Source organism: Citrobacter sp. Cpo040, from assembly GCF_030332915.1.
In the GTDB taxonomy this organism is placed as follows: domain Bacteria; phylum Pseudomonadota; class Gammaproteobacteria; order Enterobacterales; family Enterobacteriaceae; genus Citrobacter; species Citrobacter portucalensis.
The window spans coordinates 1-56603 of record NZ_JAOWGX010000034.1; the positions used below are offsets into that span (position 1 = coordinate 1).

60 protein-coding genes (1 of these 60 running past the window's edge) are annotated in these 56603 nt (G+C 50.6%); 37 read left to right on the plus strand and 23 right to left on the minus strand.

The features are described from left to right. Positions 1-309: 309 nt before the first annotated feature. The 4 genes from ghrA (at position 310) to OGX86_RS04675 (ending at position 3358) form a co-directional block, all read left to right on the plus strand. Positions 310-1248: a glyoxylate/hydroxypyruvate reductase GhrA gene (gene ghrA, locus OGX86_RS04660; RefSeq protein ID WP_136391710.1), complete on the plus strand. Its 939-nt coding sequence runs from the start codon at positions 310-312 to the stop codon at positions 1246-1248. A 210-nt stretch (positions 1249-1458) separates the two neighbouring features. After that, the gene (locus tag OGX86_RS04665) at positions 1459-2196 is read left to right on the plus strand and encodes a phosphatase (protein WP_079937993.1); all 738 of its coding nucleotides are present in this window, start codon (positions 1459-1461) and stop codon (positions 2194-2196) included. Between the two features lie 23 nt (positions 2197-2219). After that, positions 2220-2774: a TorD/DmsD family molecular chaperone gene (locus OGX86_RS04670; protein WP_003832084.1), complete on the plus strand. Its 555-nt coding sequence runs from the start codon at positions 2220-2222 to the stop codon at positions 2772-2774. A 101-nt stretch (positions 2775-2875) separates the two neighbouring features. After that, the gene (locus tag OGX86_RS04675) at positions 2876-3358 is read left to right on the plus strand and encodes a DUF1097 domain-containing protein (protein ID WP_071444799.1); all 483 of its coding nucleotides are present in this window, start codon (positions 2876-2878) and stop codon (positions 3356-3358) included. 46 nt (positions 3359-3404) lie between these two features. Here the strand turns inward: OGX86_RS04675 and csgG are convergent, their stop codons facing one another. Genes csgG through csgD form a run of 4 tightly spaced genes read right to left on the minus strand, consistent with a single transcriptional unit; the run spans position 3405 to position 5756 of the window. Next, positions 3405-4238, minus strand: coding sequence for a curli production assembly/transport protein CsgG (csgG, locus tag OGX86_RS04680; protein ID WP_003036082.1), 834 nt, complete (start codon positions 4236-4238; stop codon positions 3405-3407). A gap of 25 nt (positions 4239-4263) precedes the next feature. Further along, complete coding sequence (gene csgF, locus OGX86_RS04685; RefSeq protein ID WP_003832089.1) at positions 4264-4677, minus strand: curli production assembly/transport protein CsgF; 414 nt, start codon at positions 4675-4677, stop codon at positions 4264-4266. A gap of 25 nt (positions 4678-4702) precedes the next feature. Next, positions 4703-5101, minus strand: a complete 399-nt coding sequence (gene csgE, locus OGX86_RS04690) for a curli production assembly/transport protein CsgE (protein WP_003832091.1) — start codon at positions 5099-5101, stop codon at positions 4703-4705. Between the two features lie 4 nt (positions 5102-5105). Next, positions 5106-5756 carry a biofilm master transcriptional regulator CsgD gene (gene csgD / locus OGX86_RS04695; RefSeq protein ID WP_128317633.1) on the minus strand — a complete coding sequence of 217 codons (651 nt, stop codon included), beginning with the start codon at positions 5754-5756 and terminating at the stop codon, positions 5106-5108. Positions 5757-6516: 760 nt separating this feature from the next. Here csgD and csgB point away from each other — a divergent pair. The 6 genes from csgB (at position 6517) to OGX86_RS04725 (ending at position 10392) form a co-directional block, all read left to right on the plus strand. Further along, positions 6517-6972, plus strand: coding sequence for a curli minor subunit CsgB (gene csgB / locus OGX86_RS04700; RefSeq protein WP_032941802.1), 456 nt, complete (start codon positions 6517-6519; stop codon positions 6970-6972). A 40-nt stretch (positions 6973-7012) separates the two neighbouring features. Further along, positions 7013-7462, plus strand: coding sequence for a curli major subunit CsgA (csgA, locus tag OGX86_RS04705; RefSeq protein WP_008784338.1), 450 nt, complete (start codon positions 7013-7015; stop codon positions 7460-7462). A gap of 60 nt (positions 7463-7522) precedes the next feature. After that, positions 7523-7855, plus strand: a complete 333-nt coding sequence (gene csgC / locus OGX86_RS04710) for a curli assembly chaperone CsgC (protein ID WP_048226994.1) — start codon at positions 7523-7525, stop codon at positions 7853-7855. Positions 7856-8005: 150 nt separating this feature from the next. Further along, entirely contained in the window at positions 8006-8326 is a 321-nt protein-coding gene (locus OGX86_RS04715) for a YmdA family protein (RefSeq protein WP_286639426.1), read from the plus strand. Positions 8327-8426: 100 nt separating this feature from the next. Then, the gene (ymdB, locus tag OGX86_RS04720) at positions 8427-8969 is read left to right on the plus strand and encodes an O-acetyl-ADP-ribose deacetylase (RefSeq protein WP_213786312.1); all 543 of its coding nucleotides are present in this window, start codon (positions 8427-8429) and stop codon (positions 8967-8969) included. Further along, positions 8902-10392, plus strand: a complete 1491-nt coding sequence (locus tag OGX86_RS04725) for a phospholipase D family protein (protein ID WP_394815768.1) — start codon at positions 8902-8904, stop codon at positions 10390-10392. Before ymdB ends, OGX86_RS04725 begins: the two co-directional genes overlap by 68 nt. A 19-nt stretch (positions 10393-10411) precedes the next feature. Here OGX86_RS04725 and mdoC read toward each other — a convergent pair whose 3' ends face one another. Continuing rightward, a complete protein-coding gene (mdoC, locus tag OGX86_RS04730) occupies positions 10412-11572 on the minus strand; it encodes a glucans biosynthesis protein MdoC (RefSeq protein ID WP_008784343.1) in 1161 nt (386 codons plus the stop codon). 271 nt (positions 11573-11843) lie between these two features. Here mdoC and mdoG point away from each other — a divergent pair, with 271 nt between their 5' ends. The 3 genes from mdoG (at position 11844) to OGX86_RS04745 (ending at position 16204) form a co-directional block, all read left to right on the plus strand. Continuing rightward, entirely contained in the window at positions 11844-13379 is a 1536-nt protein-coding gene (gene mdoG / locus OGX86_RS04735) for a glucans biosynthesis protein MdoG (protein ID WP_103014639.1), read from the plus strand. Further along, positions 13372-15900, plus strand: coding sequence for a glucans biosynthesis glucosyltransferase MdoH (mdoH, locus tag OGX86_RS04740; RefSeq protein WP_032941800.1), 2529 nt, complete (start codon positions 13372-13374; stop codon positions 15898-15900). Before mdoG ends, mdoH begins: the two co-directional genes overlap by 8 nt. A 76-nt stretch (positions 15901-15976) precedes the next feature. After that, the gene (locus OGX86_RS04745; protein WP_003832117.1) at positions 15977-16204 is read left to right on the plus strand and encodes a YceK/YidQ family lipoprotein; all 228 of its coding nucleotides are present in this window, start codon (positions 15977-15979) and stop codon (positions 16202-16204) included. Here OGX86_RS04745 and OGX86_RS04750 read toward each other — a convergent pair whose 3' ends face one another. Next, positions 16205-16582 carry a MysB family protein gene (locus OGX86_RS04750; protein WP_286640168.1) on the minus strand — a complete coding sequence of 126 codons (378 nt, stop codon included), beginning with the start codon at positions 16580-16582 and terminating at the stop codon, positions 16205-16207. It lies immediately after the preceding gene. 692 nt (positions 16583-17274) lie between these two features. Here OGX86_RS04750 and OGX86_RS04755 point away from each other — a divergent pair. Further along, on the plus strand, positions 17275-18606 hold the full coding sequence (locus OGX86_RS04755; RefSeq protein WP_286639429.1) for a sensor domain-containing diguanylate cyclase: 1332 nt from the start codon (positions 17275-17277) through the stop codon (positions 18604-18606). 64 nt (positions 18607-18670) lie between these two features. On the opposite strand, the gene mdtG is transcribed toward OGX86_RS04755, so the two are convergent. Both mdtG and OGX86_RS04765 read right to left on the minus strand, forming a co-directional pair. Then, positions 18671-19891 (minus strand): multidrug efflux MFS transporter MdtG, encoded by a 1221-nt coding sequence (gene mdtG, locus OGX86_RS04760; protein WP_286639431.1) that lies wholly within the window; start codon positions 19889-19891, stop codon positions 18671-18673. 155 nt (positions 19892-20046) lie between these two features. Further along, a complete protein-coding gene (locus OGX86_RS04765; protein ID WP_284105710.1) occupies positions 20047-20967 on the minus strand; it encodes a Kdo(2)-lipid IV(A) acyltransferase in 921 nt (306 codons plus the stop codon). Positions 20968-21187: 220 nt separating this feature from the next. Here OGX86_RS04765 and trhO point away from each other — a divergent pair, with 220 nt between their 5' ends. Beyond that, entirely contained in the window at positions 21188-22240 is a 1053-nt protein-coding gene (gene trhO / locus OGX86_RS04770; protein WP_286639434.1) for an oxygen-dependent tRNA uridine(34) hydroxylase TrhO, read from the plus strand. A gap of 45 nt (positions 22241-22285) precedes the next feature. On the opposite strand, the gene OGX86_RS04775 is transcribed toward trhO, so the two are convergent. The 9 genes from OGX86_RS04775 to mdtH all read right to left on the minus strand — a co-directional run bounded on the left by OGX86_RS04775 (position 22286) and on the right by mdtH (position 29031). Continuing rightward, complete coding sequence (locus OGX86_RS04775) at positions 22286-22861, minus strand: YceI family protein (RefSeq protein WP_003832130.1); 576 nt, start codon at positions 22859-22861, stop codon at positions 22286-22288. Between the two features lies 1 nt (position 22862). Next, positions 22863-23429, minus strand: a complete 567-nt coding sequence (locus OGX86_RS04780; protein WP_286639436.1) for a cytochrome b — start codon at positions 23427-23429, stop codon at positions 22863-22865. A gap of 262 nt (positions 23430-23691) precedes the next feature. Beyond that, positions 23692-23805: a YceO family protein gene (locus OGX86_RS04785; RefSeq protein ID WP_003036148.1), complete on the minus strand. Its 114-nt coding sequence runs from the start codon at positions 23803-23805 to the stop codon at positions 23692-23694. A 55-nt stretch (positions 23806-23860) separates the two neighbouring features. Further along, positions 23861-24976: an N-methyl-L-tryptophan oxidase gene (gene solA, locus OGX86_RS04790; RefSeq protein WP_128317507.1), complete on the minus strand. Its 1116-nt coding sequence runs from the start codon at positions 24974-24976 to the stop codon at positions 23861-23863. A gap of 113 nt (positions 24977-25089) precedes the next feature. Then, positions 25090-25344 (minus strand): biofilm formation regulator BssS, encoded by a 255-nt coding sequence (gene bssS / locus OGX86_RS04795; protein ID WP_003036154.1) that lies wholly within the window; start codon positions 25342-25344, stop codon positions 25090-25092. A gap of 340 nt (positions 25345-25684) precedes the next feature. Then, positions 25685-25930: a DNA damage-inducible protein I gene (dinI, locus tag OGX86_RS04800; RefSeq protein WP_003036157.1), complete on the minus strand. Its 246-nt coding sequence runs from the start codon at positions 25928-25930 to the stop codon at positions 25685-25687. A 65-nt stretch (positions 25931-25995) separates the two neighbouring features. Then, entirely contained in the window at positions 25996-27042 is a 1047-nt protein-coding gene (gene pyrC, locus OGX86_RS04805; protein ID WP_008784353.1) for a dihydroorotase, read from the minus strand. Between the two features lie 105 nt (positions 27043-27147). Beyond that, positions 27148-27708 carry a lipoprotein gene (locus OGX86_RS04810; RefSeq protein WP_020996498.1) on the minus strand — a complete coding sequence of 187 codons (561 nt, stop codon included), beginning with the start codon at positions 27706-27708 and terminating at the stop codon, positions 27148-27150. A 114-nt stretch (positions 27709-27822) separates the two neighbouring features. Further along, entirely contained in the window at positions 27823-29031 is a 1209-nt protein-coding gene (gene mdtH, locus OGX86_RS04815) for a multidrug efflux MFS transporter MdtH (protein WP_003832142.1), read from the minus strand. Positions 29032-29293: 262 nt separating this feature from the next. Between mdtH and rimJ the strand changes: the two genes are divergently transcribed. The 4 genes from rimJ (at position 29294) to murJ (ending at position 33243) form a co-directional block, all read left to right on the plus strand. Continuing rightward, positions 29294-29878 (plus strand): ribosomal protein S5-alanine N-acetyltransferase, encoded by a 585-nt coding sequence (gene rimJ / locus OGX86_RS04820; RefSeq protein ID WP_003832145.1) that lies wholly within the window; start codon positions 29294-29296, stop codon positions 29876-29878. Between the two features lie 34 nt (positions 29879-29912). Then, on the plus strand, positions 29913-30560 hold the full coding sequence (locus OGX86_RS04825) for a YceH family protein (RefSeq protein WP_020996497.1): 648 nt from the start codon (positions 29913-29915) through the stop codon (positions 30558-30560). A gap of 1 nt (position 30561) precedes the next feature. After that, complete coding sequence (locus OGX86_RS04830; RefSeq protein WP_032942955.1) at positions 30562-31485, plus strand: Gfo/Idh/MocA family protein; 924 nt, start codon at positions 30562-30564, stop codon at positions 31483-31485. Positions 31486-31707: 222 nt separating this feature from the next. Next, positions 31708-33243, plus strand: coding sequence for a murein biosynthesis integral membrane protein MurJ (gene murJ, locus OGX86_RS04835; RefSeq protein WP_003832150.1), 1536 nt, complete (start codon positions 31708-31710; stop codon positions 33241-33243). Between the two features lie 85 nt (positions 33244-33328). Here the strand turns inward: murJ and flgN are convergent, their stop codons facing one another. The 3 genes from flgN to flgA all read right to left on the minus strand — a co-directional run bounded on the left by flgN (position 33329) and on the right by flgA (position 34801). Beyond that, the gene (gene flgN, locus OGX86_RS04840) at positions 33329-33751 is read right to left on the minus strand and encodes a flagella biosynthesis chaperone FlgN (RefSeq protein ID WP_048214470.1); all 423 of its coding nucleotides are present in this window, start codon (positions 33749-33751) and stop codon (positions 33329-33331) included. Between the two features lie 3 nt (positions 33752-33754). Further along, a complete protein-coding gene (flgM, locus tag OGX86_RS04845; RefSeq protein WP_048214469.1) occupies positions 33755-34048 on the minus strand; it encodes a flagellar biosynthesis anti-sigma factor FlgM in 294 nt (97 codons plus the stop codon). A 93-nt stretch (positions 34049-34141) separates the two neighbouring features. Continuing rightward, complete coding sequence (gene flgA, locus OGX86_RS04850; protein ID WP_008784358.1) at positions 34142-34801, minus strand: flagellar basal body P-ring formation chaperone FlgA; 660 nt, start codon at positions 34799-34801, stop codon at positions 34142-34144. A 157-nt stretch (positions 34802-34958) separates the two neighbouring features. On the opposite strand from flgA, the gene flgB reads away from it, so the two are divergent. The 11 genes from flgB to flgL all read left to right on the plus strand — a co-directional run bounded on the left by flgB (position 34959) and on the right by flgL (position 44891). Further along, entirely contained in the window at positions 34959-35375 is a 417-nt protein-coding gene (flgB, locus tag OGX86_RS04855) for a flagellar basal body rod protein FlgB (RefSeq protein ID WP_003036189.1), read from the plus strand. Between the two features lie 3 nt (positions 35376-35378). Then, positions 35379-35783: a flagellar basal body rod protein FlgC gene (flgC, locus tag OGX86_RS04860; protein WP_003036191.1), complete on the plus strand. Its 405-nt coding sequence runs from the start codon at positions 35379-35381 to the stop codon at positions 35781-35783. Between the two features lie 11 nt (positions 35784-35794). Then, complete coding sequence (gene flgD, locus OGX86_RS04865; RefSeq protein WP_003832158.1) at positions 35795-36493, plus strand: flagellar hook assembly protein FlgD; 699 nt, start codon at positions 35795-35797, stop codon at positions 36491-36493. Positions 36494-36519: 26 nt separating this feature from the next. Continuing rightward, positions 36520-37812: a flagellar hook protein FlgE gene (gene flgE / locus OGX86_RS04870; protein ID WP_048235653.1), complete on the plus strand. Its 1293-nt coding sequence runs from the start codon at positions 36520-36522 to the stop codon at positions 37810-37812. A 20-nt stretch (positions 37813-37832) separates the two neighbouring features. Beyond that, positions 37833-38588, plus strand: a complete 756-nt coding sequence (locus OGX86_RS04875) for a flagellar basal body rod protein FlgF (RefSeq protein ID WP_003832161.1) — start codon at positions 37833-37835, stop codon at positions 38586-38588. Positions 38589-38601: 13 nt separating this feature from the next. Continuing rightward, a complete protein-coding gene (gene flgG, locus OGX86_RS04880; protein WP_003036202.1) occupies positions 38602-39384 on the plus strand; it encodes a flagellar basal-body rod protein FlgG in 783 nt (260 codons plus the stop codon). A gap of 57 nt (positions 39385-39441) precedes the next feature. After that, positions 39442-40140, plus strand: coding sequence for a flagellar basal body L-ring protein FlgH (flgH, locus tag OGX86_RS04885; RefSeq protein WP_016152630.1), 699 nt, complete (start codon positions 39442-39444; stop codon positions 40138-40140). 33 nt (positions 40141-40173) lie between these two features. Further along, positions 40174-41250, plus strand: a complete 1077-nt coding sequence (locus OGX86_RS04890; RefSeq protein ID WP_050579918.1) for a flagellar basal body P-ring protein FlgI — start codon at positions 40174-40176, stop codon at positions 41248-41250. Next, the gene (gene flgJ / locus OGX86_RS04895) at positions 41250-42200 is read left to right on the plus strand and encodes a flagellar assembly peptidoglycan hydrolase FlgJ (protein WP_016152632.1); all 951 of its coding nucleotides are present in this window, start codon (positions 41250-41252) and stop codon (positions 42198-42200) included. Before OGX86_RS04890 ends, flgJ begins: the two co-directional genes overlap by 1 nt. A 64-nt stretch (positions 42201-42264) precedes the next feature. Then, positions 42265-43923, plus strand: coding sequence for a flagellar hook-associated protein FlgK (flgK, locus tag OGX86_RS04900; RefSeq protein WP_048214465.1), 1659 nt, complete (start codon positions 42265-42267; stop codon positions 43921-43923). A gap of 14 nt (positions 43924-43937) precedes the next feature. Then, complete coding sequence (gene flgL, locus OGX86_RS04905) at positions 43938-44891, plus strand: flagellar hook-associated protein FlgL (protein ID WP_048226966.1); 954 nt, start codon at positions 43938-43940, stop codon at positions 44889-44891. A gap of 77 nt (positions 44892-44968) precedes the next feature. On the opposite strand, the gene OGX86_RS04910 is transcribed toward flgL, so the two are convergent. Beyond that, on the minus strand, positions 44969-46168 hold the full coding sequence (locus OGX86_RS04910; RefSeq protein ID WP_286639439.1) for an MFS transporter: 1200 nt from the start codon (positions 46166-46168) through the stop codon (positions 44969-44971). A 99-nt stretch (positions 46169-46267) separates the two neighbouring features. Here OGX86_RS04910 and OGX86_RS04915 point away from each other — a divergent pair, with 99 nt between their 5' ends. Continuing rightward, positions 46268-47215, plus strand: coding sequence for a LysR family transcriptional regulator (locus OGX86_RS04915; protein WP_373660851.1), 948 nt, complete (start codon positions 46268-46270; stop codon positions 47213-47215). Positions 47216-47255: 40 nt separating this feature from the next. On the opposite strand, the gene rne is transcribed toward OGX86_RS04915, so the two are convergent. Beyond that, positions 47256-50519: a ribonuclease E gene (gene rne, locus OGX86_RS04920; RefSeq protein WP_286639446.1), complete on the minus strand. Its 3264-nt coding sequence runs from the start codon at positions 50517-50519 to the stop codon at positions 47256-47258. Between the two features lie 574 nt (positions 50520-51093). Between rne and rluC the strand changes: the two genes are divergently transcribed. Continuing rightward, a complete protein-coding gene (gene rluC / locus OGX86_RS04925; RefSeq protein ID WP_003036228.1) occupies positions 51094-52047 on the plus strand; it encodes a 23S rRNA pseudouridine(955/2504/2580) synthase RluC in 954 nt (317 codons plus the stop codon). 82 nt (positions 52048-52129) lie between these two features. Here the strand turns inward: rluC and OGX86_RS04930 are convergent, their stop codons facing one another. Further along, the gene (locus tag OGX86_RS04930) at positions 52130-52714 is read right to left on the minus strand and encodes a Maf family protein (protein WP_003832177.1); all 585 of its coding nucleotides are present in this window, start codon (positions 52712-52714) and stop codon (positions 52130-52132) included. A 197-nt stretch (positions 52715-52911) separates the two neighbouring features. Between OGX86_RS04930 and yceD the strand changes: the two genes are divergently transcribed. The 5 genes from yceD to fabD form a co-directional block, all read left to right on the plus strand. After that, positions 52912-53433 carry a 23S rRNA accumulation protein YceD gene (gene yceD, locus OGX86_RS04935; protein WP_003036239.1) on the plus strand — a complete coding sequence of 174 codons (522 nt, stop codon included), beginning with the start codon at positions 52912-52914 and terminating at the stop codon, positions 53431-53433. A 16-nt stretch (positions 53434-53449) separates the two neighbouring features. After that, positions 53450-53623, plus strand: a complete 174-nt coding sequence (gene rpmF / locus OGX86_RS04940) for a 50S ribosomal protein L32 (protein ID WP_003036242.1) — start codon at positions 53450-53452, stop codon at positions 53621-53623. A 123-nt stretch (positions 53624-53746) separates the two neighbouring features. Beyond that, a complete protein-coding gene (gene plsX / locus OGX86_RS04945; RefSeq protein ID WP_071846967.1) occupies positions 53747-54826 on the plus strand; it encodes a phosphate acyltransferase PlsX in 1080 nt (359 codons plus the stop codon). A 77-nt stretch (positions 54827-54903) separates the two neighbouring features. Next, the gene (gene fabH, locus OGX86_RS04950; RefSeq protein ID WP_003832181.1) at positions 54904-55857 is read left to right on the plus strand and encodes a beta-ketoacyl-ACP synthase III; all 954 of its coding nucleotides are present in this window, start codon (positions 54904-54906) and stop codon (positions 55855-55857) included. Between the two features lie 15 nt (positions 55858-55872). Beyond that, a protein-coding gene (gene fabD / locus OGX86_RS04955; RefSeq protein WP_286639448.1) for an ACP S-malonyltransferase crosses the window boundary here: on the plus strand, positions 55873-56603 show its 5' portion. 199 nt of this gene lie beyond the right edge of the window; 731 of the gene's 930 nt are visible here — the first part of the coding sequence; the start codon lies at positions 55873-55875; the stop codon falls past the right edge of the window.

The following is a 56603-nucleotide window of genomic DNA, read 5'->3' on the forward strand; positions in this document are numbered from 1 at the left end:
GATTCGAACCCCCGATACGTTGCCGTATACACACTTTCCAGGCGTGCTCCTTCAGCCACTCGGACACCTCACCATATTGTTGTTCCTGTGCTACCGGAACGGGCGCTAATGTAGGGGAAACACCGCCCCGCCGTCAATCAACTTTTTGAAAAAAATGTGCATTTACACAAACTTCAAGCAACATGGAGCATAAATAAGCGGGAATTGTTTTTTTTGCCAGCACCCTAAAATTTGCTACTCTGATGTTCCCTCGAAAAATGATGATAATAAGTGCGAGAAAGTTCCGCACAACAATGTTCAGGAGACAATATGGATATAATTTTCTATCACCCAACATTCGATACGACCTGGTGGATTAATGCGTTGGCAAAGGCAATACCTGGTGCGAACGTACGTGAGTGGAAAGCGGGTGATAATGCACATGCTGACTATGCGCTGGTCTGGCATCCGCCGGTTGAAATGCTCGCAGGACGAAAATTAAAAGCCGTATTTGCGCTGGGCGCGGGCGTCGATTCTATTCTCAGTAAACTCAATGCTCATCCGGAAATGTTGGATGCGTCGATCCCGCTTTTCCGTCTGGAAGATACGGGTATGGGCCTGCAAATGCAGGAATATGCGGTCAGTCAGGTGCTGCACTGGTTTCGTCGCTTCGATGATTATCAGGCATTGAAAAATCAGGCGAAATGGCAGCCGTTGTCAGAATATACTCGCGAGGAGTTTACCGTCGGGATCATGGGAGCTGGGGTATTGGGCGCAAAAGTAGCCGAAAGCCTGCAAGCATGGGGATTCCCACTGCGCTGCTGGAGTCGTACGCGTAAATCCTGGTCTGGCATGGAAAGCTTCGCCGGTACTGAGGAACTGGGCGCGTTTTTGAGTCAAACTCGCGTGCTGATCAACCTTCTGCCTAATACGGCAGAAACCGTAGGCATTATTAACGCTGATTTACTTAGCCAATTGCAGGATGGCGCCTACGTGCTGAACCTTGCACGCGGTGTTCATCTCAATGAAGACGATCTTCTGGCATCGCTGGAAAGCGGCAAGGTGAAGGGGGCCATGCTGGATGTTTATAGCCGTGAACCGCTGCCAGAAAACAGCCCATTATGGAAACATCCGCGTGTGGCGATGACGCCACATATTGCCGCAGTTACCCGTCCGGCAGAAGCGGTGGACTATATCTCCCGCACGATTATGAACCTGGAGAACGGGCAAGTCGTAACAGGTCAGGTCAATCGCGTTCGGGGATATTGATGGTAACCCGGCAAGTGCCGGGTTTCAGCTAAAATACCCGTCATACTTCAAGCTGCATGTGCGTTAGCTACGGTTGCTCACCCGAATCACATACTTAAGGGAGTGATTCGGGTATCACTCCCTTGCCACCTGCCTGCGACTCGAATTTTTAGGGTATTAATGGCGGAGATACCTGCTATCCTTGACGAAAAATGACTACAGGAGAGAGTTATGTATCCCGTTGACCTGCATATGCATACCGTCGCCAGCACCCACGCCTACAGCACCTTAAGTGATTACATCGCGGAAGCTCGTCGCAAAGGCATCAAGCTATTTGCCATTACCGATCATGGACCGGACATGGCGGATGCACCTCACCACTGGCACTTTATCAATATGCGTATTTGGCCGCGTGTCGTGGATGGCGTGGGGATCCTGCGTGGAATAGAAGCCAATATTAAGAATATTGAAGGTGAAATTGACTGTTCAGGTCCGATGTTTACCTCCCTGGACCTCATTATTGCGGGCTTCCATGAGCCGGTTTTTGCACCTCACGATAAAGACACCAACACCCAGGCAATGATAGCCACGATGGCCAGCGGCAATGTGCACATCATTAGCCATCCGGGAAATCCCAAGTATCCTGTTGATATTACTGCAATTGCGCAGGCGGCGGCAAAGTACCAGGTTGCACTGGAAATCAATAACTCTTCGTTTTTGCATTCGCGTAAGGGCAGTGAGGATAATTGTCGTGCGGTTGCTGCGGCTGTGCGTGATGCCGGCGGCTGGGTGGCGTTAGGGTCGGATTCACATACTGCTTTCACGCTGGGAGAATTTGGCGAATGCCGTAAAATCCTGGATGATGTTAATTTCCCTGAAGACAGAATTTTAAACGTCACACCTAAACGTCTATTGGCGTTTCTGGAATCGCGAGGCATGGAGCCGATCGCGGAATTTGCTGAACTGTAATTGTTACTAACTGGAATATATCAATGAACGAGTTTTCTATCCTGTGTCGTGTACTGGGCTCGCTGTTTTACCGCCAACCGCAGGACCCTTTACTGGTTCCCCTGTTTACCCTGATTAGTGAAGGTAAACTGTCCGCCAACTGGCCGCTGGAACAGGACGAACTGCTCACCCGTTTACAGAAGAGCTGCGATATGCCCCAGTTGGCTGCAGATTACAACGCGCTGTTTGTCGGTGACGAGTGTGCAGTGCCGCCTTATCGTAGTGCCTGGGTAGAAGGGGCGAAAGAATCCGATGTTCGTGCATTTCTTTCAGCCCGGGGCATGCCGCTTGCTGATACACCGGCAGATCACATTGGTACGCTGTTGCTGGCGGCTTCATGGCTTGAAGACCAGTCTGCGGAAGATGAAAGTGAGGCGCTTGAAACCTTGTTTGTAGACTACTTGCTGCCCTGGTGCGGTACGTTCCTTGGTAAAGTTGAAGCGCACGCGAACACGCCTTTCTGGCGTACGATAGCACCGCTGACGCGTGATGCCATTGGTGCGATGTGGGACGAATTGCAGGAAGATACAGACGAATAAATGTGATGTGAATCACTTAATAATGCAACTCAATTTATAGGCTTGCATAAATTGTGTGCGCGATCTCATTACCATGCCGTTTTTCTGCTAAGATGCGCGGCATGAACATACTTCTCTCAATTGCAATCACAACGGGCATTCTCTCTGGGATCTGGGGATGGGTGGCCGTTTCTCTTGGTTTACTCAGTTGGGCTGGCTTTCTGGGTTGCACGGCTTATTTCGCCTGCCCGCAAGGTGGGTTAAAAGGACTGTGGATCTCGGCGTGTACGCTGCTAAGCGGTGTGGTGTGGGCGTTGGTGATTATTAACGGTAGCGCGCTTGCCCCGCATATGGACATTATTGGTTATGTCATGACGGGAATTGTCGCGTTTCTGATGTGTATCCAGGCAAAGCAATGGTTGCTTTCATTTGTTCCGGGCACGTTTATTGGTGCATGTGCAACATTTGCAGGGCAGGGCGACTGGCGACTGGTTGTACCGTCACTGGCACTGGGCCTGGTATTCGGTTATGCGATGAAAAACAGTGGCCTGTGGCTGGCGTCTCGCCGTGAAAATCGAATATCGCCGACGCTGACCAGTAAATAAAAAAGCGTGAGGGTTTTCCTCACGCTTTGTATGCTGTATAGACCCATCAGGATTCTGGCGGTACCGACATATGACGGTATTTAACCAGAATGTCATTATCAACTTGTTTCTTATCCTGCAAATCCCACAATCCGCGATCGATGCCGTCATTAATTAAGAAGATAACGCCCGTTTCAATCGCTGACATCAGACAAAGCATAACCGGTTCGTTAGAGGTGTAGCCAATTTCACCTTCCAACAGACGCTGGTAGTCAATAAAGCGGAACACCCCAGCCTGTACTTCATAAGACAGAATGGTCTTACTGGTGTTCACTGACGACAGGATCTCACCGGTGCTGACGTTAACCACGCGCAGGTTTACCGCTATCTGGTCGAGCTGGTATTGCGTATCGGCGCCAATACCGAAATAACGCGCACCGACACCACCCGATTTAACGTTGCTTTCATAACCGATAATTGACCCTTCCACCATGACGTTTGCCGCGGTCAGGGACTGTAGCGGGATCCGGTTATTAATCGCAACCGTACCGTTTTCCTGAGCCGCACGAATGATTTTGCGTTCGTTCAGCAGGTTCTGTAACCCCTGACGTTCCAGTGGGACGAACCAACGAGAATCTTTCAATGCGGTGACAAGCATAGCCGTGGCGCTTTGCGGGACGGCGGTAGAGAAGTTACTTGCCGGGTAAGGTTTAAACTGGCCAGTCTCATCCTGAATGTTGTATACCGACACAAAGATCTTACCTGTAGGCATAGGCAGATGCGTCAAATCTTTATAGCTTTGGGCTCGGGGCATTAATGTCGGCTTAGCGGCTTCTTGAGGCGGAGCTGTTAAACATCCGCTGAGTAAAATTACTGCCACCATGATAAGTAAACGCTGCATGATTATTTCCTTTCGTGGCTATAACTTAGAAGTCGGTCGACTGTGTTTGTAAACCCGACACTTCAATTGTCGAAGTTTTCCCCGATTTCCTGTCGGTGACATTCAATTGCAGTTGTCCGTCCCGGTTGGCGATATCAATGATAAAATCATTGGTCACCATTCTTCCTGGTTTACCGGTATTAATGTTGGTGAGTAGGCCACCGAGAATTTGTGACTGAATCGCCTGAGTAAAGTTATCCAGAGCTGACGGGGTTTCAATACCGTAATCGTCATAGCTTGGATCTTTATATGAGTTCTGGGCCTGGGCGCTGTTCAACAGAAAAGCACCATTATTCGGGTTGCCACCAAAGTTTGGGTTGCGAAACTGGAACGTCATGTTTCCGGCCCAACTTAATGGTGAAATTAGCATGAGCAAAACCACTGCATGTTTAACACGCATGAAAGCCTCCGGACAAAATCATGTTTTAGAATTCATCACGCGCTAAATCGCTAGTGCTTAATAGTGTTTGATCTATTTGCCGGCGATTTAATGCTTCCTCAGTTTCTGCCAATGCGAAGACAACTATTTTGTCGAAGTCTCTTTTCGTTGGGAATAAAAAAGTCTGGAAGATAACGTCTTGATTGACCGTTATGGTGATCCAACTTCCCCAACGCGCACTGGGTCTTTCATTAATGGTTAAGTTTCCTGTGTACTCGCTTTCCCACTTATCACTAAAGGCCCGATAAAAATCATGACCGATTGAAGAGACAGTGTGGTCAGTTAACAGTCCGGGAACCTCCACCTCTACGGTTGTCGCTGCGTGCAGACTCCCGGCAGCAAAGAATAAATTTGCTGCCACAATCCAGGTCAAATAGCGTTTCATGGCTTTATCGCCTGAGGTTTTCATTGGCCCATGAAACCGCCTGCGTACGATTTTTGACAGCTATCTTTTTGAAAAGATTATAAAGATGTGTTTTTACCGTATTTTCACTGATAAACAGTGAGCGAGCGATTTCAATATTTGAGGCGCCGATACGCAATTTATTAAGGATCTCTTTTTCACGGTGCGTCAGCAGTGCCGACTCCGTGCTGTTATAACGATAATTTCCAGAGTGCGTGATCAGATAGCTGGCAAGTTTTTGCGTGAAGTAACATTCACCGCGCAAGATACCCTGCAAGCCGCTTACGACACGCTGCTCGTCTTCAGTTGCGTAAAAAACACCATTGATATGCGGCCAGTTTTCAATATCCCGATAAGGGTAATCATCAGGAGTATTCAACAATAACGTCTTTATATTGTTGTTTTTTCTACTCAAATTATCTTGCCAGTAATGGATCAGTTTTTTATCTGCCTCCATCATATCCAGTAAAACAATGCAGCTGGAGGATATATCATCCAGAGAACGTTGAATATTATGTAGTTTTCCGGTGAGTGCCAGTGATTGTTTTAAATGCTGTAATAATGCAGTTGCCTGCAAAGAAGGTTTTGTGATCAACAATAATGTATGACCATGAATACTATGGACTTCATTAAACATGATGAAACTCCACTTTTTAGTCGCACACCTGACAGCTGTCTCTACTAAAATAGAGGCACCAGAAGTACTGACAGATGTTGCACTGCTGTGTAGATATAAAATATCGACCCAAAGGGGTGAAAATATTAAAACAAATGGACTTCAACTGATTTCAATCTAGCTATTACAAATCTTAAAGCAAGCGTTAAACATGTAACAACTTGTAAAATTATATATTAAAATGTGATTTCATGGTTTTATTGGAGTTTAGATTTGATAGGAAAGTTGTACATTTTACCTTTGCTGCATAGATTTAAAAAATCATACAAATTATAGTAACTCATTGATTTTAAATTGGTTAATTAATGATTACTAAGTTTTAGATTTCTAATGAATTCTAAAATTCTTGTCTCAATTTACGTTGGTCAATTTTAGATGGAAAAAAATGACCTTTGTCACGACTTGTACCGATGTCTATCTCGACGTTGTACTTAGAGGCCCTGATATCGTGCAAAATGCACTTTCTCAGTGACTGCATAGAAATTCATTACTGATAGCAAAATAAAAATAAAAGCCAGACCTGAAGCGGTGTTATTCACTGTTAATTAGTACTTTGGTGTGAATCCGGATATAAAAATACCACTCGCGGGTGAGTTATTTAAAATGTTTCCACGGACATACTCTTCATCGTAACGTGACGTTAACAAATGCAAGTCATGTTAACAACAATTTGAGTGGTAATTAATTTAACTTCATGTACGACCAGGTCCAGGGTGACAACATGAAAAACAAGTTGTTATTTATGATGTTTACAATACTGGGTGTGCCTGGGATTGCATCCGCAACCAGTTATGATTTAGCTAATTCAGAATATAACTTTGCGGTAAATGAATTAAGTAAGTCTTCATTTAATCAGGCAGCCATTATTGGTCAGGTTGGTACTGCTAATAGTGCAAATACTCGCCAGGAGGGCACCAAGTTATTGTCGGTCATTTCGCAAGAAGGTTCAGGTAACCGGGCGAAAACAGATCAGACGGGATCAAATAACTTTGCATATATTGATCAAACGGGTAGCTCTAATGATGCGAGTATTAAACAAAGCTCTTACGGTAATACGGCGATGATTATCCAGAAAGGCTCTGGTAATAAAGCCAATATTACCCAGTACGGTACACAAAAAACAGCAGTTGTGGTGCAGAGACAGTCGCAAATGGCAATTCGCGTTACTCAACGCTAATCCATAAACGACGTTTAAATCAATCCGATGGGGGTTTACCATGAAACTTTTAAAAGTGGCAGCATTCGCAGCAATCGTAGTTTCTGGCAGTGCTCTGGCAGGTGTTGTTCCGCAATGGGGCGGTAATCATCATGGTGGCGGTAGCAACTATGGCCCAGACTCTTCAATGAGTATTTACCAATTTGGCTCTAGTAACGTTGCGAATGCGCTGCAAAGTGATGCACGTAAATCAGACGTGACTATCACACAACACGGACATGGTAACGGTGCGACCGTCGGCCAAGGTGCTGATGACAGTACCATTAGCCTGAAACAGACCGGCTTCCAGAACAGTGCTGATATCAATCAGTGGAATGCAAAAAATGCTGATATCAGCGTAACTCAGTTCGGTGGTCGTAACGGTGCTGTGGTTAATCAGACAGCGTCTGACTCCAATGTGCTGATTCAGCAGGTTGGTTATGGCAACAATGCTACAGCTAATCAGCACTAATTCAGTTTTCTGACTGATAATAAACAGGGCGAAAGCCCTGTTTTTTTTCGGGAGAATATTATGCACACGCTATTACTCATTGCCGCGTTGGCAAATCAAATAACATTCAGTACAACTCAGCAAGGTGACATGTACACCATTATTCCTCAGGTGACATTAGCTCAACCGTGCGTATGTGAAGTGCAAGTCCTTGCCGTACGTAAAGGAAAGGGCGGACAAAGTCAGTCACAGCAGAAAACAAGCCTTTCGGTCCCTGCTAATCGGCCAATTGAATTAACAAAAATGAGCTTTAATATTTCACCGGAGGATTCGGTCAAAATTATCGTTACCGTTTCTGACGGGCAGTCTCTGCATCTGTCGCAACAATGGCCTGACTCAAACAGTCACCCATAATTTTTTGCCGGATTTGCATTAAGGGTGTGGCTGGGAGTGCGGTGCTGTTCTATCAATATAGAAACGAACAAACGTTTTATATGATCGTAACTCGCAGCGGTGAAGGATCATTGCGATCCCTCAAGGATGATTAATCATTGAGGAACCCTTATGTGTACATTATTAAAGCGTATTTTAAATACCGGTTTGTGGGGTTTTTCTCTTTTAACCCTCCCCGCAATGGCGACGCAAATCTCACCCGGCGGGGTTATTCATTTTCGTGGTGCAATAGTTGAAGCACCTTGCGACGTTAACACTCGACAACAACAGATTGAATTGTCATGTATGCGTGATGGCACGATGAGTAATAGCCTCTACGACCTGCAACAGGTCACGACAGCGCCTCAGAGTGTGCAACAAATTGCCACGATGAAAATGCATTACCTCAATGAACAGAAAAGCATGGCTATTCTGAATATTGAATATAAATGAATCATTCTGGCGTAGGTATGCACGCTTATGGCTAAAAAGTGAGATTTCAAGGAAAACCCTGCTGTACACTTAACGGAGAGTGTTTTGTCAGGGGGAACTTATGCAATCGCGTGTTCATGTGTTACAGGGCGACATTACGACGATCGCGGTAGATGTGATCGTCAATGCGGCCAACTCCTCGTTACTGGGAGGAGGTGGAGTCGATGGCGCGATTCATCGTGCTGCCGGGCCTGCGTTGTTGGAGGCCTGCAAACAGGTTATACAACAACAGGGAGAATGCCCGACCGGGCATGCCGTTATCACGCTGGCTGGCGCGCTTCCGGCAAAAGCAGTTATTCACACCGTAGGACCCGTCTGGCAAGGCGGTGATCACCACGAGGCTGAACGACTTGAAGAGGCCTATCTAAATACATTGCAACTGGCCTTAGCCAATGGTTATCGATCCATTGCTTTTCCTGCTATAAGCACCGGAGCTTATGGTTACCCACGTGCTGCAGCGGCAGAGATCGCGGTGAAAACGGTGTTGAAATTTATCACCCGACGTACGCTACCCGATCAAATATACTTCGTGTGCTTTGATGAAGAAAACGCTCGACTATACAAGAGATTACTTACCCAACAAGGCGATGAACGCACGGACTGATATGACGCGACTTGAGCGTGCCATTACGCCGCTATGCGTAAACCACCCGGGAGAATGCGGCATTCTGACGTTGGATGACAGCCTGGATGCGTTTGCTGCTCGCTATCGGTTGACGGAAATGGCGGAACGTACCCTGGATGTTCAGTATTACATCTGGGAAAGCGACATGTCCGGGCTATTGTTATTTTCCGTTTTGCTGGCCGCAGCGAAGCGGGGCGTCCGGGTGCGTTTGTTGCTGGATGATAACAACACGCCAGGTCTGGATGACACGCTGCGTTTGCTGGACAATCACCCTAATATTGAAGTCCGCCTGTTTAATCCCTTTTCCTTTCGCATCCTGCGTGCCCTGGGCTATTTAACCGATTTTGCCCGGTTGAATCGACGTATGCACAACAAAAGTTATACCGCTGACGGCGTCGTAACTCTTGTGGGGGGGCGAAATATAGGCGATGCCTATTTTGGCGCAGGCGAACAACCACTGTTTTCCGATCTGGACGTTATGGCTATTGGACCGGTTGTCCAGGATGTTGCAGACGACTTTGAGCGTTACTGGCACTGCCGCTCGGTTTCAACATTGCAAAACGTACTTGAGGTGGCTGAACCAGCTTCTACGCAAAAAATCGAACTTCCTGAATCCTGGTATAATGATGACATCACGCGTCGCTATCTACATAAGCTGGAAACCAGCCAGTTTATGACCCATCTCGATCAGAGGTCGCTGCCGCTAATTTGGGCGAAAACGCGCTTGCTGAGTGATGATCCTGCAAAAGGAGAGGGGAAAGCGCCGCGCCACTCACTATTACCGCAGCGTTTGTTTGACGTGATGGGATCTCCGACCGAGCGTATTGATATTATTTCCGCCTACTTTGTACCAACTCGCGCCGGTGTGGCGCAGCTCCTGAGACTGGTGAGAAAAGGCGTTAAGATCGCAATTTTAACTAATTCTCTGGCGGCGAATGATGTCGCAGTCGTTCACGCGGGCTATGCGCGTTGGCGAAAAAAACTCCTGCGCTACGGCGTGGAGTTATACGAGCTCAAACCAACCCGCGATAGCGTTTCAGCAGTACACGACCGGGGATTAACCGGTAATTCAGGCTCCAGCCTGCATGCGAAAACCTTCAGTATTGACGGTCGTAAAGTGTTTATCGGTTCGCTTAATTTTGATCCCCGTTCAACGCTGCTCAATACGGAAATGGGGTTTGTGATTGAGAGTGACGTACTGGCTGAGTTGATTCATAAACGTTTTATGCAAAGTCAGCGTGATATGGCCTGGCAACTACGTCTTGACCGTTGGGGCAGAATCAACTGGGTTGATCGGCTTTCTGGCAGCGAACAGGTACTGAAAAAAGAACCCGCTACAGGATTCTGGAAGCGGGTTCTGGTGAGGCTTGCATCTGTGCTGCCCATTGAATGGCTGCTCTGAACCATTCAATACAAGAAAACTAACCGGCAACCGCCTTGTTTTTATCCTGCTTAATGGGCGGTTTACCCGAAAAGAGAAACTTCAGCACCGGGATCCGTAAATGGATTTCGTACAGTATGACCGCAATTCCAACCACAAAAAGCAGACCGCAGAGAAAACCCAGCAGGTTCGACTTGATGTGCGGTGTGATATACGCGCCAAAAAACAGCGTTAGCGGGTGGTGCACCAAATAGATGAACAGCGACGCGTTGACAAAATAGGTCACGCGAGCCGACTGGAAATTCAGTAAACGGTGGCCAAGCGAGAAGACAACGTTCACCATCCATAGCCCCATGACCATGGTAATGACATATTCGGTTTCATACATCCAGGCATCGCCGTTGCCGTAACGTTGATTGAGCAGGTATGCGACAAATGCGAATGCGGCGCCTAACGTGCAGCCGCGCGATGGCGTGGTAAACAGTGCTTTCAGATTCGGATTGATAAACGCCAGCGCACCGAGCATAAAGAAAGGCACATAGAACAACGTTTGCATAACGATAAAATTAAACATGCCATCGCTGAGAATCGAAGGGTAGAGGATGAAAATCGTTCTTCTGACGGCGGCATAGCCGACACCCAACAATATAAAAATCAGCGTTAATTTGGTCATCGACACCCCCGATGCAGAGGTACCGTCTCCACGCGATAGTCTGTTTTTCATCTGGGTAAATACCCACATGCTCAGGGTCGTTAACACCACCAGAACCAGCAAAAACCACAGATGGGAAATCAGTTCCCAGGCCAGCGCATTGTATTTGTCGTAGCCGCTGAGGGTATGCCAGCTGTCTGCTTTTCCCTTCACGTATTGCAGCATGATAAATTGCGGCAGCGTAAGCAGCGGAATCGCGGTCAGCATAGGGATCCCCACGCGTTCTACACGCACCTTCCACCAGCGTTTTAACGGATAGCGCAAAAAAAGCATGTAGGAAAAATAACCTGAAATGACAAAGAAGACCTGCATGCGAAATGCATGGATAAAGTCGTTAAAAAGGGTTAACCACCAAGACGGTTCTGCGCTGTTCACGTGCCAGGTGTGGGTGGAGTAGATCAATGAAATATGGAATGGGATCCCTAACAACATTAGCCAGGCACGGATGGAGTCAAGAAAATATTCACGTGGTGGTGATACAGAGCTCATAGACAGTTACGTATTCTCAGACTTTTCGTCTTATCCCTAAGACGAATAATGGTTACATTCGAGGGCAACCCTACACGAAGTCCAACAACCTGTCTCCAGGATAAGCACGCAAAGTGAAAACAGGCAGATGAACCTGCTTAAACCATGAGCCAGCGCGCGAACAATACAGGGATTCAGTTGTCGGAGTACCCGATTATCCATTAAAATGGATCGGATCAATATAAGCACACAAAGGGGGAAGTGCTTACTAATTATGAAACATAAACTACAAATGATGAAAATGCGTTGGTTGGGTGCAGCAGTCATGTTAACGCTGTACACATCATCGAGCTGGGCGTTCAGTATTGATGATGTTGCAAAACAAGCTCAATCCTTAGCCGGGAAAGGCTATGAGGCGCCAAAAAGTAACTTGCCCTCCGTTTTCCGCGACATGAAATATGCGGATTATCAACAGATCCAGTTCAATCGCGATAAAGCGTACTGGAGCAATCTCAAGACCCCATTTAAGCTCGAGTTCTACCACCAGGGTATGTACTTCGACACGCCGGTCAAAATCAACGAAGTTACCGCCACGGCGGTGAAAAGAATCAAATACAGCCCGGATTATTTTAATTTTGGCGATGTTCAGCATGATAAAGACACGGTAAAAGATCTCGGCTTCGCCGGGTTCAAAGTGCTGTATCCGATCAACAGCAAAGATAAAAACGATGAAATCGTCAGCATGCTCGGTGCCAGCTATTTTCGCGTTCTGGGTGCAGGTCAGGTCTACGGCCTGTCAGCGCGTGGCCTCGCGATTGATACCGCTCTGCCTTCTGGTGAAGAATTTCCCCGCTTCCGTGAGTTTTGGATCGAACGTCCGAAACCGACTGATAAACGTTTAACCATTTATGCTTTGTTGGATTCTCCGCGTGCAACCGGAGCGTATCGTTTTGTCATTATTCCAGGTCGTGACACGGTCGTGGATGTTCAGTCCAAAGTATACCTGCGCGACAAAGTGGGCAAACTGGGTGTGGCACCGTTAACCAGTATGTTCCTGTTTGGACCGAACCAGCCGTCTCCGGCGACAAACTATCGTCCGGAACTGCATGATTCTAACGGTTTGTCTATCCACGCGGGCAATGGGGAGTGGATTTGGCGTCCGCTGAATAACCCGAAACATCTCGCGGTGAGCAGCTTCGCAATGGAAAACCCGCAAGGATTCGGACTGTTGCAGCGTGGCCGTCAGTTCTCGCGTTTTGAAGATATCGACGATCGTTACGATCTGCGCCCAAGCGCCTGGATCACGCCAAAAGGTGACTGGGGTAAAGGTAAGATTGAGTTAGTTGAAATCCCAACTAACGATGAAACGAACGATAACATCGTTGCGTACTGGACGCCGGATCAACTGCCTGAAGCGGGCAAAGAGATGAACTTCAAGTACACTTTGACGTTCACGCGTGATGAAGACAAGCTTCATGCGCCGGAAAGCGCCTGGGTACAGCAGACTCGTCGTTCTACCGGTGATGTAAAACAGTCCAACCTGATTCGTCAGCCTGACGGTACCATCGCGTTTGTGGTGGACTTTACCGGCACAGATATGAAAAAGCTGCCGCAGGATACCCCGGTTACCGCACAAACCAGTATTGGCGACAACGGTGAAATCGTTGAAAGCACTGTGCGCTATAACCCGGTATCTAAAGGTTGGCGTTTGATGCTGCGCGTGAAAGTGAAAGACGTGAAGAAAACCACTGAAATGCGTGCTGCCTTGGTCAATGCCGATCAGACGCTGAGTGAAACCTGGAGCTACCAGTTACCTGCCAATGAATAAGACAACTGAGTATATTGACGCAATGCCGCTTTCGGATATCGAGAAAGCGGCACTGCCGAAAACTGACATCCGCGCCGTTCATCAGGCGTTGGATGCCGAGCATCGTACTTACTCGCGCGAAGATGATTCACCGCAGGGTTCTGTGAAAGCTCGCCTTGAGCAAGCATGGCCGGATTCTTTGGCTAAAGAGCAGTTGGTTAAGGACGATGAGGGCCGCGATCAGCTGCAGGCGATGCCAAAAGCAACGCGTACCTCTATGTTCCCAGATCCCTGGCGTACCAACCCGGTTGGTCGTTTTTGGGATCGCTTGCGTGGGCGCGATGTGACGCCGCGTTATCTTTCGCGTTTGACGAAAGAAGAACAGGAGAGCGAGCAAAAATGGCGTACCGTAGGCACCATCCGCCGCTATACGCTGTTGATTCTAACGCTGGCGCAAACGGTCGTAGCAACCTGGTATATGAAGACGATCCTCCCGTATCAGGGGTGGGCATTTATTAATCCGGTAGACATGATGGGGCAGGATTTATGGGTCTCCTTTATGCAATTGCTGCCCTACATGCTCCAGACCGGCATTCTTATTTTGTTTGCTGTGCTTTTCTGTTGGGTGTCTGCGGGATTCTGGACTGCGCTGATGGGCTTCTTGCAACTGTTGATTGGACGAGATAAGTACAGTATCTCGGCCTCAACGGTTGGGGACGAACCGCTGAATCCTGAACACCGTACCGCGCTGATTATGCCTATTTGTAACGAAGACGTTGATCGCGTATTTGCGGGACTGCGCGCTACGTGGGAATCGGTCAAAGCAACGGGCAACGCCGAACATTTCGATGTTTATATCCTGAGCGACAGCTACAACCCTGATATCTGCGTAGCAGAACAAAAAGCGTGGATGGAGCTGATTGCCGAAGTGCAGGGCGAAGGGCAGATTTTCTACCGCCGTCGTCGTCGTCGCGTGAAGCGTAAAAGCGGCAACATTGATGACTTCTGTCGCCGCTGGGGAAATCAGTACAGCTACATGGTGGTGCTGGACGCTGACTCAGTGATGAGTGGTGACTGTCTGAGCGGCCTGGTGCGTCTGATGGAAGCGAATCCGAATGCCGGGATTATCCAGTCTTCACCGAAGGCTTCCGGTATGGATACGCTGTATGCGCGCTGCCAGCAGTTTGCGACCCGTGTTTATGGACCGCTGTTTACCGCCGGGCTTCACTTCTGGCAGTTAGGGGAATCACACTACTGGGGCCACAACGCAATTATCCGCGTGAAGCCATTTATCGAGCACTGTGCGCTCGCGCCGTTACCGGGCGAAGGCTCGTTTGCGGGATCGATCCTCTCCCATGACTTCGTGGAAGCGGCATTGATGCGTCGTGCTGGCTGGGGCGTGTGGATTGCCTACGATCTGCCGGGCTCTTATGAAGAGCTGCCGCCGAACCTGCTGGATGAACTCAAGCGTGACCGCCGCTGGTGCCACGGCAACCTGATGAACTTCCGTTTGTTCCTGGTGAAAGGGATGCACCCGGTTCACCGTGCGGTATTCCTGACCGGTGTAATGTCCTATCTGTCTGCGCCGCTTTGGTTTATGTTCCTCGCGCTCTCTACCGCATTGCAGGTGGTGCATGCGTTGACGGAGCCGCAGTACTTCCTGCAACCGCGTCAGCTGTTCCCGGTATGGCCGCAATGGCGACCTGAACTGGCGATCGCGCTGTTTGCTTCAACGATGGTGCTGCTGTTCCTGCCGAAGCTGCTGAGTATCTTGCTCATCTGGTGTAAAGGGACGAAAGAGTACGGCGGGTTTATCCGCGTTACGCTGTCGCTGCTGCTGGAGGTTCTGTTCTCCGTGCTGCTGGCGCCGGTGCGTATGCTGTTCCACACCGTCTTCGTTGTAAGCGCTTTCCTCGGTTGGGAAGTTGTGTGGAATTCACCGCAGCGTGATGACGATTCGACCCCGTGGGGTGAAGCGTTTATGCGTCACGGTTCTCAGTTACTGCTGGGGCTGGTGTGGGCTGTGGGTATGGCCTGGCTGGATCTGCGTTTCCTGTTCTGGCTGGCACCGATTGTCTTCTCGCTGATCCTGTCACCGTTTGTTTCCGTGATTTCCAGCCGTTCCACGGTGGGGTTACGTACCAAGCGCTGGAAGCTGTTCCTGATCCCGGAAGAGTATTCTCCGCCGCAGGTGCTGGTGGATACCGATACCTATCTGGTGATGAACCGTAAACGTACGCTGGACGATGGCTTTATGCATGCGGTGTTTAATCCGTCGTTTAACGCACTGGCCACGGCCATGGCGACTGCACGCCACCGCGCCAGCAACGTGCTGGAGATTGCACGCGATCGTCATGTGGAACAGGCACTGAACGAAACGCCGGAGAAACTGAATCGCGATCGCCGCCTGGTGTTGTTGAGCGATCCGGTGACCATGGCGCGTTTACATTACCGTGTCTGGAATTCACCTGATAAGTATTCTTCGTGGGTGAACTACTATCAGGGACTGACACTGAACCCGCTGGCGCTCAGGAAAAAATAAGCGTTCTGTAACGTGAAAATACCGGCCTGGTGCCGGTATTTTTTTATATTGAATAGAATGAGTCGTGAGGTAGCAGGTGCGAATATTGGCTGTAGGAATAATGATCTTCTTCCTGAGCGGATGCGGCAGCATTATTAGTCGTACCATCCCAGGGCAAGGACACGGAAACCAATACTATCCTGGCGTGCAATGGGATGTTAGGGACTCCGCATGGCGCTACGTCACTATCCTCGATCTGCCATTTTCGCTAGTGTTTGATACGTTGCTGCTGCCGCTCGACATACATCATGGACCTTACGAGTAATTATCGCTCATCCCATTCATCGGCTGCGGTCTGCCCCTCTTCAGTATCAAGGGGAGGTTCCAGCTGGAATTCACCTTCATCCCATTCGTGAAGCGTATTTTCTTCCTGCCACTCCTGGCGGATTTCAATTTCATCATAGTCGCCATCAAAAACGCTCTGGGCCGCTTCTCCGCTCAGGATTGGAAGACATTCACCATCTACATCATCCTCGTCAGCAAAGAATTCCGCCTGCCACATAATGTCGCCATCCTGTAGCACGTATTTTTGGACGCTTAGCTGTTGAACGCTGGCGTTGTCTGACTCAAGGTCAGGGTTATCAGCCAGAAACACTTCACGAGCCGCATCAATAGCCTCTTCCAACGTGGCATAAAAATTCATGTCATTCTTTGCCATATTTCTTCTCCTAAGGCGAACAATAAAGAGGGATGATTCAATCTATAGACGGCGATCCGCAGAGCGTCAAACCCGCTAGCTGCGTGACTAACCCAATCAGATGATTACTGCCTGCAATGCCTACGAGACCAGGTGAAAGTAACTTCGGTAGTTTATGAAAAAATTTACATTGGCAGATACTGAAGTCGATGTAATATCAGGAAAAAAATTCAAGAAAAAAGAGTAATGTATGTGGTTTGCAATGTAGTAATGAAAATCAAAAAAATAAAAGCTGGCGTTGTATAAGAAAATCTTCAGTGTTAAACGTCATTTTTAATGTGTTTTAGAGGGGGAATGCGATTGCTTATGACGTAATATTTCATAACTTAATAAAAATAAAGAAGAAAATTAATGCCCAATACGGAAGTGTTGCAGAGGTAATCAATGAAAGTGGCTAAACTTAGTGGTGTCTTTAGTAGTGACAAAGTATCTTTTGTGTGTGTTTTTTTTGAATGGTGTGAGTGATACTAACATAGTATACATAATAAAAAATTATTAATGACAAAGGTTATAAATCTATAAGAAACCATTAAATAAGAAATGAATTAATGTCATTGAAGTTGTGCGGGTTTAATAGTTTGCAAAATCTTATGCTTTATTATATAAAATGCAAAATTAAGAATGCCCTCAAGGTTGTTATGGATAACGGTAATTCAAATAATGGAAAGTTAATGGCTTTCTATATAATCTGTTTGGCTATCTATGTTCTTGGCGGTTTGTGTCTTACGCAATTTAAATTAACGATGCAAAGTGTCCCGCAAACAGTATATCTGATTATAATTGTAGGATTGTTCTTTTTATATGGGATAATTTTTCTGTTTATGTTGTTTCAGTATCTTTGTAGAAAAGATCTCACCTGCCTCATGATATTAGGTATGGCGTTTCTTGGAAATAACATTTTTTTCGTCGAGACTATCTACATCGTTCAGGACTTGATTAATGATTATGCTTCAATCGAAAAAAGAACTAACGATATTGCTATATTCTATTACTTTCGGCAAATTAGTTTCATCGCTCTGCTATTTGTTTCATTGAAATCTTATAAAATATCCTCGACAGTTATTGAAACCAAAGAAAGAGAACCTTGTTATATCGTTCTGTCTTTTTTAATCATGCTTGTTATCGCGGTGGTGGCGCACACTCTGGCCAGTTACAACCCTAATTTTACACTCGAGATCACCAGCCTGAAGCCTGATAATGTCACGGTGCACTGGCATATTGGATACATTTATTCGCTTATTGTATCCTGGGGACTGGTCCTGTTGTATTTAATCATTAAAACCAGAACGCACAACATCCTGTGGAAAAGTATAGGGCTACTGTGTTGCTCAGCAATATTGACCAATGTACTTCTTCTGAGCCTGGATGAATATAGCATGTATATTTGGTATGTTAGCCGGGGGATTGAGGTGATAAGTGCCCTGTGTATAATCTCAATACTGATGTACAACACCTTCATCATCTTAAAAAAAGAAACAGATTCAGCTATTAAAGACGCAATGACTAAAATATATAATCGTAAACTATTCTATAAGTCATTAAAATCATCATTATTAAAAGGCGCAGTGTGTGTAATGGTTCTGGATATTGATAAATTCAAACGGATTAACGATACCTACGGTCATCAGGAGGGTGACAGAGTAATAATCAGTATTGTTGATATTATCAATAAATCAATCAGAGATACGGATATTTTTGCCAGAGTAGGTGGCGAAGAATTTGCGATCCTTCTTAAGTGTAACGATAAAGATGAGGCAATTGTTGTTGCAGAGCGAATTAGGCGAAATGTAGAGAACGGTACGACAATACCAAATTCATATGAGTTAAAAGAAAAAATGACGATAAGTATCGGCGTATATTGCAGTAAAATTGATGATGAATCAGCGGATAAAGTTGTTTCATATGCCGATGCCGCTTTGTATGAAGCCAAAAATTCTGGCAGAAATAAGGTGTGTTACTATTATCAGTAAGACTGAAATATACGCCGTGTAAGATAAGTTTATTATTCCAAACCTGTGAATATAAATACACAAATCATCCCACGACCTCTGTACTCCGACGACGGCGCAGGCTATTCCACGAGTACAGGGCGTTAAATAGTACGACGCCCGCGGTCACACAGAAAACGGCTCGAAAACCGTAGTTGGCGGATATCGCTGCCCCCATTAGAGGTCCTGTTACGTTACCGATGTCGCGAAATGACTGGTTATAACTGAAAATACGTCCAGCTATTTGATTGGTCGAGTTATAGACCAGCAGCGTTTGTACCGCCGGGAGCAGAGCACCGTCGGCCGCACCCAATAAAAAGCGCAGAATACCTAACTGCCAGGGCGTCTGGACAAATGACATCGGAATCAGCAGTAACACGGAAACGATCAGCGCGACGATCAGGATCTTCTCCGGGCCAATCCGATCGCCTAATTTGCCAAGCTTCGGGGCGCTGATTAATGCCGCAACGCCGGGGACAGAGGCTATCATCCCACTGATAAACGCAATATTGCTGACGTTGCCAGCCAACTCTCGAACGTACAGTGTCAGTATTGGCGCGATAGAACCGGTGGCGACCTGAATAATCAACGTGGTGACAAACAGGCTCAGCACCAGTTTGGGATTCTTTAAAGAGGTCACGACTTCACGAATGTGCAGCATTTCCTTCTTGCTCACCGGCTGGAAACGCTCGCGGATAAAAAATAGCGTCAGGATGAAGCAGACCAGCAGCACGCTGGCGGTGATGAAAAATACGGGGCGCAGTCCGTACTGATCCGCGAGGAGGCCGCCCGCTAACGGCCCGAGCAGTGCGCCACTAACGCCACCGGTTGAAAGCGTTCCCAGTGCCCAGCCGCTTTTATTGCGTGGAACCTGGGTGGCGATCAGTGCATTCGCATTGGGGATGAATCCACCAAGCAGCCCTAACAAGGCGCGCAGGATTAAGAACTGCCAGATATTTTGCGCCAGTCCCATCAGCAGCATCACAATTGCCATGCCCAACGCGGAACGCAGCAGCATGATTTTTCGTCCTTTGCGATCGGCAAGGCCACCCCAGAAAGGAGAGGCAATGGCTGAAAAGAGAAAGGTGATGCTGAAGACCAGGCCTGACCACATATTCAGGGCGCTATGACCCGTGACGCCGAGACTCTCGACGTAAAGAGGCAAAAAGGGCATGACCAGGCTAAATGCTGCTCCGGTTAAAAAACAACCTAACCAGGCAACGGTGAGGTTGCGTTTCCAGTTTATGGGGGCATCTGAGGGTGACATAGCGATCCGCAGTGTGATGCGCTGTTTGCGCTATCGATTGAATATAAGTAAGCAGGCTAATTATGCGCCTGGTTGATAGTTGCTGCAATGCGGATAGCAGTTAAACCTAAAACGGGTTGGGAGGGTGTTGCAGCCCACTGGACTGCAACACTGCTTCAGTACAGAGAAGGGGAGCCTCCAGGACGCGTCTTGAAGCGACGATGCAGCCACATATACTGCTCTGGCGCCATCATTATGCATTGCTCAACAATTTTGTTCATCCACGCAGCAGTGGTTTCTGCGTCGTCCAACGGTGGTGAGCATTCTGGAGGCAACATAATCAATTGATACCCTTTACCGTCAGGTTTGCGGCGGGGAACAAACGGTACCAGGCAGGCATTGGACATGCGCGAAAGCATCCAGGTCCCTGAGGTTGTTGCGGCTTGTTCAACGGCAAACAGTGGTACAAACACGCTGGCGCGAGGGCCGTAATCATGATCCGGCGCGTACCAGACCACTTCGCCCTTTTTCAAGGCTTTAATCATCCCTTTCAGGTCTTTACGATCGAGCATTGATTTATTCGAGCGCATGCGGCCCCAGGTTTGTAGCCAGTCCAGCAGCGGATTGTCGTTAGGGCGATACACACCAATACCCGGCTCCTGCAAGCCAAACTGGCGCGCACCCAGTTCCAGAGTCAGAAAGTGCAGACCCACTAACAGAATCCCGCGTTTTTGCGCCTGAACGTCACGGATATGTTCCATTCCGATCACTTCCGTCCAGCGCGAAATACGCTTATCGGACCAAAACCAGGCCATCCCGGTTTCCATTACGCCCATGCCTACGGATTCGAAGTTCTTGACGACCATCTGCTGGCGTTCCTGCTCACTCATCTGCGGGAAGCACAGTTCCAGATTTCGGGAAACAATTTTTGCCCGACGTTTCATCAAACGTAGCGCCAGTCGACCTAACGCACAGCCCAACTTAAAGAGGATGGGGTACGGTAACTGCACGATTAACCAAAGGATGCCAATACCCAGCCAGGTTAACCAATAACGTGGATGCAGTAACGCAGCCGAAAACTTGGGTAAATTCGTCATGTCTATCCTGTCTTCAAACGACCAATTCCCTGTATTGTCGCATTTTTTCGCGCGTATCAAAAATTTGTGACGGGAGAACGGTGATTAATTCCGCAATTGTTGTTGCGATTTTATCGTGAAGTATGAAATGTAACGTAAAATGTGTGGATGTAAATTGGCGATGTTTGCTTTATTATGCCGCCGATTTTCATTTATTCCTTATTTGCAGGATACGTACACCATGCCAGTGTTACACAACCGCATTTCGAACGACGCCCTCAAAGCCAAAATGCTGGCCGAGACCGAGTCGCGCACGACGATCTCATTCTATAAATATTTCACCATTGCCAATCCTCAGCACACGCGTGATGCGCTGTACCAGATGTTCACCGCATTGAACGTCTTTGGGCGAGTATATCTTGCCCATGAAGGAATTAACGCGCAAATCAGCGTACCGCAAAGCAACGTCGAGGCATTTCGCCAGCAGCTCTATGCGTTTGATGCTGCATTGAAGGATTTACGTCTGAATATAGCGCTGGATGATGACGGTAAATCGTTCTGGGTACTGCGTATGAAAGTCCGCGAACGTATCGTGGCGGATGGTATTGACGATCCAGACTTTGACGCCAGCAACGTGGGTGACTACCTGAAGGCGGCTGAAGTGAACGCCATGTTGGACGATCCTGACGCGGTATTCATTGATATGCGCAACCACTATGAATATGAGGTGGGTCATTTCGAGAATGCGCTGGAGATACCGGCAGACACGTTCCGCGACCAGTTGCCGAAAGCGGTTGAAATGATGCAGGCGCATAAAGATAAAAAAATCGTGATGTACTGCACGGGTGGGATCCGCTGTGAGAAAGCCAGCGCCTGGATGAAACACAATGGATTTAGCAAAGTCTGGCACATTGAGGGCGGTATTATTGAATATGCCCGCAAGGCGCGTGAACAGGGGCTTCCGGTACGTTTTGTCGGTAAAAACTTTGTCTTTGATGAGCGTATGGGCGAAAGGATCTCTGAAGATGTTATCGCACATTGCCATCAGTGTGGCACGGCGTGCGATAGCCATACTAATTGCAAAAATGATGGCTGCCATCTGTTGTTTATTCAGTGCCCGGCTTGTGCGCAGAAATATAAAGGCTGCTGTAGCGAGCTGTGTAGCGAAGAGAGTGAGTTGCCGGAAGAGGAACAACGGCGTCGTCGTGCGGGGCGTGAAAATGGCAATAAAATCTTCAATAAATCACGCGGTCAACTGAATACCAAACTGGGTATTCCAGACCCTGCGCAATAACATGATGCCGGATGAGGGGCAGAACCTCATCCGGTAATTCATGCGTTACTTCTGCTGAACACCTTCCACTGAGATGATCAAATCGACTTCCTGCGATGCAGGGCCGAGATCGGTGGTGATGTTGAAATCCTTAAGCTTAATCTTACCTTGTGCTTCAAAACCAGCGCGCGTACCGCCCCAGGGATCGCCACCCTGACCGATGAGCTTCGCGTCAAGCGTAACCGGTTTGGTAACGCCGTTCAGGGTCAAATTACCGGTGATATCCAGGTCATTCCCCTCTTTTTTCACGCTGGTGGAGCTGAAGGTCGCCTGCGGGAATTTTGCCACGTTAAGGAAATCTGCACTGCGCAGATGCTTGTCGCGTTCGGCGTGATTAGTGTCAACGCTGTTGGTGTTGATGGTTACGTTAACCTTATCGGCTGCGGGATTTTTCTCATCAAAGGTAAACGTACCGTCGAAATCTTTGAAAGTGCCGTACAGCCAGCTGTAACCCAGATGCTGAATACGGAAATTAACAAAGGCATGCTGTCCTTCCTTGTCAATTTTGTAATCTGCCGCCACGGCCGACCCGGTGGTGAATAAAAGAGAAGCGAGTGTAAGTCCCAGCAGGTTTTTTTTCATTTTAAGCTCCATAGTCAGATGACGATTTTCCCAACATGCGATTGAGGGTATCGTCGTTATCAATAAAGTGATGTTTCAGGGCCATCAGTCCGTGTAGTAGGGATAAAATCACCACGATCCACGCAAGCCACAGGTGCAAGCTACCGGCGAGGTCGGCCTGGGTACCCGCATTGGCCAGGGTGGCAGGAATGTCAAACCAGCCAAAGACGCTTATCGCTTTGCCATCTGCGGTGGAAATCAGATATCCACTGATGACAATCGAAAAGAGCAGCAAATAAAGTGCGAGGTGACCCAGTGCCGCTGCGATACGGGTCAAACGGGAGTAGCTTGCCAACGCAGCAGGCTGAGGGGAGAACAACCGCCAGACAACGCGGATAACCAGTCCCATCATGAGTAGGATGCCGATGCTTTTATGCAGTTCGGGAGCCTGGTGATACCAGCCGTCGTAATAGCTGAGCGTGACCATCCATAACCCCAACGCAAACATGCCATATACAGCAATCGCAATCAGCCAATGTAATGTGGCTGACACTACGCCATAGCGCTGTGGAGTATTATTGAATTGCATAAGCACACCGATTGATATTTCAGAAGTGAATGAAAATGGCGTGTAAAAGACATTAATGCAACTAATAAATAACAATAGTGATGATATTTATTTTTTGTTCAATAAAGTTGACTGATTGTTGAGGTAATCATCAAGGGATTAGTGCGAAAATATGTGGCGGGGCTTAGTCTATGGGATGTTATGGTTTTTGTTATTATTCAGTTTATTGCAATGAAAATTAAGCTAATCTCAATTTTTGTCAATTATTGTCAGCGCGCAGGAATCAGAAAAACATAATATATATTACATCCATAATGGCCAGCAGTGACCATAAAATAATGTAGAGCATAAGATGCTCGCGAATATTATTAACCAGATAGTGAAAGATACGGCGCATTGACGTTATTCCTGTCATTAAAAATGGCCTCACCAACGAGGCCATTCATTTATTATCACTTAAAACGGCTTAGCCTGAAGGGGGTCAGGTCAAAGTCAGACGGTTTGTCCTGAGCGAAGTCTGCCGCAATCTCTCCCAGTACAGAGGCAAACTTAAAGCCATGTCCGCTCAGTCCGGTAATGATCAGCGTGTTGTCATGTTCCGGCAGAGTATCAATTATAAAGTCTTCATCTGGTGAATTATCGTAAGTGCAGGATGCGCCGTGCAGGCAACAGCCAACGCCAGGCAGAATTGTGCGCAGGAATGGGAAGGCTTCAGAACCGTCGCTGGCTACAGCGGCAAATGGCTTACGCTCTTCTGCAGAATGGATTACCTGTCCGCCATTGTGCTTACCAATTTTCAGCTCGTCGTTTTCAGCCGGGAAACCGTAGTATTGATCGCCATTTGGCAGCTCGCCGGTGAAAGCCGGGAAGTTATTCTTAACGCTGTAGCGCCCATCGGCCTGATACCAGGCGAACACTTTGCGCACCGGTTGTATCGGTAGTTCAGGGACTAAAGCCTGCACCCAGGTACCGGCGCTGATCACTGCTTTTTTCGCATGGTAGTCACCGTCAGCCGTTTCTACCGTGATGCCATCATCACCGTGATGAATTGCGCTGACCGGGCATTTAAACAGTTGCGCACAGCCTGCTTCTTCCGCCAGACGGATCCAGGTTTTAATTGCTAACTCACTGCGTAAAAAACCGGACTCCGCTTCAAACAGACCGATATAGTTGTCAGGAACGCGAATTTCCGGCCAGCGAGCCATGATGGCCGCTGCATCTAATTGTTCAACGTTAAGTTGCCACTGTTTTGCGCTTTGCGCTGCAGTTGCTATGAAGGTTGACTCTGCCGGACCGAGGTTGATAACTCCGGAGCGAACAAAAATCGGTTCTTCATTATGGGTGGACAGTTCATCCCACAATGTTTGCGCACGTAGCACCAGCGGAACGTATTTTTCGCCTTCGCCATAAGCATGACGAATTAATCGAGTATCGCCGTGGTGGCTGCCCTGTTGATGTGGTGGCATATGCGCATCGATCATCAGAACCTTCAGACCGGCACGAGTGGCATAGTATCCAGCTGCGGCGCCTACCGAACCGCTGCCAATAATGATTAAGTCGTATTTCATCCGCTTCTCTCTGCAATCGCGATAGTAGAAGGGTAAATAACTGACCTGGAATATTCAACCTGGAAATAAGAAAGGCACCGCTAAGGTGCCTTTGATGGTTGGATGTATCAGGTTTAATGTCGCTGATACTCATTTACCTGGTAATCGCCAGATTCAATTTTGGCGATTCCTGCTTCTAATATCGAAATAAATTGCCTGGCAACATCAGTGGTTAACCAGAGCGTTTGACCAACTTCAGTCCCATCCGGGTCAGGGCGGTTCGGGGTTTGGTAGTGCAAACGCAGCATCAGCGCATCGTAGCTATCAACAGTGCTGATGTCCCACCCTACAAGCGGATGAGTCTGAATGACTTCATTATTCTTTTCCATCATGCCCCCTAATTCGTGTTACTAGACAACGGTTTTCGAGGTTCAATGCGTTTTTTTCTGAAGCAACTTCAGTATATCAATAAATAAGGGTATTCATTGAAAATTTAAAGAGGGAAGGGCATAAAATTTTTGTTTTCAGCGTTATCTGACTAAGAAACCGACATGTTATTCATTTTTTTTTAGTATGTTGCACAATTATTTTGTTGTTTTGGTTAAAAGATAATCGGTGGGTTAATATTAAATTAAATGCTCGTCAGAAGAAATGCGCGATTGATTACAAGATAGCGTGTATAAAAAAGCCGGGGCGACCCGGCAAACAAACATCACTGCATATCGTTATTTATTCGTTGATGAACCAGTCATCCGCGCTTTCCCAGGTTTCCTGTAGGATTTCGCTGATGCGTTCTTTGTCCTCTTTGGTCGCGCCAATAACCGACAGATTGTTTGCGCCGGCATAACGGACGGTAACGTTACCTTCGTTATCCGGAAAATGGTGCTGAATACGGCGGGAGAGTTCACCTGCCAGTGCGTCAATTGCACCGGCAGGTAAAGGTGAAGTTTTGGCAATAGTGACTTCAATACGCATAGTAGCCCCCTGTTGAACATACTGTTTATTTATACAGTTATTCGAATCAGTTGGCTACACTTTTTTTAGCTTTTTACTGACCAGCGTACCGTTTCGCCACCCAGGAAAGGCACCAGCGTATCGTCTTCCAACGCTATGCTCTCAGGAACAAGGTGCTCCATGCGTTCCAGCTCAATAAAGGTCTCATTTACCGGCAAACCATAGAACTGTGGGCCGTTGAGTGAGCAGAAGGCTTCGAAATGGTCCAGCGCATTCATCTCTTCAAACACGGTGGCATAGCTGCCTAGTGCGGTCGGTGCATTAAAGCATCCAGCACAGCCACAGCTTGACTCTTTGCGATGACGTGCGTGCGGCGCTGAGTCGGTACCGAGGAAGGCGCGCGTAAACCCGCTGGCAACCAGTTCACGCAGCGCCTGTTGGTGGACGTTACGTTTGAGGATCGGCAGGCAGTACAGGTGAGGACGAATCCCGCCAACCAGCATGTGGTTGCGGTTAAACATCAGGTGCTGTGGCGTAATAGTCGCTGCCAGAAGCTCGTTACCGTCGCGCACGTATTCGGCAGCATCTTTGGTAGTGATATGCTCGAACACTACTTTCAGCGAGGTCAAACGCTGGCGCAGCGGTTCCATCACCGTTTCAATAAAGCGCGCTTCGCGATCGAAAATATCGATATCTGCATGCGTCACTTCGCCGTGCACCAGCAGCGGCATACCCAATTTTTCCATCCTCTCCAGCACCGGCATGATGGCGTCAATAGAGGTTACGCCATGCGTCGAGTTGGTGGTGGCATTGGCCGGATAGAGTTTTGCTGCGGTGAATACGCCTTCGTTAAATCCACGTTCCAGCTCGTTGGGATCCAGCGTATCCGTTAAGTAGCAGGTCATTAATGGTGTGAAGTCGTGTCCGGCAGGTACCGCGTCAAGAATGCGCTGGCGATAAGCGATAGCCGCGTCAACCGTGGTGACGGGCGGTGCCAGGTTCGGCATGACAATGGCGCGACCATAAATTTCACTGGTGTAGGGCACGACAGTTTTTAACATGTCGCCATCGCGAAAGTGAAGATGCCAGTCGTCTGGGCGGCGGATCTTTAAAACCTGGGATGGTGCAGTCATCAATATGCTCCGGCTGAGGATAGTCTTTTTTGCCGGAAACAAAGGATAAGCGGAAACGTTTTCGTTTGCACGAAAAAAAAGGGCGCATCGGCGCCCTAAGTTTTATTAGTCGGTGAACGGGATGATGATTTCCCCCGGTTTCACCTCAATTCCCTTCGCCAGTTTTTTCGCCAGAGCTTCACCCTGGCTACTGTCATCCTGCAGAATGTAGGCTGGCTGCTGGTTGAAATAGTTACGCAGCGACTGGTTTAAATAAGGCATCAGCGTTTGCAGTACCGACTGCATTTTTTCTGGTGTCACGGTCGCATCCACGACTTCCATCTCTTGCAGATAAATTGCGCCTTTCTCTTTGTTAAATACCGGTAAGGCTTTTAACTTCAGCTTCATGGTCGCTTTCTGGCTGCCAAACAGGGAATTCATGTCCAGGTTGGCGTCACCGGTCAGGGTCACTTTATTGGGTTCTTCACGGCCAATCTGACTGGCGAGATTATTTAGTACGATGTGTGCTTCAGCAACGCCGGGCAAGCCGATATCTTTAGAAAAGTTATTATGCTTTGCCAGGGCCTGATTAATTTCTTGCTCGCTAACCGTGTATTGCGTGAGTTGATTACAACCAACCAACAGGCCGCTGACAATCAGTGCAGCGGCAAAAAAAAACTTTTTCATGGGGTTCCTCAACATGATGCATGTGGCGTAATCGTGACACAAAGCATCATCGAGTACCAGCGCCCCGGACGCCAGCAGAAAAAACTGAAAAGCGCCCGGAAGCAGGTTCGGCTATCAGGCGTCTGGCTCCAGCATGCCTCTCGTTGGGCGTTTGAGACTGAATTGCCAGCCCAGCGCCAGGAAGGTGATGAGGCCGATAATACCGAGCATCATCCAGGGCAACTCAGGCTGTGCCAGGGCCTTGCCCATGTCAAACAGCCAGCCGCCGCCGATATATCCAATTGCGCCACCGATAGCGAGCCCCAGTCGACTGAAGCCCATATAGCTTCCTCGGGCACGTGCATTCGCCAGTGAGGCGCTAAGGGTTTCACGCGCGGGTTCGGCGATGATCGAGCCAATATAGAACGTACAGATCAGGGTGAACAACTGCTGCAAATTCCCCACCAGACCGATCGGCATCATGCTCAGAGACATCACCAGCAGACCGGCCATCAGACGATGTTCAAGGCGAAAACGTTTTTCACTCCAGCGGGCAATTGGGTAGAGCAGCGTCAATGAGAGGCACGCCTCGATGGCATACATCCATTTCACAGCGGCCGGTGAACCTGCGATGTCGTTCACCATGATTGGCAGCATCAGCATCACCTGTACCGCCAGCATGTAATAGCCCGCCAGCGTCAGCACATAGGTGACAAAGCGCTTGTCATGCATCACGTGGCTCATCCCTTCGCGCACTGGAATTTTCACCGTCGACAGCTTCCATGCCGGGAGCAGCCAGGCGTTAAACGCCGCGCACAGAACGAACAAAATTGCGCCGGTGGCGCAGACGAGACGAAAATCGTATTGCAATAACCAACTGCCAAGCAACGCGCCAACCACTGCCCCGGCGCTATCCTGCATCATCAGAATAGAGAAAAAGCGCCCACGCTTTTCCGGGCGGATCAGTTTAACCACCAGCGCCGAGCGGGGTGGGTCGAATAGTGTACCGCCCAGTCCGGAGAGAAAGCAGGAAAACCACAGCAGCCACGGCTCATGGGCAATGCCCATGGTGGCGAACCCGGCAGCGCGCATCAGCATGCCGGTGACGATCATCGGTTTTGCACCGAAACGGTCCGCAATAGCACCGCCGAAAATACCCAACCCCTGCTGGATAAATTGACGTAATCCTAGTGCAATACCGACCATCACGGCGGCCCAGCCCATTTGGTCGACGAAACGAATTGAGATCAGCGGGAAAACGACGAAGAAACCCAGCACGACCAGCATATTATCGATGAGAAGGAAGTATTTACCCAGGTTCCTTGCCTGCGAGACTTGCGACATTTCCCCTCCAGGGAAAAACTCGTCACTCTGGATAGAGTTTAAAAGATAAGCACCTCCTATTCTGCGGTGTCGTCATCGCTTTTCCCACCCTTCGCGGGACAATATTTTTTTATCAAAAGTCCGTCTTGATAGAGAGTTTTCATCAAAATGTGTGAATAATTCAAAAAATGGCATTTTGCTCTTTTCACAGGGCGTATTCGCACAGGTATAGTAATGCGAATAGCGTATTGATGAAGACGTTACGGGAAGGAGTAGGTATAGAATGTTTGGCTATCGCAGTAACGTGCCAAAAGTGCGCTTAACCACCGACCGCCTGGTCGTGCGTTTAGTGCATGAGCGTGATGCCTGGCGTCTGGCAGATTATTACGCAGAAAATCGTCATTTCTTAAAACCCTGGGAACCTATTCGCGATGAAAGCCACTGCTATCCGTCCGGCTGGCAGGCGCGTCTGAGCATGATCTCTGAGTTTCATAAACAGGGCACCGCCTATTATTTTGCGCTGCTCGATCCTGACGAAAAAGAGATTATCGGCGTTGCGAACTTCTCAAACGTGGTGCGGGGATCCTTCCATGCCTGTTATCTCGGCTACTCCATTGCGCAGAAATGGCAGGGGCAGGGGCTAATGTATGAAGCCTTAACCTCGGCCATCCGTTATATGCAGCGCACGCAGCATATTCACCGCATTATGGCTAACTACATGCCACATAATAAGCGCAGCGGTGACCTGCTGGCGCGACTGGGTTTTGAAAAAGAAGGGTATGCCAAAGACTACCTGCTGATTGACGGGCAGTGGCGCGATCACGTGCTGACGGCGTTGACCACATCAGAATGGACCCCCGGCCGCTAAGTTTCAGATGCAGCCATGATTAATGGAGAAGACGATGAAATACGAATTAACCGCCACCGAAGCACGAGTGATTGGCTGTTTATTAGAAAAACAAGTGACCACGCCGGAACAGTACCCACTCTCCGTTAATGGAGTCGTAACAGCCTGCAATCAAAAAACGAATCGTGAACCGGTGATGAACCTGTCGGAATCGGACGTGCAGGAGCAGTTGGATAACCTGGTTAAGCGACATTTTCTGCGCACGGTGAGCGGTTTTGGCAATCGCGTCACGAAATATGAGCAGCGTTTCTGCAACTCTGAATTTGGCAATCTGAAGCTTAGTGCCGCAGAGGTGGCCATAATCACCACACTGCTGCTGCGGGGCGCTCAGACGCCTGGTGAACTGCGTAGCCGCGCATCCCGTATGTACGAATTCAGCGATATGGCCGAAGTGGAGTCGACGCTGGAAAATCTGGCGAACCGGGAAGATGGGCCTTATGTGATCCGCCTGGCGCGTGAGCCGGGCAAACGTGAAAGTCGCTATATGCACCTGTTTTGTGGTGAGGTTGATGAAGCCATTGCCGCGGCAGATGAACCCCCTGTAGCCTCCGGTGATCTGCAGGCGCGCGTGGAAGCGCTGGAAACGGAAGTCGCAGAGCTTAAGCAGCGACTTGATTCCTTGCTGGCGCACCTGGGAGACTAACGTGAAAAAATTACGTATCGGCGTAGTCGGCCTGGGCGGTATTGCACAAAAGGCCTGGCTACCCGTGCTAGGCACCTCCGCGGACTGGACGCTGCAAGGCGCATTTTCACCTTCACGCGATAAAGCACAGCGTATCTGTGACACCTGGCGAATACCCTACGTGGATTCATTGAAGAATCTGGCGCAAACCTGCGACGCGGTTTTCGTCCATTCCAGTACCGCGACGCACTATGCGGTAGTTAGTGAATTGCTGAATGCCGGAGTTCACGTGTGTGTGGATAAACCGCTGGCGGAAAACCTGCACGAGGCTGAGCAACTGGTCGAGCTGGCCGCGCGGAAAAAACTCACGCTGATGGTCGGGTTTAACCGTCGATTTGCACCGCTGTACCAGGATCTCAAAACCCAGTTGGGCACCGCAGCGTCTGTACGTATGGATAAGCACCGTACGGATAGCGTTGGGCCGCACGATCTGCGCTTCACTCTGCTGGACGACTATCTGCACGTGGTCGATACCGCTTTGTGGCTGGCGGGAGGGCAGGCGCAGTTAAATAACGGCACGCTGCTGACCAATGAATCTGGTGCGATGCTCTACGCCGAGCATCATTTTTCTGTCGGTCAAATGCAGATAACGACCAGTATGCATCGCCGTGCCGGTAGCCAGCGTGAGAGCGTGCAGGCGGTGACGGACGGCGGCCTGATTGACGTAACTGATATGCGGGAATGGCGGGAAGAGCGTGGGCAAGGTGTTGTTCATAAGCCGATAGCGGGCTGGCAAACGACCTTAGAACAGCGTGGTTTTGCCGGATGTGCCCGTCATTTCATTGAGTGCGTGCAAAATCAGACGGTTCCCCAGACGGCAGGCGAGCAGGCGCTACTGGCCCAGCGTGTTGTTGAAAAGCTGTGGCGGGAGGCGATGGCTGAATAACCCCCTGTAACATCTGGCGGTAGTAATTCATTGTAATCCAGGTACTATATGCCCACTCAAAATAACACCTCTTTTCAACCATAGGCTGGTTTGTCGGCCTGATAAGGTGCCAGGGTGTCGCCATCAGGCACAGCAAAAGTGTCGGATGGCGGCGAGAATGCCTTATCCGACCTACGGGCAGGTTTGTCGGGGTTTTGCCTCAGAGTCTGGAATACAACATAGATGAATTTATTAAAGTCGCTGGCAGCCGTCAGCTCGATGACGATGTTTTCACGTGTGCTGGGTTTTGCGCGTGATGCGATTGTCGCCAGAATCTTTGGTGCAGGGATGGCGACAGATGCCTTTTTTGTGGCATTCAAACTTCCTAACCTGTTGCGCCGAATTTTTGCCGAAGGCGCATTTTCGCAGGCATTTGTGCCGATTCTTGCTGAGTACAAAAGCAAGCAGGGGGAAGATGCTACCCGCGTGTTTGTTGCCTACGTTTCCGGACTGTTGACGCTGGCGCTGGCCGTGGTGACAGTAGCCGGGATGTTGGCTGCGCCATGGGTGATATTAGTCACCGCGCCGGGATTTGCCGACACAGCGGATAAATTTGCGCTGACCACTCAACTGCTGCGGATCACTTTTCCCTATATTCTACTGATTTCATTGGCCTCACTGGTTGGTGCGATCCTTAATACCTGGAACCGCTTTTCCATTCCTGCGTTTGCCCCGACCTTTCTGAATATCAGCATGATCGGCTTCGCGCTATTTGCGGCGCCCTATTTTAACCCGCCGGTGCTGGCTCTGGCGTGGGCCGTTACGGTTGGCGGCGTGCTACAGCTGATTTATCAGCTTCCGCACTTGAAGAAAATTGGCATGCTGGTACTGCCGCGCGTGAACTTCCGTGATGCAGGGGCGATGCGTGTCGTCAAGCAAATGGGGCCAGCGATCCTTGGGGTATCTGTCAGCCAGATTTCACTGATCATCAATACGATTTTCGCCTCGTTTCTGGCCTCTGGCTCAGTTTCATGGATGTATTATGCCGACCGTCTGATGGAGTTTCCGTCCGGTGTTCTGGGCGTGGCGCTGGGGACTATCCTGCTGCCATCGCTGTCCAAAAGCTTTTCCAGCGGTAATCATGATGAATATTGTCGTCTGATGGACTGGGGCCTGCGCTTGTGTTTCCTGTTGGCATTACCGAGTGCCGTAGCGTTGGGTATTCTGGCCAAACCGCTGACGGTGTCTCTGTTCCAGTACGGTAAATTTACCGCCTTTGATGCCGCGATGACCCAGCGTGCGCTGGTGGCGTACTCGGTAGGTTTGATTGGCTTGATCGTGGTGAAAGTGTTGGCTCCGGGCTTTTACTCGCGCCAGGATATTAAAACGCCAGTGAAGATTGCCATTGTGACGCTGATTATGACCCAGGTGATGAACCTTGCGTTTATCGGGCCGTTAAAGCATGCCGGATTGTCGCTGTCGATTGGTCTGGCGGCATGTCTGAACGCTTCACTGCTTTACTGGCAACTGCGGAAACAGAAAATCTTTACCCCACAACCGGGCTGGAGCTGGTTCCTGGCGCGTCTGGTGATTTCCGTGCTGGTGATGTCTGCGGTGCTGGTTGGGATGCTCTACATCATGCCGGATTGGTCGCAGGGAACGATGTTGTGGCGTCTGCTGCGTCTGATGGCGGTCGTGGTGGCAGGCATTGCCGCTTACTTCGCAGCACTCGCCGTACTGGGCTTTAAAGTAAAAGAGTTTGTGCGCCGGACGGCGTAATGGATCAATGCCGGATGGCGGCATAACGCCGTATCCGGCCTACAAAAGGCGTAGGCCTGATAAGCAAAATGTTATCAGGCTGACATCAAATAGAGAATTTTTTCCCGCTGCGGTGCGCAGCAGAGGTTTGACCGTTTGCGCCATACAACGCCGGTTCCTGGTGCGGTTTCAGCACTTGTATTGCTTGTTGATTACGCTCGATCTGCCCTTCCAGCAGCCAACCGTTGTGCTGGTTGAGGTCGCGTAAATGCTGTGTTTTCTTGGTGATAGTTTGCCAGCGTTCAGCAATCTCATCATTGGCGCTGCGCGTGGCGTCATGCTCCAGGCGGCGCTGCTGCTCAAGATAATCAAGGGTTGCCAGCAAGGAGCTTTTTTCTTCTGTAATACGCTGTAGCTGGCTGCCGTTGATATGCCCTGCGGAAAGCTGCTGCTGTTCAGCATCCATTACCGTTTTCAGGTCATTGAGGACGGTCGTCATCTGGTCAAGTATTTCTGACAAACGAGTCATACTTTATTTACTCTGTAGGTAGCTCTGCGCCTCGCGAATCAGCGAGTCGGCAATTTTTCCGGTATCCATTTTCAATTCACCGTTACGGATTGCGGTTTTCAGTGCTTCCACGCGTTCCATATTGATGTCATTGCTGCCGGGCTGCATCAGTTTGGCCTGGGCGTCGCTCAGCATGACGCTGGTGCTGGTGGTCGCGGTGGTTTTTTCCTTCAGCGCTTTTTGTACCGGCGCATCGCTGGTTTCACGCGGCTGAACGGTGCTTACTGGCTTCAATGGTGAGGTACGATCAATGCTCATTTTATTTTTCCTCATCGAGGGGTTACGCTATAGCGGCCCGCTGTAATCATTGGTTGTTTATCTATCGGCACACGCTAAAAAATCTTTAACCTATTATAGGTTAATAAGAATATTCCCATCAGAATCGACGACGCCGCTCACCACCTGGCCTGAAATCATCCGCACTCGCGCATTCTGTGCGACAGCGGCGTTGTTCAGCGCTTTACCTTCGGCATTGACCCGAAAGCCATCTCCGTTGGCAATGACCAGTACGCGCTGACCGGCCTTGATCCGCCATGCCTGGCGCAACATCGAAAGCTGTATCGGTTGGCCCGGCACCAGATCGCGCAGGCTCACTGCATCTTGCACCTGACTCATATCCAGCACCGCGCGCGGCGGTAGTTGGTCCAGTCGACCACGTTTCAGCGTTACGCTGGCTGGGGTCAAGGTGCTACCTCGCGCTACGGATGCAGCGGCAACAACGTAGTTTCCCGTCGCCTGCACGTTCACCTGCAGATAACGTTTTTCGTTGGCACAGCGGGCCAGCACATTCACATTGCCCCACAGTTTCGCGCTACCTGACACGCTTAATGCTGGTTGTTCGCAGTTGGGCAATAAGTTTGGTGACGTTCGGATAGTGACCACCACCTCATCGCTAAATCCGGCCAGGCGCTGGGAAAACCATGCCGTTAGCTGCGAATTCAGGTCTTGCGCCAGCGTCATAGGGCTGAACAGCAGTGCTGCCACGACTATTCCACGTTTAAACGTTTGCATCAAAACCTCGCGCTTTTTCAGGTAGTGGCAGGATTTTACCTGTGTGACGCAGTCATCAACGCAACAAATAGCGACGCATTTTGCGTTTATTCCGGCGATAACGCGCGCGTAATGGGATTTAAGCTGTCGGCTGAATTTTGTCATTTGCGGAGGAGATATGCTCGATAAGCTCGACGCCGCCTTACGTTTTCAACAGGAAGCGCTGAATTTGCGCGCCCAACGCCAGGAAATATTGGCGGCCAACATTGCCAATGCCGACACGCCGGGGTACCAGGCGCGCGATCTGGATTTCGCCAGTGAATTAAAAAAAGTCATGGTGCGAGGACGGGAAGAAACCGGCGGCGTTTCGTTGACGCTGACCTCTGCACAACACATCCCAGCCCAGACCGTTTCTGCGCCGTCTACGGAGCTGCTCTACCGTATTCCTGACCAGCCGTCTCTTGATGGCAACACGGTAGATATGGACCGGGAGCGCACGCAATTTGCAGACAACAGCCTCAAATATCAAATGGGGCTGACGGCGCTGGGTGGACAAATCAAAGGCATGATGAACGTGCTGCAAGGAGGGAACTAATTCGTGGCGCTGTTAAATATTTTTGATATCGCAGGTTCTGCGCTGACGGCTCAGTCTAAACGCCTGAACGTCGCGGCCAGCAACATGGCGAATGCGGATAGCGTCAGCGGACCCGACGGTCAGCCGTATCGCGCGAAGCAGGTTGTTTTTCAGGTAGATGCTGCGCCAGGTGCGGCAACCGGTGGCGTAAAAGTTGCTGACGTCATTGAAAGTCAGGCGCCGGATAAGCTGGTTTATGAACCCGGTAATCCGCTGGCCGATGCGAACGGCTACGTAAAAATGCCGAATGTGGACGTTGTTGGCGAGATGGTCAACACCATGTCTGCCTCACGTAGCTACCAGGCAAACGTCGAAGTGCTCAACACCGTGAAAAGCTTGATGCTTAAAACGCTGACGCTAGGCCAGTAAAGGAGGCGCACATGTCTATTGCTGTAAAAATGAATGATCCGAGCACGACGGGGGTTAATGCCGCCACGGGGAACAGCTCCCTGACGGGCAGCAACGCCGCTGACCTGCAAAGCAGCTTTCTTACGCTGCTGGTTGCACAACTGAAAAACCAGGACCCTACCAACCCGTTGCAAAACAACGAACTGACTACCCAGTTGGCGCAAATCAGTACCGTGAGCGGGATTGAGAAACTGAACACTACGCTGGGATCGATCTCTGGGCAGATCGACAACAGTCAGTCGCTGCAGGCCAGTACGCTGATTGGCCACGGTGTCATGATCCCGGGTACGACCATTCTGACCGGTAAAGGGACAGAAGAAGGTGCCAAAACTACGACAACCCCATTTGGCGTTGAGCTGCAGCAACCGGCAGATAAGGTTACCGCAACCATTACCGATAAAGACGGCAAAGTGGTACGCACCATTGACATTGGTGGATTGAAAGCGGGCGTTCATACCTTTACCTGGGACGGCACCATGACCGATGGCACGGATGCACCAAGCGGTTCTTACAACGTGTCAATTGCTGCCAGTAATGGCGGAACGCAACTGGTGGCACAGCCGCTTCAGTTTGCGCTGGTGCAGGGCGTTATTCGCAGTAACGGCGGTAATACGCTGGATCTGGGCACTTATGGAACCACCACCCTCGACGAAGTACGGCAGATAATTTAAGCCTTCACACTTATCAGGAGTAAGTCATGGCCTTTTCTCAAGCGGTCAGCGGTCTGAACGCTGCAGCGACCAACCTCGATGTCATTGGTAACAACATTGCCAACTCCGCCACCTACGGTTTTAAATCTGGCACGGCATCTTTTGCCGATATGTTTGCCGGTTCGAAAGTCGGTTTAGGCGTTAAAGTTGCGGGTATTACTCAGGACTTTACCGACGGTACTACCACAAACACTGGACGTGGGCTGGATGTTGCTATCAGCCAGAACGGTTTTTTCCGTATGGTAGACAGCAACGGTTCCGTTTTCTACAGCCGTAACGGTCAGTTCAAGCTCGATGAAAACCGAAATATCGTTAACATGCAGGGGCTGCAGCTGACGGGCTATCCGGCTACCGGTACACCGCCGACAGTTCAGCAGGGTGCGAACCCGGCACCGATCACTATCCCGAATACGCTGATGGCGGCTAAATCCACCACCACTGCGTCAATGCAGGTCAACCTGAACTCCACTGACAAGGTTCCTACCAAGACCCCGTTTAACCCAAGCGATGCCGATTCCTACAACAAAAAAGGCAGCGTTACCGTTTTCGATAGCCAGGGTAATGCCCATGACATGAACATTTTTTATGTCAAAACAGGCCCTAACAAATGGGATGTCTACACCCAGGACGCCAGCGTTGCGGGTTCAGTGGCCAGCAAAAATGCGGTGATGAACTTTAGTTCTAACGGTACGCTGACTTCTGTGAATAATTATATTCCAGGGACGGTGCCAGTCGATCCAGCAGATCCGACTGGACCAAAAATCCCCGTTGAAGGTCCTGCTAATGCCCAACCGCAAATTCAGATCTCCACCGGTACGATCAATGGCGCAGTTCCGGCGAACTTCTCCCTGAGCTTCCTGAACTCCATGCAGCAGAACACCGGTGCCAACAACATCGTTGCCACGAATCAGAACGGCTACAAGCCGGGCGATCTGGTGAGCTACCAGATTAACAATGACGGTACGGTGGTCGGTAACTACTCCAATGAACAGCAACAGGTTCTGGGGCAGATCGTGCTGGCAAACTTTGCCAACAACGAAGGTCTGGCGTCTCAGGGCGATAACGTTTGGGCGGCGACTCAGTCTTCCGGCGTGGCGCTGCTGGGTACCGCAGGCGAAGGCAACTTCGGCAAGCTGACCAACGGTGCGCTGGAAGCGTCAAACGTGGATTTGAGTAAAGAACTGGTGAATATGATTGTCGCCCAGCGTAACTATCAGTCGAACGCGCAGACCATCAAAACCCAGGATCAGATCCTCAACACGCTGGTCAACCTGCGCTAAGCGCCTGACGGGATGGCTTAATGGATCACGCAATTTATACCGCCATGGGCGCGGCCAGTCAGACGCTGAATCAACAGGCGGTGACGGCCAGCAACCTGGCAAACGCCTCCACGCCAGGATTTCGTGCGCAGCTCAATGCACTGCGCGCGGTTCCTGTAGAAGGATTGTCTTTACCGACGCGTACGCTGGTGGTGGCCTCCACGCCGGGGGCTGATATGACGCCCGGTCAGATGGACTATACCTCCCGCCCGCTGGATGTGGCGCTGCAACAAGATGGTTGGTTGGCTGTGCAGACCGCAGACGGTAGCGAAGGATATACACGTAACGGCGCTATTCAGGTAAGCCCTACGGGTGAACTGACTATTCAGGGACACCCGGTAATTGGCGAAGCCGGACCGATAGCCGTACCAGAAGGCTCGGAAGTCACCATTGCGGCGGACGGGACAATTTCTGCACTTAACCCAGGCGATCCGGCTAATACGGTCGCGCCAGTGGGACGGTTGAAGTTGGTGAAGGCTACAGGGCTTGAAGTGCAACGTGGCGATGACGGTATGTTCCGTCTGACCCAGGCCGCGCAGGCTACCCGCGGTGCAACGTTACAGGCCGACCCCAGCATCCGTGTGATGTCGGGTGTGCTGGAAGGCAGTAACGTTAAACCGGTTGCTGCGATGAGCGACATGATCGCCAACGCCCGCCGCTTTGAAATGCAGATGAAAATTATCAGTAGCGTGGATGATAACGCGGGCCGCGCCAACCAACTGCTGTCGATGAGTTAATACAGGACATTTTATGATCAGTTCATTATGGATCGCCAAAACCGGCCTGGATGCACAGCAAACCAACATGGATGTGATTGCCAACAACCTGGCAAACGTCAGCACCAACGGATTTAAACGCCAACGTGCCGTGTTTGAGGATCTGTTGTACCAGACGATTCGTCAGCCTGGCGCACAGTCTTCTGAGCAGACCACACTGCCGTCTGGTTTGCAGATTGGTACCGGTGTACGTCCGGTTGCGACCGAGCGTTTACACAGCCAGGGTAACCTGTCGCAGACTAACAACAGTAAAGATGTGGCGATTAAAGGCCAGGGCTTTTTCCAGGTCATGTTGCCCGATGGTACGTCCGCTTATACCCGCGACGGTTCTTTCCAGGTGGATCAGAACGGTCAGTTGGTGACGGCGGGTGGTTTTCAGGTTCAGCCTGCCATCACCATTCCGGCTAACTCGCTCAGTATCACCATTGGACGCGACGGTATTGTCAGCGTGACCCAACAGGGGCAGGCGGCGCCTGTTCAGGTAGGGCAGCTTAACCTGACAACCTTCATGAACGATACCGGTCTGGAAAGCATTGGTGAGAATCTGTACACCGAAACGCAGTCATCCGGTGCGCCGAATGAGAGCACGCCGGGGCTGAACGGCGCGGGTCTGCTGTATCAGGGCTATGTTGAAACCTCTAACGTCAATGTGGCGGAAGAGCTGGTAAACATGATCCAGGTTCAGCGCGCTTACGAAATCAACAGTAAAGCGGTATCGACCACCGATCAGATGCTGCAAAAACTGACGCAACTCTAAAGTGGAGTCCGGTGGGGTGAAAACCTCACCGGCACACTGATTTTGAAGATGACCGCAATGCGAAAATACGCGCTTCACCCATACCCAATTTTAGCCCTGCTGGTGGTTTCACTAACAGGATGTGCCTGGATCCCGGCCACGCCGCTCGTGCAGGGCGCAACGTCTGCCCAGCCAGTTCCAGGTCCAACGCCGGTGGCGAATGGCTCAATCTTCCAGTCGGCACAACCGATTAACTATGGTTATCAGCCACTCTTTGAAGATCGTCGTCCACGCAATATTGGCGATACGCTGACCATCGTATTGCAGGAAAACGTCAGCGCGAGCAAAAGCTCTTCGGCGAACGCCAGCCGCGACGGCAAGACCAACTTTGGTTTTGATACCGTACCGCGCTACCTGCAAGGGCTGTTTGGTAACGAACGTGCCGACGTAGAAGCCTCCGGCGGCAACACCTTTAACGGTAAAGGCGGCGCGAACGCCAGCAATACCTTCAGCGGTACGTTGACCGTGACGGTCGATCAGGTACTGGTGAATGGCAATTTACATGTCGTGGGTGAAAAACAGATCGCCATTAATCAGGGCACTGAGTTCATTCGCTTCTCCGGGGTCGTTAACCCGCGCACCATCAGTGGCAGCAACTCCGTACCGTCAACCCAGGTTGCGGACGCGCGTATTGAGTACGTCGGTAACGGCTACATCAATGAAGCGCAGAATATGGGCTGGTTGCAGCGTTTCTTCCTTAACTTGTCGCCGATGTAAGCGAGGTACCCAGTGTTTAAATCTTTTGTTGGAATGGTACTGGTGCTGATAACCACCTTTGCGCATGCTGACCGTATTCGTGACCTGACAAGCGTTCAGGGCGTGCGGGAAAACTCGCTGATAGGCTACGGGCTGGTGGTGGGTCTGGATGGTACGGGTGACCAGACCACCCAGACGCCGTTTACGACGCAAACGCTCAATAACATGCTTTCGCAGTTGGGGATAACCGTGCCAACTGGTACCAATATGCAGCTGAAAAATGTGGCGGCGGTGATGGTTACCGCGTCGTTTCCTGCATTCGGTCGTCAGGGACAAACCATCGACGTAGTGGTCTCCTCTATGGGGAATGCCAAAAGCCTGCGCGGCGGTACGCTGCTGATGACCCCGTTAAAAGGGGTCGATAGTCAGGTATATGCGCTGGCCCAGGGGAATATTTTGGTGGGCGGTGCGGGCGCGGCTGCAGGTGGCAGTAGCGTGCAGGTTAACCAGCTCAATGGTGGACGCATTACCAACGGCGCGATTATCGAACGTGAATTACCCAGCCAGTTCGGCGGTGGTAACACCATTAATCTGCAGCTCAATAATGAAGATTTCACGATGGCGCAGCAGATTACCGACACCATCAACCGCGCGCGTGGCTTTGGTAGCGCAACAGCGTTGGATGCCCGAACCATTCAGGTGCGCGTGCCAAGTGGCAACAGCTCACAGGTGCGTTTCCTCGCTGATATCCAGAATATTGAGGTGAACGTCACGCCGCAGGATGCGAAAGTGATTATCAACTCGCGCACCGGATCTGTCGTCATGAACCGTGAAGTGACGCTGGATAGCTGTGCCGTGGCACAAGGCAACTTGTCGATCACGGTGAACCGTCAGGCGAACGTCAGCCAACCGGACACACCGTTTGGTGGTGGACAAACCGTGGTGACGCCACAAACCCAGATTGACCTGCGCCAGAGCGGTGGTTCACTACAAAGCGTGCGTTCCAGCGCCAACCTGAACAATGTGGTGCGTGCGCTGAATGCGCTGGGGGCAACGCCGATGGATCTGATGTCCATTCTGCAATCGATGCAGAGCGCGGGTTGCTTACGCGCCAAACTGGAAATCATCTAATGATTGGTGACAGCAAACTGCTGACCAGTGCCGCCTGGGATGCGCAATCACTGAACGAACTGAAAGCGAAAGCGGGTCAGGACCCGGCGGCGAATATCCGCCCGGTCGCCCGTCAGGTTGAAGGGATGTTCGTGCAGATGATGCTGAAAAGCATGCGTGAAGCGCTGCCGAAAGATGGCGTGTTTAGCAGCGATTCAACGCGTTTGTATACCAGCATGTATGATCAACAAATTGCGCAGCAAATGACCGCAGGCAAAGGTCTGGGGCTGGCTGAAATGATGGTCAAGCAGATGACTGAAGGGCAAGCGCAACCTGCGGATGACGCGCCGCAGGTGCCGATGAAGTTTTCACTGGAAACGGTGACCAGCTATCAAAATCAGGCATTGACGCAACTGGTCCGCAAAGCCATCCCCCGGGCGACGGAAAGCAATGATGAGCCGCTGTCAGGTGACAGTAAAGACTTCCTCGCCCAGCTATCGCTGCCGGCTAAGCTGGCCAGCCAGCAAAGCGGCGTCCCGCATCATCTGATTCTGGCACAGGCGGCGCTGGAGTCCGGATGGGGGCAGCGACAAATTCGCCGTGAGAACGGTGAACCGAGCTTTAACATTTTTGGCGTGAAGGCTTCAGGAAGCTGGAAAGGTCCAACCACTGAAATCACCACGACTGAATATGAGAACGGTGAGGCGAAAAAGGTGAAAGCCAGATTCCGCGTCTATAGCTCTTACCTTGAGGCGTTGTCGGATTATGTCGGTCTGATATCGCGTAACCCGCGCTATGCGGCAGTGACCGCTGCCGCGACAGCCGAGCAAGGGGCGCAGGCATTGCAAAATGCGGGTTACGCCACGGACCCTAACTATGCGCGAAAATTAACCAGCATGATCCAGCAGTTGAAATCGATGAGTGAAAAAGTGAGCAAAACCTACAGCACGAACATCGATAATCTCTTTTAAATAGCTCAAGTCTACCGACCTGCTGCCGATAATAACGAGTATTGAAGGATTACAAGGAACCTCCATGTCCAGCTTGATTAATAACGCGATGAGTGGACTCAGCGCAGCGCAGGCCGCGTTGAATACTGCCAGTAACAACATCTCCAGCTATAACGTTGCCGGATATACCCGACAGACGACAATTATGGCGCAAGCGAACAGCACGCTGGGTGCGGGGGGCTGGGTAGGCAATGGTGTCTATGTTTCTGGTGTACAACGTGAATATGACTCCTTTATCACTAACCAGTTGCGAGCAGCGCAGAACCAGAGCAGCGGTCTGACGACACGTTATGAGCAAATGTCAAAAATCGACAATCTGCTCTCCAGCAAAACCAGTTCTATTTCGACCTCCATGCAGGACTTTTTTACCAGCCTGCAAACGCTGGTCAGCAACGCCGAAGATCCGGCGGCACGCCAGGCGCTAATCGGTAAAGCTGATGGATTGGTAAATCAGTTTAAAACGACCGACCAGTATCTGCGCGATCAGGATAAGCAGGTCAATACCGCGATTAAAGCCAGCGTTGATCAGATCAACAACTATTCGAAACAAATTGCCAGCCTCAACGACCAGATTTCTCGTATGACAGGCGTCGGCGCAGGTGCGTCTCCTAACGACCTGCTTGATCAGCGCGATCAGCTGGTCAGTGAATTGAATCAGATTGTCGGTGTTGAAGTCAGCATTCAGGATGGTGGCACTTACAACCTGACCATGGCCAACGGCTATTCGCTGGTGCAGGGCAGCAATGCACGTCAACTGGCGGCAGTGCCTTCCAGCGATGATCCTAATCGTACAACCGTGGCCTACGTTGATGGCGTTGCCGGAGCTGTTGAAATTCCGGAGAAACTGCTGAATACCGGTTCACTGGGTGGGCTGCTCACCTTCCGTTCTCAGGAGCTGGATCAGACGCGTAATACCCTCGGCCAACTGGCGCTTGCATTTGCCAGTGCATTTAACGCCCAGCATAAAGAAGGTTTTGATGCCAACGGCGATCAGGGTAAGGATTTCTTTGCTATCGGCAGCCCGGAAGTCTTCAACAACGCGAAAAATACGGGCACAGGATCGTTAAGCGCTAAGATCACTGACAGCTCCGCTGTACAGGCGACAGACTATAAAATCGTTTTTGATGGGAAGGACTGGCAGGTTACTCGCCTGGCGGATAATACCAGCTTCAAAGCCACCGTTACCGGTGGAAAAATGTCCTTTGACGGGATGGAAATCACCGTTAATGCTGGCGCGAAAGCTAATGACAGTTTTACTGTAAAACCCGTGAGTAACGCTATCGTTGATATGAAAGTTATGGTGACCGATGAGTCGAAAATCGCCATGGCTCAAGTGTCTAAAAATGATACGGACCCCACCATCGATAAAGGCAAGAGCGACAACCGTAACGGTCAGAAACTGTTAGATCTGCAAACCAAAGCGACTGTCGGCAATAAGACCTTCAACGATGCATATGCCACGCTGGTAAGCGATGTCGGGAACAAAACCGCTACGCTGAAAACCAGTGCCACCACCCAGAACAACGTGGTGACACAGCTTTACCGGCAGCAACAGTCTATTTCCGGCGTTAACCTCGACGAAGAGTACGGTAATTTACAGCGTTTTCAGCAGTATTACCTGGCTAACGCGCAAGTGCTGCAGACCGCGAATGCGTTGTTTGATGCACTGATTAATATCCGCTAAGGGAGAGGGACACAATGCGTATCAGCACCCAGATGATGTACCAGCAGAATATGCGTGGCATCACTAACTCTCAGGCTGAATGGATGAAGTTCGGCGAGCAGATGTCAACGGGCAAACGCGTGATCAACCCATCAGACGATCCGATTGCCGCCTCGCAGGCCGTGGTACTTTCTCAGGCTCAGGCGCAGAACAGCCAATATACGCTGGCACGCTCATTCGCGACGCAAAAGGTGTCGCTGGAAGAGAATGTTCTGAGCCAGGTGACGACGGCAATTCAGGCTGCACAGGAAAAAATCGTTTATGCCGGGAACGGAACGTTAAGTGATGACGACCGTGCATCGCTGGCCACCGACCTACAGGGGATCCGCGATCAGCTGATGAACCTGGCAAACAGTACCGACGGTAATGGTCGCTATATTTTCGGTGGATATAAAACAGAATCCGCACCGTTTGCCCAGGCAGATGGCGCTTACAGCGGCGGTACAACAAACGTTACCCAACAGGTCGATGCCTCCCGAACCATGGTGATTGGTCATACTGGCGATAAAGTATTCGCCAACCTGACAAGCAACGCGGTACCGGAACCTGGTGGCGGCACTCAGGAAAAGAACCTGTTTAAAATGCTGGATAGCGCGATTGCAGAGCTCAAAATCCCGATTGCGGGTGATGATGTGGCAAAAGACAAAGCCGCTGCTGCCATTGATAAAACCAACCGTGGCCTGAAAAACTCGTTGAATAACGTCCTGTCCGTTCGTGCAGAATTAGGTACGCAGCTGAGTGAATTAAGCTCGCTGGATTCACTGGGCGCCGATCGTGCATTAGGCCAAACCCAGCAGATGAGTAATCTGGTGGATGTCGACTGGAACGCCGCGATCTCGTCTTATGTCATGCAGCAGGCTGCGCTACAGGCATCCTATAAAGCATTTACCGATATGCAGGGAATGTCGTTGTTCCAGCTTAATCGGTAATAACTCTTTTTGAACATATCTTGAAACTGGGTATGTTTGTCTGCCCGCTCCTTTAACACCCCGGAGCGGGCATTTTTTTAGGCAACCGACGTCTTACTAAGCGACGGGTTCCCCGTCAGTCTTATGACCAATGCAATTGCACTGCTGAAGGTAGTCAACGCAACGACACCTTCCCAATTGGCCAGGGCGTAGACCTGACTTCCGAGAACCGAACCCAGCGCCATACCGATAAACACCATCGTAAACAGCAGAGCGTTCAATCGTCCTCGTGCCAGAGGCTCCAGGCTATAGACCAGATTCTGGTGAGCAACCAGGCTGGATTGCAATCCGAGATCAAAACCTACCGCCGAAAGGGCGATGAGCAGCCACTGCCCCTGAACGGGCAGGGCGGGTAACAAAAACATCAGAGCGAAAGATGCCGTTACCAGCAAAGCACCCAATTGCGTTACTTTTGCCGCACCTACTTTATCGGCAAGATGACCCGCCAACGGTGCGGCAAGCGCTCCGGCTGCTCCCGCGATACCAAAAGCACCCGCTATAGCGCTACCCATGTGGTAATGCTCAGATAACATTACCGCCAGCGTAGACCAGAAGGCGCTAAAAGCAATGGACAGAAAGCCTTGTGCCAGTGCTGCGCGGCGCAAGGTGGAATATCGTTGCCAAAGTTGCGCCATTGAGAACATTAATGATGGATAGCTCAACGTGGAATGGACCGTAAAGCGAGGCAGTACTTTCCACATAATCGCGGTAATTATGGCAATGCTGACGGCAGCGAGTTGATACATCTCGCGCCAGCCAAACGCTTCGCCCACCACTCCACTGACGGTACGTGAGAGTAAAATCCCCAACAGCAGGCCTGTCATCACCGTGCCCACCGTTTTTCCCTGTTTGCCTTCCGGCGCCAGAATAGCCGCCGCGGGAACGATATCTTGTGCCATGGTTGCCGCCATTCCCATCAGCAGACTCACCAGTAATAGCGAATGCAACTGACCGGTAAAGCTACAGGCCAGCAGCAGCGCGGCAAGAGAGATGCTTTTCAGCAGGATTAATGTCCGGCGGTCATAACGATCGCCTAATGGCAATAAAAACAATATACCTAACGCATATCCCGCCTGGGTCAGCGTCGGGACCAACCCCATACCGGTGAGACTTAAGGCCAGATCCTGACCCATTAAAGGCAGAAGAGGCTGGGCGTAGTAAATAGCGGCCACGCTGAATCCGGCGCCCATTGCCAGAACAAAAATGACCCAACGGGAAAGTGCGGTATGTGTGTTCACAAATGATTCCTCAATCACAGGATGTGCGGCTATTTTTATCCTTAAGCGAGTGGTGCGGTAGCGAGCGCAGTGGTAAAACAGTTATACGTCAGACGTATGATGAAACTGAAAATGATAAAAAATGAACGTATAGACAGGGTGGAGCTAATGCGTACGTTTGTACGTATTGTCGAAGCAGGATCGCTTTCGGCAGCGGCAAAACAGATAGGGACGACACAGGCGACCGTTAGCCGACGGCTGCAATCGCTGGAGACGCTGCTGGGTGTGAAACTGCTTATGCGTACCACGCATGCGATGAAATTGACCGACGACGGCGAAAGAGGCTATCAGCATGCTAAGAAGATTATTGATGCCTGGCTGGCGCTGGAAGATGGACTTAATGTCACAGAAGATGAACCGGTGGGGACGTTGCGAGTCCGCGCACCGCATGCCTTCGGGCAACAACAACTACTTGAGCCGCTTTTGCAGTTTCTTTCGCGCTATCCCCAGTTGGCAGTAGAGTGGATGCTCAACGATAAAACCGTTGATTTTCTGAGCGATAATATTGATTGCGCGATCAGGGTTGGTGCTGAGGTGGATCCGGCCACGGTTTCCGTCTTACTGGCTGAAGTTCCCCGTAGTATGGTGGTGAGTCCAGGACTGCTGGAGCAATATGGCGAGCTTTCTCATCCTGAGCAGTTATCAGCGCTGCCCTGGATTGCAGTGAACACGTTTTATCAGCATAGCGTTTCGTTGTTGCACCAATTGCGTAATGAGCCAGTCACGCTGAATATTTCACCCAGATTAAGCACAGACAGTATTTATGTCGCAAGAAATGCCGCGCTGGCGGGGTTGGGAGTGACTATTGTTTCAAGCTGGATGGTGGCGGAGGATATTGCCGACGGACGTCTGGTTGCGTTGCTACCTGAGTGGCATGCGGCGCCGTTGCCTGTACATTTGGTTTATCCGTGGGCGCGTTACTATCCGACCCGCTTACGCAAGTTTCTGGCCCTAATGAAGGATGTTATGCCGCAGCTGACGGGGATGAAAGGCGTAGATCAGATATAAAAAAGCCGACCCGAAGGCCGGCTTTGATATTGATTATGGCTTACTCAACAGGCTGTGGACGTGTTGCTGGCGCAGTCGCTTGATGCGTTGCGCTATGTCCACCTGCGGCACCTTTGCCTTCAAAGGCGAATGCCGGACGCTGCCAGTCGCTATGACGCGGCGCTTCTGGCACATATTCCGGTGCCGGAGCGCGGGTCATTGGCGCGGTTGCATGGCTATGCAGGTGTTCAGCATCAGCGCTTGCTGCGACAACTTCAGCCTTAACGACTTCAGTTTCGACGACAGGCGCGGCAACAACGACTTTCGGCGCTGCAACCTCTTCAACAGCTGGCGCTGTTTCCACAACTTCAGCAATCTCTTCAACCACTTCTGGCTGGGGAATAACCACCTCTGCAGGCTCTTCGGCAACCGGTGCAGTCACAACGTCAGCCACAGGTTCGGCTTCAGCGGCGATTTCTTCTGCTACGGGCGCATCAGATGCAGCGATAATTTGCGGTTGTTCCTCGACTGGGGTCGCAATCACTTCTGGATGCGTGGTTTCAACCTGTGTGGTTTCAACAACGGCGGCCTGAGGCTCAGCTACGACAACCTCTGGTTGCACGGCTTCAACCAGCGCAGGGGTATCCACAATGTGTTCAACGGCAGCGGCAGCAACCTGAGGCTCTACGGCGACAGGTGCAGCTTGCTGCTGGACCATTTCCTGTTCACGCTGTTCTTCAACCTGCTGATCCTGAGGACGTGCAACAGGGTAGCGGATCCAAACCTTACCGGACGCTAATTCAGGAGATGCGCAGGCGACCGTTAACGGCATCGGCGACTGAACCGGATAACGCTCGTCACGGTAACGACGACGACGCTGTCCACTGACGCGCAGATGGCGAGGAGAGCGGCGAGAACGACGCGGCATACCGTTGGAGTCACGAGCTTCGCTGTTGTCTTCCTGCTCAGTCGCAACGACGGCTGGCAGATCAACTTTCGCCAGTTCGGTGCGCTGTGCCGGTACCGGCTGTTCTGTTGGTTGAGCAACAGCAGTTTCAGCGATTGCAGCAACAGTAGCCACTTCGGCTTCAACCGCCGGGCTGTCTGTGAAACGAACTTTCTGAGTCAACTGACGCTGTTTGCGGCGGGTTTGAGGCTGACGTACGCGCTCTTCCTGCTCAGTATCCTGCACAGGTTGTTCAGCCTGGTTCAGCTCTTTAACTTCCTGCTGAGCCTGACGCTTGTCATCGTTACGACGGCGGTTGCGTTCGCGACGCGGCGCCTGCTGTTCATCACCGGATTTCGCTTTGTCTGCAACATCAGTGGTTTGCTGGCGGTTATCGCGAGCTTCCGCATTTTGCTGCTGGGACTGACGACGGTTACGGCGGTTATCTTCACGGTTTTCGCCGTTTTCTGAACGTTCGCTACGGTTGTCGCGGTCACCGCGATTATCACGGTTATCACGACGATCGTTACGGTCGCGACGATTGTTCTGACGCGGTTTACGACGATCCTGCTGGCGTTCGGTTTTCTCTTCAGCTTTCGGCGCAGGTTGTTCAACCGGTTTCAATTCTTCGCTACCACCGAAGATGGACTTCAGTGCGCCAAAGAAACGGCTAATCAAACCGGGTTGTGCGGCAACGGCTGCGGTTGCTGCTGCAGCTTTAGGCGCGGTGGCTTTCGCGGCAGGTTCCTGCAGAGCAGGGGCTGGCGGAACGTCTGGCATGGCGAAGGTGGCCAGCGCCGGTTGCTCAGGCTGTTTACGCTCGACGTACTCTTCTTCCGTCGGCAATGCCATTGCCTCTTCATGCAGTTTCGGCAGCAGGTAGCTCAGGGTCGGTGTTTCTTCCCCTTTACGTACGCGCAGCACAGAATAGTGCGGGGTTTCCATCTGATCGTTTGGCACGATCACACAGCGCACGCCATTCTGACGCGTTTCGATAGCATTAACCGCGGTACGTTTTTCGTTGAGCAGGTAAGAGGCGATTGGCACAGGAACAATAGCATGAACTTCTTGCGTATTTTCTTTCAGTGCTTCTTCTTCGATCAGACGCAGAATAGACAGCGACAGTGATTCGTTATCACGTACGGTACCGGTGCCGGAACAGCGTGGGCACACGTGATGGCTGGATTCACCCAGAGACGGGCTCAGACGCTGACGAGACATCTCCAGCAGACCGAAGCGAGAAATATGGCTGATCTGAATACGCGCTCTGTCCTGGCGTACGGCCTCGCGCAGACGGTTTTCAACCGCGCGCTGGTGGCGAACCGGCGTCATATCAATGAAGTCGATTACAATCAGACCGCCGAGGTCGCGCAGGCGCAGCTGACGGGCAATTTCATCGGCTGCTTCAAGGTTAGTGTTGAACGCAGTTTCTTCGATGTCGCCGCCGCGAGTTGCGCGCGCGGAGTTGATATCGATAGCGGTCAGTGCCTCTGTGCTGTCAATAACGATTGAGCCGCCGGACGGCAGACGCACTTCGCGCTGGAACGCGGATTCAATCTGAGACTCGATCTGATAGTGGCTGAACAGCGGGATTTCACCGGTGTACAGTTTGATTTTGCTGCTGAAATCCGGACGACCCAGTGCGGCGATGTGCTGACGTGCCATCTCCATCACTTTCGGATTATCGATAAGGATTTCGCCGATGTCCTGACGTAAGTAGTCACGGAAAGCGCGAACGATAACGTTGCTTTCCTGGTGGATCAGGAACGGAGCAGGGCGGCTGTCAGCGGCTTTTTGAATCGCTTCCCAGTGCTTCAGGCGGAAGCTCAGGTCCCACTGCAGTGCTTCGGCGGATTTGCCGACCCCTGCGGTACGCACGATAAGCCCCATGCCATCAGGCAGTTCCAGGCTTGCCAGCGCTTCTTTTAATTCGGTACGGTCGTCGCCTTCAATGCGACGGGAGATACCGCCCGCGCGCGGGTTGTTCGGCATCAGAACCAGATAACTACCCGCCAGGCTGATAAAGGTAGTCAGCGCAGCGCCTTTATTGCCGCGTTCTTCTTTATCGATCTGAACGATGACTTCCTGACCTTCGCGCAACACGTCTTTAATGTTGGGACGACCATGGGAGTTGTAGTTAGCGGGGAAGTATTCGCGGGCAATTTCTTTTAACGGGAGGAAACCGTGACGTTCAGCGCCGTAGTCAACAAAAGCAGCTTCCAGACTCGGTTCAATACGTGTAATTTTGCCTTTATAGATGTTGGCTTTTTTCTGTTCGTGTCCAGGACTTTCGATATCCAGATCGTACAGACGTTGCCCATCTACAAGGGCGACACGCAACTCTTCCTGCTGAGTTGCGTTAATTAACATTCTTTTCATCGTAACTTACTCATTATTCTTACATTGACGACTAAGCTGCGGGCAGAGTAATGCCTTTCCGGGTGTGAACCGATGGCCTCGTGTCTATTCGCGTCGCCAACCTCACGGTTATCGTCAGCTCAAAGAGGCGCAGAGTGTCGGTTGCCTGCATTTCATACGGAAACACAGCGCAATTATCAGGGGAACAGTCTGGGTGTTACTCTCCAGAAAAGCTTCCATATTACCGGTAAGGACTGCAACCCGCAGCCCGCTAACTGCCTGAAAGATCAATACGTCTTACGCCATTGCTGCGTTGATGATCGGTCGGGCAAAATTGGGTCATTCCGGAAAAGTTCTTGTTTTAACAAGATTCAACACGGAAACAACCTCATTATTCCACTGCTAACCTTGTTATAGCAAGATGACTTTTGCCATTTATCACCCGGTTACTCACAGTTTTTTCACTTCCGCGTAGTGATTGCTTTAATAACCACCAAATCGGCTATGTCAAACTTAAGTAATAGGGTATAGCAGTTAATATAAGCATAGAAAAATGTGTGGCGCGAATCTTGATGGCTATTTAAAATCGGCCCCCATGAAAACAGAGACTCCAGCCGTAAAAACAGTTGCCATTACTGCCGACGAAGCAGGGCAACGCATCGATAACTTTTTGCGCACCCAGCTTAAGGGCGTGCCGAAAAGTATGATTTATCGCATTTTGCGTAAAGGCGAAGTGCGGGTGAATAAAAAACGCATTAAACCCGAGTACAAACTCGAAGACGGGGATATTGTGCGTATTCCACCTGTGCGTGTCGCTGAACGTGAAGAAGAGGCCATTTCACCGAACCTGCAAAAGGTCGCGGCGCTGACCGACGTCATTTTATATGAAGATGACCACATTCTGGTGCTTAACAAACCTTCAGGTACGGCCGTACATGGCGGAAGCGGGTTAAGCTTTGGCGTCATTGAAGGATTACGAGCACTGCGCCCGGAAGCGCGTTTCCTTGAACTGGTGCATCGCCTCGACCGGGATACCTCCGGCGTGCTGCTGGTTGCCAAAAAACGCTCAGCCTTGCGTTCATTGCATGAACAACTGCGTGAAAAAGGCATGCAGAAAGACTATCTCGCGCTGGTTCGAGGCCAATGGCAGTCGCATGTCAAAACCGTGCAGGCGCCGCTGTTAAAGAACATTCTGCAAAGTGGCGAGCGTATCGTGCGGGTGAACCAGGAAGGCAAACCGTCAGAAACACGTTTTAAAGTGGAAGAGCGCTATGCGTTTGCCACGCTTGTGCGCTGTAGCCCGGTGACCGGACGTACGCACCAGATTCGTGTGCATACCCAGTATGCCGGTCATCCAATTGCTTTTGACGATCGCTACGGTGACCGTGAGTTCGATAAGCAACTGGCGGATACGGGGTTGAATCGACTTTTCCTGCACGCCGCAGCGTTGAAATTTACCCATCCGGGAACGGGTGAAGTGATGCGTATTGAGGCGCCGATGGATAAGCAATTGAAGCGCTGCCTCGAAGTTTTACGCAGTAAAGCCTGATGCGCGTTGCTTATCAGGCCTACAATCGTGTGATGCGTCGTAGGCCTGATAAGACGCATCGCGTCGCCATCAGGCAGATCAATCAGGCATTCAACGGGTTCATCTCTTCCCGCCGCAGCATTTGACACAACGCGATAAGCGGCAAACCGATCAGGGTATTTGGGTCACGACCCTCCAGGCGTTCAAAGAGTGCAATACCTAACCCTTCACTTTTGAAGCTACCTGCACAATGGAGCGGGCGCTCTTTGCGCAGATAATCATCAATTTCCGCCTCGCTTAAATGACGGAAATGGACGTCAAAAGGTTCTACTTCAGTTTGTAAATGTCCGGTCGCAGAATTATACAGCGCCAGTCCGGTGTAAAACGTCACAATATTGCCACGGGCTTTGAGTAATTGTTGGCGCGCATTTTCTTCAGTTAATGGTTTGCCGGTTATTTCACCATCAAGAACACAAATTTGATCGGAGCCAATAATCAGATGCGATGGGTAACGGTGGGCGAGAGATTGCGCTTTTTTCTGCGCCAGTCGCAAGACTAAATGGCGTGGTGCTTCGCCGGGCAACGGCGTTTCATCAACCTCTGGCGCAGCGCATTCAAACGGGATTGCCAGTTTTTCGAGTAAAGCGCGACGCCAGGGGGAGGTAGAAGCAAGAATAAGTTGAGGCATATTTTTTCCCTCGCATATAGCGTATTGATGAGAGCCATTTTAAACTATGGACTTCGACCTACAAGCTGGCTGTAGTGGCTTGTCTTGAGCGATTTTAAGTCGATGACCCGCAATGTGTGCGAATTATTGGCAAAAGGCAACCACAGGCTGCCTTTTTCTTTGACTATATGACGTTACAAAGTTAATATGCGCGCCCTATGCAAAAGGTAAAATTACCCCTGACTCTTGATCCGGTTCGTACGGCTCAAAAACGCCTCGATTATGAAGGTATCTATACTTCTGATCTGGTTGAGCGCGTCGCCGATTCTGTAGTCAGTGTGGACAGTGATGTGGAATGCTCCATGTCGTTCGCTATCGATAACCAGCGTCTCGCCGTTATAACCGGTGATGCGAAGGTATCGGTTACGCTCGAATGTCAGCGTTGCGGGAAACCGTTCCCACTTCATGTTCACACAACATATTGTTTTAGTCCTGTCCGTTCTGACGAGCAGGCTGAAGCACTCCCGGAAGCGTATGAGCCGATTGAGGTTAACGAATTCGGTGAAATCGATCTGCTTGCAATGGTTGAAGATGAGATTATCCTCTCCTTGCCGGTAGTTCCGGTGCATGATTCTGAACACTGTGAAGTGTCCGAGGCGGACATGGTCTTTGGCGAATTGCCTGATGAAGCGCAAAAACCAAACCCATTTGCCGTATTAGCCAGCTTAAAGCGTAAGTAATTGAGGAGTAAGGTCCATGGCCGTACAACAGAATAAACCAACCCGTTCCAAACGTGGCATGCGTCGTTCTCATGACGCTCTGACCGCAGTCACCAGCCTGTCTGTAGACAAAACTTCTGGTGAACAACACCTGCGTCACCACATCACTGCCGACGGTTTCTACCGTGGCCGTAAGGTAATCGCTAAGTAATCACGCATGACTCAATGGCTTTCCCACTTCTGGTGAGAAAGACAAAGAGTGAACGCGTGATGAAGCTTAGTGAGGCTTTCCCCGGGTAACTGGGGAAACACCTAACCGGGCAGCGACGATACCTTGACACGTCTAACCCTGGCGTTAGATGTCATGGGGGGAGATTTTGGCCCTACCGTGACAGTGCCTGCAGCATTGCAGGCACTGAATTCTAATTCGCAACTCACACTTCTTTTAGTCGGGGATCCCGATACAATCACGCCATTACTTGCCAAAGCTGACTTCGAACAACGTTCGCGTCTGCAGATTATCCCTGCTCAGTCAGTTATTGCCAGTGATGCCCGGCCCTCGCAAGCTATTCGCGCCAGTCGTGGAAGCTCAATGCGTGTTGCCCTGGAGCTCGTGAAAGAAGGTCAGGCACAAGCTTGTGTCAGCGCCGGTAATACGGGCGCACTCATGGGACTTGCGAAGTTATTGCTCAAACCTCTTGAGGGGATTGAGCGTCCTGCGTTGGTGACGGTGTTACCTCATCAGCAAAAGGGCAAAACGGTGGTGCTGGATTTGGGCGCCAACGTAGATTGTGATAGCACGATGTTGGTGCAATTTGCCGTCATGGGTTCCGTGCTGGCAGAAGAGGTTGTTGGCATTGCCAATCCTCGCGTAGCGTTACTCAACATCGGCGAAGAAGAAACGAAAGGTCTCGACAGTATTCGAGATGCTTCAGCTGTGCTAAAAACAATCCCTTCCATTAATTATATCGGCTATCTTGAAGCCAATGAGTTACTGACTGGCAAAACCGATGTGTTGGTCTGTGACGGTTTTACAGGTAATGTCACATTAAAGACGATGGAAGGTGTTGTCAGAATGTTCCTTTCACTGCTGAAATCTCAGGGTGAGGGCAAAAAACGGTCGTGGTGGCTTCTGTTATTAAAACGTTGGTTACAAAAAAGCCTGACAAGGCGATTTAGTCACCTCAACCCCGACCAGTATAATGGCGCCTGTCTGTTAGGATTGCGCGGCACGGTGATTAAGAGTCATGGTGCGGCCAATCAGCGAGCATTTGAAGTCGCGATTGAACAGGCAGTGCAGGCGGTGCAGCGACAAGTTCCTCAGCGAATTGCCGCTCGCCTGGAATCTGTATACCCAGCTGGATTCGAACTGCTGGACGGTGGCGAAAGCGCAAAATCACGAGCACACAGATAACGGTGCGTTTGTGAATGTGGCCAACGTATCAGCGATTTGCTCGTAGCGGTATATAACCAAAAAGTGACTGAGCGTACATGTATACGAAGATTATTGGTACTGGCAGCTATCTGCCTGAACAAGTGCGTACTAACGCCGATTTGGAAAAAATGGTTGAGACGTCTGATGAGTGGATCGTCACTCGTACAGGTATCCGTGAACGCCATATTGCAGCGCCAAATGAAACAGTTGCGACGATGGGCTTTGCCGCCGCAAACCGTGCGATTGAAATGGCGGGCATCGACAAAGAACAAATTGGTCTGATTGTGGTTGCTACCACATCATCCACTCACGCATTTCCAAGCGCGGCGTGCCAGATCCAAAGTATGCTGGGGATCAAAGGCTGTCCAGCGTTTGACGTTGCAGCCGCTTGTGCTGGCTTCACTTACGCCCTGAGCGTTGCCGACCAGTACGTTAAATCTGGCGCAGTTAAGCATGCTCTGGTCGTTGGCTCCGATGTCCTGGCCCGTACCTGCGATCCAACCGATCGCGGAACGATCATTATTTTCGGTGATGGGGCTGGTGCGGTTGTACTGAGCGCATCAGAAGAGCCAGGCATTCTCTCCACGCATCTGCACGCTGACGGTCGCTACGGCGAACTGTTGACGCTGCCTAACGCCGATCGCGTGAACCCGGAAAACCCGATCCACCTGACGATGGCGGGTAACGAAGTATTTAAAGTCGCGGTGACCGAGCTTGCGCACATCGTTGATGAAACGCTGGAAGCCAATAATCTCGACCGTTCTGCGCTGGACTGGCTGGTGCCGCATCAGGCTAACCTGCGCATTATCAGCGCGACAGCTAAAAAGCTGGGTATGTCGATGGATAATGTTGTCGTGACGCTCGACAGACATGGTAATACCTCTGCTGCCTCCGTACCGTGCGCGCTGGACGAAGCCGTCCGCGACGGGCGTATTAAAGCTGGGCAGTTGATATTGCTTGAAGCCTTCGGGGGTGGATTCACCTGGGGCTCCGCGCTGGTTCGTTTTTAGTATAAGGATTTAATCATGACGCAATTTGCATTTGTGTTTCCGGGGCAGGGTTCCCAGACCGTTGGGATGTTGTCTGAAATGGCAGCAAACTACCCAATTGTTGAAGAAACATTTGCTGAAGCATCAGCTGCACTGGGCTATGATCTGTGGGCGTTGACTCAGCAAGGTCCGGCTGAAGAACTGAATAAAACCTGGCAGACGCAGCCCGCGCTGTTGACCGCATCCGTTGCGCTTTATCGCGTATGGCAGCAGCAGGGGGGTAAAACACCTGCGCTGATGGCGGGTCACAGCCTGGGCGAATATTCTGCGCTGGTATGTGCGGGTGTTATCAGTTTTGCCGATGCCGTACGTCTGGTTGAACTGCGTGGCAAATTCATGCAGGAAGCGGTTCCGGAAGGCACTGGCGGCATGTCTGCTATTATCGGTCTGGACGATGCTGCTATCTCTAAAGCGTGCGAAGAGTCTGCCGAAGGCCAGGTGGTTTCACCGGTAAACTTTAACTCACCGGGTCAGGTGGTTATTGCCGGGCATAAAGAAGCCGTAGAACGTGCTGGTGCTGCCTGTAAAGCCGCGGGCGCTAAGCGTGCGCTGCCGCTGCCGGTCAGCGTTCCTTCTCACTGCGCGCTGATGAAGCCTGCCGCTGAGAAACTGGCCGTTGAGCTGCAGAAAATCATCTTTAACGCACCGACTGTTCCGGTTGTGAACAACGTCGACGTGAAGTGTGAAACTACGGCAGACGCAATTCG

What these genes read in the sequence shown, in the direction of transcription:
- ghrA (WP_136391710.1), top strand. Translation starts at nt 310, where the DNA reads ATGGATATAATTTTCTATCACCCAACATTCGATACGACCTGGTGGATT.
- OGX86_RS04665 (WP_079937993.1), top strand. Translation starts at nt 1,459, where the DNA reads ATGTATCCCGTTGACCTGCATATGCATACCGTCGCCAGCACCCACGCC.
- OGX86_RS04670 (WP_003832084.1), top strand. Translation starts at nt 2,220, where the DNA reads ATGAACGAGTTTTCTATCCTGTGTCGTGTACTGGGCTCGCTGTTTTAC.
- OGX86_RS04675 (WP_071444799.1), top strand. Translation starts at nt 2,876, where the DNA reads ATGAACATACTTCTCTCAATTGCAATCACAACGGGCATTCTCTCTGGG.
- csgG (WP_003036082.1), bottom strand. Translation starts at nt 4,238, where the DNA reads ATGCAGCGTTTACTTATCATGGTGGCAGTAATTTTACTCAGCGGATGT.
- csgF (WP_003832089.1), bottom strand. Translation starts at nt 4,677, where the DNA reads ATGCGTGTTAAACATGCAGTGGTTTTGCTCATGCTAATTTCACCATTA.
- csgE (WP_003832091.1), bottom strand. Translation starts at nt 5,101, where the DNA reads ATGAAACGCTATTTGACCTGGATTGTGGCAGCAAATTTATTCTTTGCT.
- csgD (WP_128317633.1), bottom strand. Translation starts at nt 5,756, where the DNA reads ATGTTTAATGAAGTCCATAGTATTCATGGTCATACATTATTGTTGATC.
- csgB (WP_032941802.1), top strand. Translation starts at nt 6,517, where the DNA reads ATGAAAAACAAGTTGTTATTTATGATGTTTACAATACTGGGTGTGCCT.
- csgA (WP_008784338.1), top strand. Translation starts at nt 7,013, where the DNA reads ATGAAACTTTTAAAAGTGGCAGCATTCGCAGCAATCGTAGTTTCTGGC.
- csgC (WP_048226994.1), top strand. Translation starts at nt 7,523, where the DNA reads ATGCACACGCTATTACTCATTGCCGCGTTGGCAAATCAAATAACATTC.
- OGX86_RS04715 (WP_286639426.1), top strand. Translation starts at nt 8,006, where the DNA reads ATGTGTACATTATTAAAGCGTATTTTAAATACCGGTTTGTGGGGTTTT.
- ymdB (WP_213786312.1), top strand. Translation starts at nt 8,427, where the DNA reads ATGCAATCGCGTGTTCATGTGTTACAGGGCGACATTACGACGATCGCG.
- mdoC (WP_008784343.1), bottom strand. Translation starts at nt 11,572, where the DNA reads ATGAGCTCTGTATCACCACCACGTGAATATTTTCTTGACTCCATCCGT.
- mdoG (WP_103014639.1), top strand. Translation starts at nt 11,844, where the DNA reads ATGATGAAAATGCGTTGGTTGGGTGCAGCAGTCATGTTAACGCTGTAC.
- mdoH (WP_032941800.1), top strand. Translation starts at nt 13,372, where the DNA reads ATGAATAAGACAACTGAGTATATTGACGCAATGCCGCTTTCGGATATC.
- OGX86_RS04750 (WP_286640168.1), bottom strand. Translation starts at nt 16,582, where the DNA reads ATGAATTTTTATGCCACGTTGGAAGAGGCTATTGATGCGGCTCGTGAA.
- OGX86_RS04755 (WP_286639429.1), top strand. Translation starts at nt 17,275, where the DNA reads ATGGATAACGGTAATTCAAATAATGGAAAGTTAATGGCTTTCTATATA.
- mdtG (WP_286639431.1), bottom strand. Translation starts at nt 19,891, where the DNA reads ATGTCACCCTCAGATGCCCCCATAAACTGGAAACGCAACCTCACCGTT.
- OGX86_RS04765 (WP_284105710.1), bottom strand. Translation starts at nt 20,967, where the DNA reads ATGACGAATTTACCCAAGTTTTCGGCTGCGTTACTGCATCCACGTTAT.
- trhO (WP_286639434.1), top strand. Translation starts at nt 21,188, where the DNA reads ATGCCAGTGTTACACAACCGCATTTCGAACGACGCCCTCAAAGCCAAA.
- OGX86_RS04775 (WP_003832130.1), bottom strand. Translation starts at nt 22,861, where the DNA reads ATGAAAAAAAACCTGCTGGGACTTACACTCGCTTCTCTTTTATTCACC.
- OGX86_RS04780 (WP_286639436.1), bottom strand. Translation starts at nt 23,429, where the DNA reads ATGCAATTCAATAATACTCCACAGCGCTATGGCGTAGTGTCAGCCACA.
- OGX86_RS04785 (WP_003036148.1), bottom strand. Translation starts at nt 23,805, where the DNA reads ATGCGCCGTATCTTTCACTATCTGGTTAATAATATTCGCGAGCATCTT.
- solA (WP_128317507.1), bottom strand. Translation starts at nt 24,976, where the DNA reads ATGAAATACGACTTAATCATTATTGGCAGCGGTTCGGTAGGCGCCGCA.
- bssS (WP_003036154.1), bottom strand. Translation starts at nt 25,344, where the DNA reads ATGGAAAAGAATAATGAAGTCATTCAGACTCATCCGCTTGTAGGGTGG.
- dinI (WP_003036157.1), bottom strand. Translation starts at nt 25,930, where the DNA reads ATGCGTATTGAAGTCACTATTGCCAAAACTTCACCTTTACCTGCCGGT.
- pyrC (WP_008784353.1), bottom strand. Translation starts at nt 27,042, where the DNA reads ATGACTGCACCATCCCAGGTTTTAAAGATCCGCCGCCCAGACGACTGG.
- OGX86_RS04810 (WP_020996498.1), bottom strand. Translation starts at nt 27,708, where the DNA reads ATGAAAAAGTTTTTTTTTGCCGCTGCACTGATTGTCAGCGGCCTGTTG.
- mdtH (WP_003832142.1), bottom strand. Translation starts at nt 29,031, where the DNA reads ATGTCGCAAGTCTCGCAGGCAAGGAACCTGGGTAAATACTTCCTTCTC.
- rimJ (WP_003832145.1), top strand. Translation starts at nt 29,294, where the DNA reads ATGTTTGGCTATCGCAGTAACGTGCCAAAAGTGCGCTTAACCACCGAC.
- OGX86_RS04825 (WP_020996497.1), top strand. Translation starts at nt 29,913, where the DNA reads ATGAAATACGAATTAACCGCCACCGAAGCACGAGTGATTGGCTGTTTA.
- murJ (WP_003832150.1), top strand. Translation starts at nt 31,708, where the DNA reads ATGAATTTATTAAAGTCGCTGGCAGCCGTCAGCTCGATGACGATGTTT.
- flgN (WP_048214470.1), bottom strand. Translation starts at nt 33,751, where the DNA reads ATGACTCGTTTGTCAGAAATACTTGACCAGATGACGACCGTCCTCAAT.
- flgM (WP_048214469.1), bottom strand. Translation starts at nt 34,048, where the DNA reads ATGAGCATTGATCGTACCTCACCATTGAAGCCAGTAAGCACCGTTCAG.
- flgA (WP_008784358.1), bottom strand. Translation starts at nt 34,801, where the DNA reads ATGCAAACGTTTAAACGTGGAATAGTCGTGGCAGCACTGCTGTTCAGC.
- flgB (WP_003036189.1), top strand. Translation starts at nt 34,959, where the DNA reads ATGCTCGATAAGCTCGACGCCGCCTTACGTTTTCAACAGGAAGCGCTG.
- flgD (WP_003832158.1), top strand. Translation starts at nt 35,795, where the DNA reads ATGTCTATTGCTGTAAAAATGAATGATCCGAGCACGACGGGGGTTAAT.
- flgE (WP_048235653.1), top strand. Translation starts at nt 36,520, where the DNA reads ATGGCCTTTTCTCAAGCGGTCAGCGGTCTGAACGCTGCAGCGACCAAC.
- OGX86_RS04875 (WP_003832161.1), top strand. Translation starts at nt 37,833, where the DNA reads ATGGATCACGCAATTTATACCGCCATGGGCGCGGCCAGTCAGACGCTG.
- flgG (WP_003036202.1), top strand. Translation starts at nt 38,602, where the DNA reads ATGATCAGTTCATTATGGATCGCCAAAACCGGCCTGGATGCACAGCAA.
- flgH (WP_016152630.1), top strand. Translation starts at nt 39,442, where the DNA reads ATGCGAAAATACGCGCTTCACCCATACCCAATTTTAGCCCTGCTGGTG.
- OGX86_RS04890 (WP_050579918.1), top strand. Translation starts at nt 40,174, where the DNA reads ATGGTACTGGTGCTGATAACCACCTTTGCGCATGCTGACCGTATTCGT.
- flgJ (WP_016152632.1), top strand. Translation starts at nt 41,250, where the DNA reads ATGATTGGTGACAGCAAACTGCTGACCAGTGCCGCCTGGGATGCGCAA.
- flgK (WP_048214465.1), top strand. Translation starts at nt 42,265, where the DNA reads ATGTCCAGCTTGATTAATAACGCGATGAGTGGACTCAGCGCAGCGCAG.
- flgL (WP_048226966.1), top strand. Translation starts at nt 43,938, where the DNA reads ATGCGTATCAGCACCCAGATGATGTACCAGCAGAATATGCGTGGCATC.
- OGX86_RS04915 (WP_373660851.1), top strand. Translation starts at nt 46,268, where the DNA reads ATGAAACTGAAAATGATAAAAAATGAACGTATAGACAGGGTGGAGCTA.
- rne (WP_286639446.1), bottom strand. Translation starts at nt 50,519, where the DNA reads ATGAAAAGAATGTTAATTAACGCAACTCAGCAGGAAGAGTTGCGTGTC.
- rluC (WP_003036228.1), top strand. Translation starts at nt 51,094, where the DNA reads ATGAAAACAGAGACTCCAGCCGTAAAAACAGTTGCCATTACTGCCGAC.
- OGX86_RS04930 (WP_003832177.1), bottom strand. Translation starts at nt 52,714, where the DNA reads ATGCCTCAACTTATTCTTGCTTCTACCTCCCCCTGGCGTCGCGCTTTA.
- yceD (WP_003036239.1), top strand. Translation starts at nt 52,912, where the DNA reads ATGCAAAAGGTAAAATTACCCCTGACTCTTGATCCGGTTCGTACGGCT.
- rpmF (WP_003036242.1), top strand. Translation starts at nt 53,450, where the DNA reads ATGGCCGTACAACAGAATAAACCAACCCGTTCCAAACGTGGCATGCGT.
- fabH (WP_003832181.1), top strand. Translation starts at nt 54,904, where the DNA reads ATGTATACGAAGATTATTGGTACTGGCAGCTATCTGCCTGAACAAGTG.